At 54.6% G+C, this 57,671-nt stretch carries 34 protein-coding genes, 2 pseudogenes, 1 CRISPR repeat array and 1 riboswitch (2 of these 38 running past the window's edge); of the genes and pseudogenes, 22 read left to right on the top strand and 14 right to left on the bottom strand.

Annotated elements, in window-relative coordinates:
* The 4 genes from SCARR_RS13835 to SCARR_RS13820 form a co-directional block, all read left to right on the top strand.
* On the top strand, nucleotides 1–5,290 hold the 3' portion of the coding sequence (locus SCARR_RS13835) for a hypothetical protein (protein WP_136062276.1). Its footprint begins 3,350 nt before the window's first position; the window shows 5,290 of its 8,640 coding nt (coding positions 3,351–8,640); the start codon falls outside the window, past its left edge; the stop codon is at nucleotides 5,288–5,290.
* A 19-nt stretch (nucleotides 5,291–5,309) separates the two neighbouring features.
* Nucleotides 5,310–7,964 (top strand): Calx-beta domain-containing protein, encoded by a 2,655-nt coding sequence (locus SCARR_RS29085; protein WP_136062275.1) that lies wholly within the window; start codon nucleotides 5,310–5,312, stop codon nucleotides 7,962–7,964.
* An 18-nt stretch (nucleotides 7,965–7,982) separates the two neighbouring features.
* Nucleotides 7,983–8,954, top strand: coding sequence for a peptidylprolyl isomerase (locus tag SCARR_RS13825; RefSeq protein WP_136062274.1), 972 nt, complete (start codon nucleotides 7,983–7,985; stop codon nucleotides 8,952–8,954).
* A 69-nt stretch (nucleotides 8,955–9,023) separates the two neighbouring features.
* Complete coding sequence (locus SCARR_RS13820) at nucleotides 9,024–18,215, top strand: Ig-like domain-containing protein (protein WP_168433304.1); 9,192 nt, start codon at nucleotides 9,024–9,026, stop codon at nucleotides 18,213–18,215.
* Here the strand turns inward: SCARR_RS13820 and SCARR_RS13815 are convergent.
* Nucleotides 18,212–18,877 carry a glycosyltransferase family protein gene (locus SCARR_RS13815; RefSeq protein ID WP_136062272.1) on the bottom strand — a complete coding sequence of 222 codons (666 nt, stop codon included), beginning with the start codon at nucleotides 18,875–18,877 and terminating at the stop codon, nucleotides 18,212–18,214. The two genes, SCARR_RS13820 and SCARR_RS13815, sit on opposite strands and share 4 nt — an antisense overlap.
* A 568-nt stretch (nucleotides 18,878–19,445) precedes the next feature.
* Between SCARR_RS13815 and SCARR_RS29295 the strand changes: the two are divergent.
* Both SCARR_RS29295 and SCARR_RS13805 read left to right on the top strand, forming a co-directional pair.
* Nucleotides 19,446–19,799 (top strand): annotated as a pseudogene (locus SCARR_RS29295) (ABC transporter permease subunit); the annotation flags it as partial.
* On the top strand, nucleotides 19,781–20,623 hold the full coding sequence (locus SCARR_RS13805; RefSeq protein ID WP_136062271.1) for an amino acid ABC transporter ATP-binding protein: 843 nt from the start codon (nucleotides 19,781–19,783) through the stop codon (nucleotides 20,621–20,623). The pseudogene SCARR_RS29295 and the gene SCARR_RS13805, both read left to right, overlap by 19 nt.
* Before the next feature lie 140 nt (nucleotides 20,624–20,763).
* Here SCARR_RS13805 and SCARR_RS13800 read toward each other — a convergent pair whose 3' ends face one another.
* The 5 genes from SCARR_RS13800 to SCARR_RS13780 all read right to left on the bottom strand — a co-directional run bounded on the left by SCARR_RS13800 (nucleotide 20,764) and on the right by SCARR_RS13780 (nucleotide 26,334).
* Nucleotides 20,764–21,297: an ATP-binding protein gene (locus tag SCARR_RS13800; RefSeq protein WP_136062270.1), complete on the bottom strand. Its 534-nt coding sequence runs from the start codon at nucleotides 21,295–21,297 to the stop codon at nucleotides 20,764–20,766.
* A gap of 14 nt (nucleotides 21,298–21,311) precedes the next feature.
* Nucleotides 21,312–21,680, bottom strand: a complete 369-nt coding sequence (locus tag SCARR_RS13795; protein WP_136062269.1) for a hypothetical protein — start codon at nucleotides 21,678–21,680, stop codon at nucleotides 21,312–21,314.
* Nucleotides 21,658–23,169 (bottom strand): PIN domain-containing protein, encoded by a 1,512-nt coding sequence (locus tag SCARR_RS13790; RefSeq protein WP_136062268.1) that lies wholly within the window; start codon nucleotides 23,167–23,169, stop codon nucleotides 21,658–21,660. The genes SCARR_RS13795 and SCARR_RS13790 overlap by 23 nt, the downstream gene beginning before the upstream one ends.
* A 369-nt stretch (nucleotides 23,170–23,538) precedes the next feature.
* On the bottom strand, nucleotides 23,539–25,038 hold the full coding sequence (locus tag SCARR_RS13785) for a glycoside hydrolase family protein (protein WP_136062267.1): 1,500 nt from the start codon (nucleotides 25,036–25,038) through the stop codon (nucleotides 23,539–23,541).
* A gap of 306 nt (nucleotides 25,039–25,344) precedes the next feature.
* On the bottom strand, nucleotides 25,345–26,334 hold the full coding sequence (locus SCARR_RS13780; protein ID WP_136062266.1) for a glycosyltransferase family 2 protein: 990 nt from the start codon (nucleotides 26,332–26,334) through the stop codon (nucleotides 25,345–25,347).
* 505 nt (nucleotides 26,335–26,839) lie between these two features.
* On the opposite strand from SCARR_RS13780, the pseudogene SCARR_RS13775 reads away from it, so the two are divergent.
* The 6 genes and pseudogenes from SCARR_RS13775 to cas2 all read left to right on the top strand — a co-directional run bounded on the left by SCARR_RS13775 (nucleotide 26,840) and on the right by cas2 (nucleotide 38,605).
* Nucleotides 26,840–27,897, top strand: a pseudogene (locus SCARR_RS13775) (virulence RhuM family protein).
* An 85-nt stretch (nucleotides 27,898–27,982) separates the two neighbouring features.
* On the top strand, nucleotides 27,983–29,809 hold the full coding sequence (locus SCARR_RS13770; RefSeq protein WP_136062265.1) for a hypothetical protein: 1,827 nt from the start codon (nucleotides 27,983–27,985) through the stop codon (nucleotides 29,807–29,809).
* Between the two features lie 187 nt (nucleotides 29,810–29,996).
* A complete protein-coding gene (locus tag SCARR_RS13765) occupies nucleotides 29,997–32,255 on the top strand; it encodes an ATP cone domain-containing protein (RefSeq protein ID WP_136062264.1) in 2,259 nt (752 codons plus the stop codon).
* A 554-nt stretch (nucleotides 32,256–32,809) separates the two neighbouring features.
* The gene (gene cas9 / locus SCARR_RS13755) at nucleotides 32,810–37,369 is read left to right on the top strand and encodes a type II CRISPR RNA-guided endonuclease Cas9 (protein ID WP_136062262.1); all 4,560 of its coding nucleotides are present in this window, start codon (nucleotides 32,810–32,812) and stop codon (nucleotides 37,367–37,369) included.
* Nucleotides 37,363–38,286, top strand: coding sequence for a type II CRISPR-associated endonuclease Cas1 (gene cas1, locus SCARR_RS13750; protein ID WP_136062261.1), 924 nt, complete (start codon nucleotides 37,363–37,365; stop codon nucleotides 38,284–38,286). The genes cas9 and cas1 overlap by 7 nt, the downstream gene beginning before the upstream one ends.
* Nucleotides 38,267–38,605: a CRISPR-associated endonuclease Cas2 gene (gene cas2 / locus SCARR_RS13745; protein WP_136062260.1), complete on the top strand. Its 339-nt coding sequence runs from the start codon at nucleotides 38,267–38,269 to the stop codon at nucleotides 38,603–38,605. Before cas1 ends, cas2 begins: the two co-directional genes overlap by 20 nt.
* A gap of 133 nt (nucleotides 38,606–38,738) precedes the next feature.
* Nucleotides 38,739–41,476: direct repeats of the CRISPR family, unit length 36 nt; unit sequence GTTGTGGATTGACAGTTCTTTGAAATAGAAAGCAAC.
* Between the two features lie 46 nt (nucleotides 41,477–41,522).
* Here the strand turns inward: cas2 and yaaA are convergent.
* The 5 genes from yaaA to SCARR_RS13720 form a co-directional block, all read right to left on the bottom strand.
* Entirely contained in the window at nucleotides 41,523–42,281 is a 759-nt protein-coding gene (gene yaaA, locus SCARR_RS13740; RefSeq protein WP_136062259.1) for a peroxide stress protein YaaA, read from the bottom strand.
* A gap of 85 nt (nucleotides 42,282–42,366) precedes the next feature.
* On the bottom strand, nucleotides 42,367–43,512 hold the full coding sequence (metX, locus tag SCARR_RS13735) for a homoserine O-acetyltransferase MetX (RefSeq protein ID WP_136062258.1): 1,146 nt from the start codon (nucleotides 43,510–43,512) through the stop codon (nucleotides 42,367–42,369).
* 151 nt (nucleotides 43,513–43,663) lie between these two features.
* Nucleotides 43,664–44,944 (bottom strand): O-acetylhomoserine aminocarboxypropyltransferase/cysteine synthase family protein, encoded by a 1,281-nt coding sequence (locus tag SCARR_RS13730; RefSeq protein WP_136062257.1) that lies wholly within the window; start codon nucleotides 44,942–44,944, stop codon nucleotides 43,664–43,666.
* A 79-nt stretch (nucleotides 44,945–45,023) separates the two neighbouring features.
* Nucleotides 45,024–45,129, bottom strand: a riboswitch (SAM riboswitch).
* 117 nt (nucleotides 45,130–45,246) lie between these two features.
* Complete coding sequence (locus tag SCARR_RS13725) at nucleotides 45,247–45,993, bottom strand: pseudouridine synthase (RefSeq protein WP_136062256.1); 747 nt, start codon at nucleotides 45,991–45,993, stop codon at nucleotides 45,247–45,249.
* 74 nt (nucleotides 45,994–46,067) lie between these two features.
* Nucleotides 46,068–46,223, bottom strand: a complete 156-nt coding sequence (locus SCARR_RS13720; RefSeq protein WP_136062255.1) for a small basic protein — start codon at nucleotides 46,221–46,223, stop codon at nucleotides 46,068–46,070.
* A 224-nt stretch (nucleotides 46,224–46,447) separates the two neighbouring features.
* On the opposite strand from SCARR_RS13720, the gene SCARR_RS13715 reads away from it, so the two are divergent.
* The 5 genes from SCARR_RS13715 (at nucleotide 46,448) to SCARR_RS13695 (ending at nucleotide 50,331) form a co-directional block, all read left to right on the top strand.
* A complete protein-coding gene (locus SCARR_RS13715) occupies nucleotides 46,448–47,716 on the top strand; it encodes an AsmA family protein (protein WP_136062254.1) in 1,269 nt (422 codons plus the stop codon).
* Nucleotides 47,717–47,730: 14 nt separating this feature from the next.
* Nucleotides 47,731–48,342: a glycerol-3-phosphate 1-O-acyltransferase PlsY gene (gene plsY / locus SCARR_RS13710; RefSeq protein WP_136062253.1), complete on the top strand. Its 612-nt coding sequence runs from the start codon at nucleotides 47,731–47,733 to the stop codon at nucleotides 48,340–48,342.
* Entirely contained in the window at nucleotides 48,339–49,328 is a 990-nt protein-coding gene (locus SCARR_RS13705) for an NAD(P)H-dependent glycerol-3-phosphate dehydrogenase (RefSeq protein ID WP_136062252.1), read from the top strand. The genes plsY and SCARR_RS13705 overlap by 4 nt, the downstream gene beginning before the upstream one ends.
* Nucleotides 49,329–49,360: 32 nt before the next feature.
* Entirely contained in the window at nucleotides 49,361–49,546 is a 186-nt protein-coding gene (locus tag SCARR_RS13700; protein ID WP_136062251.1) for a ferredoxin, read from the top strand.
* 335 nt (nucleotides 49,547–49,881) lie between these two features.
* Nucleotides 49,882–50,331: a transposase gene (locus SCARR_RS13695; protein WP_136062250.1), complete on the top strand. Its 450-nt coding sequence runs from the start codon at nucleotides 49,882–49,884 to the stop codon at nucleotides 50,329–50,331.
* A 94-nt stretch (nucleotides 50,332–50,425) separates the two neighbouring features.
* Here SCARR_RS13695 and SCARR_RS13690 read toward each other — a convergent pair whose 3' ends face one another.
* Nucleotides 50,426–51,766 (bottom strand): response regulator, encoded by a 1,341-nt coding sequence (locus SCARR_RS13690; protein WP_168433303.1) that lies wholly within the window; start codon nucleotides 51,764–51,766, stop codon nucleotides 50,426–50,428.
* Between the two features lie 45 nt (nucleotides 51,767–51,811).
* Here SCARR_RS13690 and SCARR_RS28185 point away from each other — a divergent pair, with 45 nt between their 5' ends.
* From SCARR_RS28185 to SCARR_RS13670, 5 genes are all read left to right on the top strand, one after another.
* Nucleotides 51,812–52,036 (top strand): hypothetical protein, encoded by a 225-nt coding sequence (locus SCARR_RS28185; protein WP_168433302.1) that lies wholly within the window; start codon nucleotides 51,812–51,814, stop codon nucleotides 52,034–52,036.
* Between the two features lie 213 nt (nucleotides 52,037–52,249).
* Nucleotides 52,250–53,731 (top strand): IS66 family transposase, encoded by a 1,482-nt coding sequence (gene tnpC, locus SCARR_RS13685; RefSeq protein WP_136062248.1) that lies wholly within the window; start codon nucleotides 52,250–52,252, stop codon nucleotides 53,729–53,731.
* Nucleotides 53,732–53,869: 138 nt separating this feature from the next.
* On the top strand, nucleotides 53,870–55,090 hold the full coding sequence (locus tag SCARR_RS13680; RefSeq protein WP_136062247.1) for a DUF1015 domain-containing protein: 1,221 nt from the start codon (nucleotides 53,870–53,872) through the stop codon (nucleotides 55,088–55,090).
* A 20-nt stretch (nucleotides 55,091–55,110) separates the two neighbouring features.
* A complete protein-coding gene (locus SCARR_RS13675; protein ID WP_222846312.1) occupies nucleotides 55,111–55,905 on the top strand; it encodes a M48 family metallopeptidase in 795 nt (264 codons plus the stop codon).
* Nucleotides 55,906–56,042: 137 nt separating this feature from the next.
* Nucleotides 56,043–56,330: an EF-hand domain-containing protein gene (locus SCARR_RS13670; RefSeq protein ID WP_136062246.1), complete on the top strand. Its 288-nt coding sequence runs from the start codon at nucleotides 56,043–56,045 to the stop codon at nucleotides 56,328–56,330.
* Nucleotides 56,331–56,397: 67 nt separating this feature from the next.
* On the opposite strand, the gene SCARR_RS13665 is transcribed toward SCARR_RS13670, so the two are convergent.
* Nucleotides 56,398–57,480 carry a tetratricopeptide repeat protein gene (locus SCARR_RS13665; protein WP_168433301.1) on the bottom strand — a complete coding sequence of 361 codons (1,083 nt, stop codon included), beginning with the start codon at nucleotides 57,478–57,480 and terminating at the stop codon, nucleotides 56,398–56,400.
* 187 nt (nucleotides 57,481–57,667) lie between these two features.
* Nucleotides 57,668–57,671, bottom strand: partial view of a transposase family protein gene (locus SCARR_RS13660; protein ID WP_136062244.1) — the 3' portion only. It continues 713 nt past the right edge of the window; only the last 4 of its 717 coding nucleotides appear in the window; its start codon lies off the right edge, out of view; it ends in the stop codon at nucleotides 57,668–57,670.

The following is a 57,671-nucleotide window of genomic DNA, read 5'->3' as shown; positions in this document are numbered from 1 at the left end:
GGAAGACCATAAGGGCACCAGCTGGGCCGTATCCGGCGGTGACAATGCCTGGTTTACCCAGTCGCCCTATTATCCGCTGCTGCCCGACTTTTGGTGGCCGCGGTCGGTGTCGGGAATCATCGTTGCAGAAGACGACGGCTCTAAAAGTGCGGACGAGCCCCAGGTGGGCGACAACCTGTCCTTCCTTCCGGCAAATATCAGTGCGCTTCAGTCCCTGAATCCAGGAACAGCGGTTGTGGCGGCAACCGAGGCGGAAGTCCTTCCGACGGAAATCCTCTACAAGAGCAAGTGGCCGGACGTGTCGCCGATTCTCAAAGCCGGCGAAACGCTGACTTTCTCTGGCGGCGAACACCGCACGGATGAACCGACCACCCTCACGATTGACGAAAATGGAGAAACCGACCTCGCTGAAACGCCGGGGCTTCCGGGCGTGCTGGCCTTTGCCGTGGCGGAGGTGGCCTACGATTCGCTGAACCCGACCGGCGCAAGCGGCTTGCTGAAAACCGAGTGGACGGCGCGTGTGGCTCAGGTGCTTGAAAAACGCACCGCCGATTTGGCCTTTGGCGACTTCCCTTCGGCCATGGCTCCGGCGTCGAGCCGCACCCGGATCAGCCAAGGTAAATATGTCTTTAATGAATTGCCGGCCTCGTTGCAGAAGCGTTTCCGCTTCGATCCCATCGGCGGGCGGATCGAACTGTTCGGTTTGGTAAACGACAAAGACATTGCAGAGGATACATTGACCGCATCGCCGCCGGCGGTTTATGTGCTCGAACCCAATATTATGACCGAGACGGACCGTGACGTTCTGAAGGGACTGGACGAATCGGTCGCTTGGAGAGCCGCTGTAGAGGAGCTCTACCAAACCACCCGTAATCCGGGGGCGCTGGAAGACGGGAACGGCCAACTGCTTGAAGACCAATATTTGGTCGGGTTGGAACGGATGGTCATCCGCGATGCCGTCACGCAAGAGCCGTTGCTTGAGCCGGTCGAACCGGGTTCAGAGGTCATGCAATATCAGCGTGCGGACCATATTCCCGGACAGCTGCGGGCATTCGGTCCGGGCTTGGCGTTGCTGCCCAATGCCGGGTTCCTCGATCCGCTGGCCGATTATCCGGATGAAAGCTATGTGACGGTGGTTGAAAACAACGACCCGAGCTTGGGCGGATCGCCCATCACGCTGCATGTGATCAAGGTGGATCGCTCCAAGCGGTATCGCGGCGCAATCAAAACGGTGCTGTCCGACAACGTGTTCGACGAAAATATTGTGCTCCGCCACACCGGCGATTTTGGCGCCAATGCCGACGACCTGTATATGGAATGGTGGTACCGCCCGGACGACGGCAGTTTGGATGTTCCGCCGCCGGATTTGATGGATCCGAGCACGCCCAATCCGTGGAAGCTTTTCCCCGATACCACGGGCAACCGCGGACGCGGGCAATACGAGATTACGCTGAAGGGCAACCCGAATGCGCCCGAGGCGCTGCTGGCCGATACGTGGTGGTTTGCCCGTTACCGGCATAAAAACGACAAGGTCGATGGAGTCGACTGGGCCGTTGGGCAGCCCGACGGAACGGAAGGGGTTAACTTTACCTGGGCCGGCGCAGGAAACTCGGATCCGTTCAACGATTTCGACTTGGATGGAATCATGGATTTCAAGGCGCAGCTGGCGATGGGCTGGATCAAGCGCGTGCTGGATGCAGTGAATCCCTACGAAGCGCGTATTAGCGATTTTGAGGGTGATAGCCCCTCGACCGTCTCCAGTATGATTCAGGAGTTTGGCGCCCGCTTCGAAGGGCCGGTGGCGCTCAATCCCGCGAAAAACGTGATTGAAAATGTGGGCTTGATTGAACTCTATGAAACCATACTCAAGCGCGGCCGCGATCTGAGCATCGACCTGTCGCGCCCGATTTCAACGCCGGCCATCGCGAATGCGCTGCAGCTGGCCGCCACTCGCATCAGCGATTTCTACATGCTGCTGGCGAACGAGGCCTACACCGACGCGCTGAACCCGACCATTGGCTTTGGCAGCGGCAGCGTGGAATACGGAAGCCTCGCTCCCGCCGTGTTTACCTTCCAAAACCAGATGTCTTCGCTGCTCGAAGAGGAGCTGGCGCTCCTGCGTGGCGTGGACGACAACTTTGCCCGTCCGGTATACAACCGTCTGTTCTGGAACTTTACCAAGGGCGAAGGGGAAGCGGCCTACGCGCTGAACTATAACATTACCGACATCAACGCCGATGGCTTCATTGATGAAGACGACGCCATGATTCTCTTCCCGCAGGGGCAGGGCGATGCCTGGGGGCATTATCTGACGGCGCTGCGGAACCAGTATGACCTGCTGAACCACGACTACTTCAACTGGGTGTCGCGTTCCGAGTTCTACAACCTGATGGACATCGTCATCAAGGTGGACTTCCTGGACGAGCGCAAGTTTGCCCAGACCGCCGCGGCGAAAGCCAAGGCCGGCGCTGAAATTGTGGACCTGACCTACCGCGAAAAGTTTGTGATGGATCCAACCGCGCAATGGCAGGGTTACACCGACAGCAACGAAGACCGGGCATGGGGCGTCCAGGGCTGGGCCCGCCGCGCCGCGCAGGGCTCCTATTTCGACTGGGTTACGGCGAACGCCTTGCTGCCGGCCGACCACCCGAACAAAACGCTCGAAGGCATTCAGAAGGTCGACCGCGCTTCAAACTCGGACATTGCCGTTATTTCGGCCAACCTGAATAAAATCCAGCGCACCTTTGACTATGCCAACAAGGGCTACAACCCGCTGGGGCTCGACAAGGATGTTATGCCTTTCGATATCGATCCGGTTCTGGGGGCGGGCGCGGAGACGCACTTCGAGCAGATCTATGACCGCGCCACGGCTGCGCTGGATAACGCAAAGGCTACGTGGGACAAGGCCAACGAGGCCAACAACATGTTGCGTCAAGTGGGCAACACCGAAGCCGAATACCGCAACAGCATTTTCCAGGAGGACCTTGCCTACCGCAACCGCCTGATCGAAATCTTCGGCCGCCCCTACGAGGGCACCATTGGCTCGGGCCAGCTCTATCCGGCGGGCTATGACGGACCGGATTTGGCGTTGCATATGTATGTGGGCGTCCGGGAGATCAACGACCAGACCGTTCCTGGGCCATCGACCGATTTTGCTTCGTTCGACGCCGACGGAAACTTGAACGGCGGGGCTCTCTATACCGCCTTCACGACCGAAGGAATGGGCCAGCGGGCCATGGATCTGCCGACTGAGTGGCGGAACCTGTATGCGCCGTCGTTCGGCATGGATGGAACGAGTACGCCGCTCAAGGCGCGGGATGGCTTCTATACGGTGACGTATACCGACCTGGAAAATCCCAAGGTGGGGCTTCCTGACAACCTGAAGGAACTGATGCCGGTCACCACGGCGGGATATACCTTCCAGGCTCCCGATGTATGGGGCAACCGTTTGGCCGTCGGCGAGCTGCAGACGGTGCTGCATGAAATGATTCAGCAGGAAGCCAATCTGGCCGGAGCGCTGGCGGCTTGGGATAGCTTGGCCGGGGATTTAATCCTCAATCTGCAACTGATTGATTCGCGCATTTCGTCCGGTAATACCAAAATTGCGGCGGAGGAGACCTGGGCCATTTCCAAGGGGGTCATTGAAAACACCATCAAGGGCATCAAAGGGTTCCGGGCCATCGCTGAAAGCGTCAAGGATACGATTGAATATACCGTAAACGCCGGCCAGGCGGGCGTGCCGAAAAACCTGCCGACCGGCGGACTGGCTGTTTCGCCGGGCGATGCATTGTCGGCCGTAGGCGCGGGGCTGGAGGTTACGGCCAGTTTCGCGAAAGGCACCTGGAAGTCCATCGACACCGGGTTGGAGATTGCCGAGCTGGTGAGCGAAATTGCGATCTCGGCCGGCGACTTGGCCAAAGAGCTGGCGGATGCAATCATTGCGCTGAATGGAGAGAAGAAGGAGTGGCTGGCCGAACTCGAAGGGCTGGTCGGGGACGAACCGCTCAAGCGTATTGCCATCTTCAAGGAGATGGAGGCGCTGCGCCAGTTGTCCGACCGCTACCGCACGCTGCTGGACGAGGGTGGCAGGCTGGTGGACGAACGGGCGGCCTTCAATAAACGGGTGGCGGCGCAAACCCAGCTGAACCGCTATCAGGACATGACGTTCCGCGTTTCGCGCAACCATGCCCTGCAGACCTACCGCAACTCCTTTGATCTGGCGGCGCGCTATGCCTTTTTGGCGGCCAAAGCCTATGATTATGAAACGAACTTTGACCCAGCTGATCCGGGTTCTTCCCAGAATGTGATGGGGCAGATCGTGCAGGCCCGCAGCATTGGCCTCGTGGATGGCGGCCCGCAGTTTGGCGGCGGCGGTCTGGCTGATTCCTTGGCTTGGCTGAAAACCAACTATGAGGTGGTTTCCTCCCAGATCGGAATTAATAACCCGCAACTGGAAACCGGCAAGCTTTCGCTTCGCACCGAACTTTTCCGCATCCTGCCGAAGGGCTCGGCGCAGCCCGTTGGAGAGGACAGCAGCTTCCCGTCGCCGGGCGGCAATTCCGACGCGCTGTGGAAACAGGCGCTGGCGAACTCAACCGTCAGCGACCTCTGGGATGTTCCAGAATTCCGGCAGCATTGCCGCGCTTTTGCCGCGGAAGCAGACGGGAATGGCGATCATGTGGAACAGCCGGGACTGGTCATGCGCTTCAGCACGCAGATTCAGTCTGGAAAGAATGTGTTTGGCCTCCCGTTAAGCGGCGCCGACCATTACTACTCCTCCAGTGTGTTTGCCAATAAGATCCATGCAGCCGGCATTTGGTTCTCGGACTATCAGAGTGATGACGTGCTCAACGACCTGCCGGAAACGCCGCGCGTTTATCTGCTGCCCGTCGGACTCGATGTAATGAGCGTCCCGACCAGCGCCAACCCGGATGTGGTGCGCGCTTGGAATGTGGTCGACCAGCGCATTCCGATTCCGGTTCCGGCGCTGGGCAGCGATCTCGACCGCTCCGACTGGGTGCCGCTGTATGACAGCCTCAGCGGGCAGTATGCCGAAAACCGGCGCTTCTCTGAATTCCGGGCCTACCACGACGGCGGCGTTCTGGTGGATGCCGACGAACTCGTTTCCGATACGCGCCTCTTCGGCCGCTCGGTCTGGAATACGGAGTGGATGCTGATTATTCCCGGCGCCAATCTGAATTCGGATCCTGAGGTTGGACTGCAGCGGTTCATCGATCAGGTGAGCGATATTAAACTGGTGTTTGAAACCTACGGCATTTCAGGAAACTAACCTCTAAGAGGCGTGAACTATGAAACAAACAGATATCTCAGTTAGGTTCTCCAGCGCGCTTTCATGGGTGCTTTTATTCGCAGCGGTGTTTTCCGGGCCGCCCTCGGAGGCGGCAACCATTACGGAACCGCCGACCACCTTTTATGGAAAGGTGACGGGCGTGGGCGGTGCACAGCCGTTTGTGATGCACGAGGGGTTTCTGGAGTGGACCATCCGGCGCGCCGACGGCTCCGAACTGCAGATCGAAACCGGTTTGTTCCCGCTGAACAACGGCATCTTCAGCTACCGGATTGAAGTGCCGCACTCGGCTGAAGTGATCGGCCTCGACCCGGGCGTTGGCATTCCAATGCCGCCGACGGGCAGCACCAACGAGCATGCCCAGGCTTTGGTCGACGGCATCGCCGCTGAGTTTGTCGGGCCAAGCGGTTCCTATTTTGAAGTGGGCCAGCAGAGCCGCGCCGCCACTTACCGGCTGGACTTGGCCGTGGATGTTGCGCCGTTGGATACCGATCTCGACGGCATGCCCGACTGGTGGGAAACTCTGAATGAACTGGATCTGCAAGACCCCAGCGACGCTTCGCTGGATCTTGACGGCGATGGAATCGCCAACCTGCAGGAATATCTTCTCGGGCTAGGCCCCAACCAGGACAACCGGCTGCCGGGCCTGCTGACGCAGGAGCTGCTGGCCTATGCCGGCCACACCACCGGCTTCCGCCTATTGGCCTCTGATTCCGACAGCGCACCATCCGATATCCGCTACACGTTGACCGCGCTGCCGATGTTTGGCCGCTTGGTGCTGCGCAACGCCGTTGAAAACCCGGGAGCGCCGGATCTTGATCTGGCCGTCGGTGGCCAGTTCACGCAGGCCGACGTCAATTCCGGCCGCTTTGTATTTGTGCAGGAAGGCGACGTCTCCAGCGCCAGCAACACGGCGTTTTCCGTGGCGGTGCAGGATGAAGATGCGGCGCATCCCGTGGCGGAAGGTTCGGTGGCGCTGCGCTTCTACGAACTTCCGGCAAGCGATATTATGGTCTCTGAATCCGGCGGACTCCGGAGAGAAACCTTCCTCGCCAGCCGGGCAGGCGATGCGGTCGTCTGGGATGCCGCCGATGAACTGGTGGCGGTGGACGTGCAGGTTCCGAGTTCGGGCCTGACAGCTGCCGGCTATGCCTCGCTGTACCAGCCTAAGTTTGGCGACGAACGGCAACAGTACATTCTTGGCGGACGCGGCGATGACGCGCTGGCCGGCGGAATGGCCGACGACGTGCTCATCGGCGGGCGCGGCAACGACAGCTTGAGCGGCGGCGGCGGGCGTGACCAGTTTCTCTTTAAGGCGAACGACCGGGGTGCCGATCTGATTGCCGACTACAGCATTGCGGACCTCGATGTGCTGGACTTCAGCCAATTGTTGAGCGGGGCGTCGGGCCGGGTCGATGACTACATCCAATTTGAAGCGGCCGGTTCCGATACGCTCGTGCGGATTGGGCTCGATGGCAACGGTCAAACCTTCACGAATCTGACGGTCACGCTGGCCGACCTTTCCCTCTCCGCTTTGGACGCGTACCAGCTCGTGGCCAACGGTCTGGTCAAGGCGGGCGGGCTGCGGCTGCTGCCGCTTGTGTCCGTGGTTGCTTCCGATGCGGCGGCCTCAGAGAATGCCGGGAACTCCGGCGTCTTTACGCTGGAACGCCAGGGCGACTGGGCCCTCCCGCTGACCGTGAATTTCTCGCTGGACGGCGCTGCCTTGAACGGAACCGATTATGCGGCCACCGCACTCACGGTTCAGTTTGCCGCCGGTCAAAAAACGGCTCAAGTGCAGATTCAGCCTTTTGCCGACAATACGATTGAACCCGATGAAATCGTCGAGTTGGTGCTGCTCAGCGATCCGGCTTATCTGATCGGAATGGAGGACCGCGCAGAGGTTGTTATTAAAGACCTGCAGGCGGTCGTCGGCATCGAGGTGCTCGAACGCCTCGCCACGACGAATCCGCTCAGTCCGGGCTGGATCCTGTTGAGCCGCAACGGCCAGCTGGCCAATTCCTTGGTTGTTCAATTGACGATCGGCGGTGAGGCGGAGAGCGGCGTCGACTATCAGTCTGTTTCCTCCTTCGTCAGCTTTGGCGCAGGAGACGCCGAAATCCTGATTGAGATCCTTCCGCTCGGCACCGCCGTGCTCGATGGCGGCGCCGAAGTGGTCGACATTGCCGTGAAGGCTCGCAGCACCTATGCGCTGGCGGATGTCGCCGAAGGGCGTGTGACGATTGTGGCCCTGCGCGATACGCTGGCCCAGTGGCAGGCCCGCGAGTTCCCGGGGTCGACCGCCAGTCTGGAGGACTTTGCGATGGAGGACAGCGGTAGCACCGGCAGCGACCACCTGCTGCGGTATGCCTATGGAATGAATCCACAACAGCCTGACTTGGCGCGTTTGCCGAAGATTGTCTGGCGCGACGGCCATATGACGGTGGATGTGCACCGCAATCCGGCGGCGACCGACATCGCGATCTCCGTGGCGGTCTCCAGCGATCTGGTTTCGTGGAGCGAGTCCGAGTCGATGATCCGCAAGATCACTGCACCGGAACACGCCACGGCGGCGGATGTTGAAACCTATGAAGTGGTTCCTTTGGTTGAAACCGAAGAGCAGGTCTTCATGCGCGTCCGTGTTGATTATGAATAAGGATCAGATCGGCTTCCTATGAGCGTGCATTTTTCCCAGAAGGTCATCGGCGTCTGCAGCGCAGCGGCATTGCTGCTTGGGTCATCCTGCTCAAAGCAGGAGGCGCCGGCCGGCTTGCCGGCAGATGCCGTCGCGATGATCGGCGACCGGATCATCATGCCTGATGATTTGGCCGTCGAGGCGGAGCGCCGGATGGAGAGCGGTCTGCCGGCGCTGGCGCCTGCGGAGCTGCTCAACCGGATGATGCTGCGGGAATCGATGCTGATGAAAAGCCGGGAAACGGGACTGGAAAACGATCCTGAAATCCAGCGGGAAATTGAGCGGTTGCTGGTGGCCCGTTTGCGCGACCGAGAGCTGCCGGCGCTGCTCGATTCCGTGGCCGTCAGCGAGGGCGAGGTGGAACAGGCCTACCGCGAGCGCATCGCGGACTTTACCACGCCGGCCCTCGATCGACTGGCCATGCTGCATCTCGCGATCGAGAAAAACGCCAGCGAGGCCAAGCGCGCTGAAATCCGCGCACGAATGGCAGAGGCCCGCCGCTTGGCCGTTGAACAGCGCGGATCAGCCGCGCTCCCGCTTGCGAAGGGCTTTGATCAACTTTCCATTCAATACAGCGACGATGCGGTGAGCCGCTACCGAGGCGGCGATCTGGGTTGGATCGATGAACGCAAAGGGCTCGCGCGAATCCCGGATGAAGTCGTGCAGGCGGCGCAGCGCCTTCCCGTAGGCGAGCTGAGCGAAATCATAGCGGCAGGGCCGGGGCTTTTTCTGGTGATGCGGACCGATGAACGGCCCTCAACAGTGAAGCCGTTTGAGCAGGCTCGGCCCTTGCTCCAAAAGCGGCTTGTCGCCGCCAAGCGGGATGCGTTGGAAGAACGCTATTACATGGAATGCCTAGAGGCGGCCGGTCCGCGGATCAATCAGGTTGTGCTGGCCACGCTGGCTGCCCCGAAAGAGGACGCGCCGGTAAAATTTGCGAATGGGTTTTAGATGAGACAGCTGAACGATTTTAGAAATGAAAACGCGGCGCGAAGAGGCTCCGATATGAGGATAAGTGCTATGAAACTGCTGAATGATAAACGGATGTCCAAGCGTGTAATGCCTTTCTTGTGTACGGCTGTGTTTTTGTGGGGGAGCGCCATGATAGCCTGGGCGGCGAACCCCGCCATTTCCAATATTACCGTTCCTGCGTTTGATGAAGACACCAACTCGGGGCTGATTAATTTTACCGTCTCCGATGCCGAAACGGCTGCGACCAGCCTATTGGTAACCAATATTTCAGCTCCCACGATTCTCTTCCCTGCTGAAGCGGTTGTGACGGGCGGAAGCGGCTCAAACCGTACGGTGCGGCTCACGCCGGCCGCGGATCGAAGCGGGACTGAAAATGTCACCCTCCGGGTGACGGACGGGGCCGGTGATACGAGCGACGAAACGTTCAGCGTGACCGTGAATGCGGTTGAGGATGAGCCGGTGCTTTCGGGCATCACCGGGTTTGCCGCCACCAGCACCAATGCAGATTTTAATATTTTCCCCAATGCCACCATCACCGATGCGGATGCCTTCGGAACCGAGTTCGAGCGCTATGCGTTCAGCATAACAGTGGGCGGCGACGTGGGCGGCGAGCTGACCGGCGACCTGTCGTCCACCGGAACACTGGCGGAAATCGAGGCCGTGTTGACGAATCTGGTATACGCTCCCTTCGGCGGCGGCTTGCCGATCGGCCAAACCGCATCGGTGGAGTTCGATGTGCAGCTGCACGACTTCTTGAATGTTGGCGACACCAATCAAATCCATTCCACTCAAACCGCTTCCGCGATTGGAACCGTTAAGATGCTTAAGGATCTTCCTGCCGTCTACCTAGGATTGAGCACGAACACGATTGGCGACAATGCGCCCGCAAAAATCTTTTCACCAAGCATTCAGATCTTCGGCAGTTCAAGTGTGGCGGTTGCGCTGACCACTCCGAGCGATGTGGGGCATGTGCTGGGGACGTTTTCGCCGGAGGCCGCCACGTTCACCGGGTCGCCCTATGAAGCCGAGCAGTTCATCAAGAATATCTACTATATTCCAAAACCGAATCTGGCGGAAAGCTCGGTCGTAACGTTCCGGCTGACGGTATATGCTGGAGAGGATGGTACGAATAGCGCAGCCGCCGTGTTGACGATTACCGAAGTCAATGATCCGCCTTTGGTTTCCGGCATTTCTTCGGCCTCCGTTTTTACCGACGATGCCACGCCGGTCTCGCCGTTTCCAAATGCGTTGGTTCAGGACCCTGATCGTCAGGGCTCTCAGCTGGTCAGCTATTGGGTCACCGCCAGCCCGACGAACAAGGGGTCTTTTGCACAGTCGGTTCCTTCTTCGTATATGTCGCAGGCTTTAGCCTCGGAACAACTCCGGTCCGGTTTATTCACTCCAAACGAAAATTCGGTGGCCGTCGGGGAGACGGAGCAGGTAACATTGACGGTTCACGTGAAGGATAAACCGGGCTTGGAAAGCTATAATAATCAGGCCTCGGTTGCAATCAATGGAGTGAATGGCGCCCCGGTGATCGTGCTTCCGCCGGATGTTCCGCATTTGGTCGAGCCGCTCAATCCGCGCCCGTTCATGGATGTCAGGGTCAGCGATGATGACAACACAAACACGATTCTGTATCTTACGATTACAATGGATGACAGCGATAAAGGGACGCTGTCGGTAACGAATATATTTCCCGGATTTTCCACCATATCGCCTGGCGTGTATACCTATACGAATAGTATTGCCGGCACTCCAACCAACTATGTTGATGGTATTTCAGGGTTGTTGAAGCATATTGCTTTTGCTGTAAGCAATGACTATGCGGGCTTCCCTTCAGGGTCGTACGGCGCCACTGAATTTACGATTTCGCTGGAAGACGATTTGGGCAACACCACCACGAAATACCTTCAGACCGTCCTGCGCCAGCGCCCCCGCAACATCATGGTTACGGAGGCGGAAGACCACAATGCCGAAGGATCGCTGCGGTACGCCATTTCGAATGCCGCGCCCAATGATGTGGTCACCTTTGCGTTGCCCGAATATCCGGCGATCATTCGTTTGAGCGACACCAATGGAGTGATTGAGTTGACCAAGCATATAAACTTCAAGGGGCCAGGCGCGGATCTGCTGACGATCAGCGGCGATTCCAACGGCGACGGGATTCCGAACCAGCAGTTATTCCAAATCGAGGCCGATGTGGAAATGGAAGGCATCGCTTTTGAGCAGGGATCCGCCCCCACGGGCGGCGCCATTTCTGTTGGGCCGGCCGGGCGGCTTGTCCTGCGTTCCTGTATCGTGCGCGATTCCGTGGCGACCCAGTGGGGCGGGGCTATCGACGTGGATCATGGCCAGCTTATTCTGGAGCAATGCCTGCTGCAGTCCAACCAAACCGATGCCTCCCTCGGCCTTGGAGGGGGCGCGGTTTCCCTTTGGACCACGCAGCCGTGCTACTTTACCAATACAACGTTCGCCGGAAACCGCCAGGCGGCATCGTCCGGCTATGGCGGCGGGGCGGTCTATGCGGAAAACTCTAATCCGCAGATCTATCTGGATGTTGAGATGGTCCACTGCACCTTTGCTGAAAACCGCGATGAGGCAGGATTGGCCAGCTCGGTTTATGCGAATGGCGCCGGAACGACCATTTGGCCGATGAACACCATCTTTTCGGATGAGCAGGGCCGTAATCTGGAAGTTAATTTAGGGGATATGTATTCGCTGGGAGGCAATACTTCTGACGATTCCACATTTTCAGTTCTCTCCGATGAACCGAATGATGTTTACCTGCTGTCCGATGCAACGGACCAGACCATTGTAGATGTGCTGCTGGGGCCGCTAACTCATAACATCGGGCCTGCTGCGGTTTATCCGCTAACGGCCGGAAGCCCGGCTATCAATGCCTGCACCAATGGCAGCAACCCGGTTGTTGCTGTTGACCAGCGAGGGGTCCTTCGCAACGGCAAGCCGGACAGCGATGATGCGCCGGATTGCGGCGCCTCGGAATTCGGCGCCGTCGAGCGGGTGCTGGTGAATGAAATTCAGATGAGCGCCGGCACCACCAACTTTATCGAGTTTTATGTGCCTCGCAATGCTTTGCCCACGGATCTGAGCGGCTTCCGGTTGTTCACATACGACTCCTTGAACGACTATTACAGCGCCTCCGGCGATGGAGCGCTGCGCCATATCTTTGCGCTGGACACCGTGATAGATCCGGGATTCGGAATTATTGTTTCTGATTCGCTGATGCTGGGGGTTACCAATGTGGCGGTGGTCCAGCCCAACGCATTTGCCAATCTGGAACTGGAAGCCCGTGGCGTGGTGGTGCTGAAAGACAGCCGCGGCCTCGTCGTACTGGCTGCCTCCTACAATTCGGTCTTTAAGAATCTGGCGGATGTCGAAAACGACCTGTCCTTTCCGGACTCGTCGCTCTCGCTCGCGCCGCAGTTTTCCGGTTTCGCCTTCCTCCCTCACAGCTATATAATTGATGAGGTTTTTAGTTCGCCCGGAAAGGAAATCATAGGCTTAGGAACACGTGGCTTTGGCGAGCCAAATGCCGCGCCTGTGGCCGTGAGTGATTATGTGGTGGTGGGCGAGGATGAGCTCAAGCGCATTCAGGTGCTCGACAACGACAAGGATGCCGACGGGACGGATATCATTGTCGTGACCGGCGTGCCTCTTTCGACTTTTACGAATTCAGCGAAGCAGGGCGCAGCATGTCAAGTGGCTGCCAACGCCGCAACAGGATACGGCGATAGCGTGTGGTACGACCCCCGCGGAACGAACACGATTCAGCAGCTCGCCGCCGGCGCAGAACTTAGCGATTCATTCATGTACCGCATCGAGGATGTAGGCACCGCAGCAATTGAACTTTCCTCGGGCAATGGAACCAATGTGGTGATCACCTCGCGCAACCACCGCCTGAAGAACGGCGATGAAGTGCGGATCTTCGACTCGATCATCTCAAACAAAGTCTACACGGTTAGCGCCGCAACCAACGATTCCTTTAGCATCACGAACGCCTATATGGGAAGCGAGACCAATACGGGGTATTGGGTTGCGGAGGCTTCGAGGGGCGGAAGTTCGTCGAACGTTGTGAACATTACCCTCATCGGCGCCAACGATGTCCCCGTTGGAGGGCCCGACAAATTTTCCGGTACCGAAGAGGAAGCGCTGCGGTTGCTGGCGGATCCGGATCTGCTGGGTTCGGCCTATGTGTTTGATTCCGACGCCGGTTTTGAATCGAGCTTTGGAACCGCGCCCCGTCTGGGCCTGACCAATTTATTGGCCAACGACGATGACATCGACACCGATGACAACACCAACACCTTGACCATTGTGGGCGTACTGGATGAAGTGAACGTAATTCAGAATGTTTCCGGCAATCTGGGCGATTCAGTTGTAACCATTGAATCGATCGGACACGGCTTGGTTTCCGGCTCGCAAATAGTGATTTCCGGCTATGGCGGACATCCGTCCTATAACGGGTCGCAAGTGGTCACGGTATTGGATGCCGACCGGTTCTCCATTCCGGTGGTCTATGTCGACAGCTCGGTCGTTGCCGGCGTTTGGGGCCAGTTGGACGATGGCAACCGCTTGACCGCTGTCAGCCAATATGGCGCAGAGGTTGTTTTGGAAATCCGCGCCGACCGCGCGGAATCGAGCATTCTGTATAATCCGTGGACGTCGTCGCACTTGAACGCGCTCGCGTTTGGGGAGCCCGAAGAGGATCTGTTCTATTATGCCGTGTCCGACTCTCACGGGGCGGTGGGCCTTGTACCGGTCGTCGTTAATGTTACCGGCGTGAATGAGCTTCCAATGAACTCGCCGGATCCGGATTCGCTTGCGGTGCTGGCACCGTTTGTGGAAGGCACCAACACCTTGGGAAATGTGATTTCCGGTTTGTCGGTGCTGGATGCGGCCGGTGCGGCTTCAGGAACGGATGGGCGAGCGGATGCCCGTGTGCAGGTGGCCGGGACAACCGAAGCCGATAGTGTGGTGCTGGCGGATGTGTGGCGCACAACAGAGGATGTTCAACTCTTGATCGTGGCCACGAATGTGACGCAAAATGATTCAGATGAAGATACGACGGATGCGTTGCGGGTCTTTTCTGTGATGCCAAGCATGCTCGGGGTAGCCGTGACGCTGGTGCCCGGTGCGGTTACGAACATCGTATATGATGCGCCGTCTTCTGAGCAACTTAACAAGCTGGAGCATAATGAAATGCTGATTGACTCCTTTAAGGCGGTCATTACCGATGATCGCGGCGGTTTCGTGACGAACGACGTAGTGGTGCTGGTGGTCGGTGTGAACGATGCGCCGGTGGCCGTGGCTGACGAAATCACGACGCTGGAAGACCAGCCGTTTACATTCACTACGAACAACCATCCGATCAGCAATGATTTCGATTACGATGTGAACAGCAATGCGCCGGACAACTCGTTATGGCTGATTCCCGGAACGGGCACTTCGCTGTATGGCGGCGCTTACGCCATCTCCAACTCCACAGCCTTCTACGATCCCTCCGGTTCGGCCTTTCTGGACGGGATTCCTTCCAACACGACCTGGGTGGACACCTTTGAATATACGCTGACGGATCAGTCGTTCATTTTTGCCAACGATGATCTGTTCCGCGTGGAAGCCGATAGTGCCGGAGTGGAGCTTTCGGTGATGGTGAACGATGTCAACTACAACGAGCGCGGGGGCGCCGTTTGGATCTCCCGCGTCGGCATTCCAGACAGCGGAGGCACGGTGGGAATCGTGACCAACGTTGTCGTATCCGGCACCGGCACCAACGCGGTGACTCATACCAACATAAACTCACTCGCCTACAGTCCGGAGGTCAATTTCGTCGGCGACGAAATCTTTACCTACGGGATTGAGGATGAGTGGGGCAACTACAGCCAAGGACGGGTTGTGGCGCGCGTGACGGTGGAAGAGCTGAACGGGCATCTTCAAGCCAATGACGACTTCTTTACGGTCGCCCTTGGCGAGTCGGTTCAGCTTCCGGTGCTGGCCAACGACAACACGCTGCCGGGTTCAACGGCGTCATTCGTGATTACCGGTCTTTCTGACACCAACGGGATCGACGAGATCGCGATTAATGGAAGCGGCATTGCCTTTACCCAGACGAACCATCCCGGTTCGGCGCCCTTCACCTTCAGCTATGAAATTTCGGGTGGCGGGTCCGCCCGTGCCGAAGCTTCGGTGCAGGTGCTGGTGGTGGATCGCGGGAACAAGCTTCCCACGCAGGACGACCACTTCCACGTGAATGCGAACAGCTTCGATAATTTCATGGACGTGGTGTTAAACGACAGCATTCTGCCGGGCATTGGCAACCTGGATATTCTCAGCATCAGCCTCGAACCGGCGAATGGCTCGGTGACGGTCGATCAGGATGCCAACCGTCTGCTTTACACGCCGCAGGCGGGCTATTTCGGTGAGGACAAGCTCGGGTATAAGGTGATTGACGGCTTGGGCGGTACCGGCACCGGAACCGTATGGGTGACCGTGGGCAACCCCGTGGCGGCCAACGACAGTTTTGTGGTTCATACCAACGATGCGGGAATGCAGGTGGATCTGGATGTCTTAGCCAACGACCTGGTGCTGCCGGACATGCCGGCTTCGTTGAAGATCACGGATGTATCGCCGTCGAATGCATTGATTGAGGTGGCTTCCGATGGGCAAAGCCTGCTCTTTACCGCTGAATCTGGGCTGATCGGATCAACCAACTTTACCTACACCGTGCGGGACGGCAATGGAACCGGTAGTCGTGAATTGACTGCTGTGCTGACCGTTACTCTCGTTGCCGACGGAGTCTTTGGGAATGCGGATGCTTTCCGCGTTGCGAAAGATGATGCTTCGGTAACGTTGCCGGTGCTGGTCAACGACCGTTCGCTGCTCAATGGAGGAGACTCTGGGCGCAAACTTTCTGTTATCAGTATTGGAACCGGTTCTGATGCTCCCAACCACGGAGGTTCTGTTCTCATTGCCTCGGGAAACCAGGAATTGCTCTACACGCCGGTGCCCGGATTTACCGGTGAAGAAACATTTACCTACTTGATGACCGATGCATACGGAACGGATTCCGCCCGCGTGACGCTAATTGTTGGTGGCGGTATTATCGCCGCGAACGATGATGCCTATGCGGTTTATCACGAAGGAACCAATACCCCGGCGTTCACTTTGCCGGTGCTGCATAATGATGCAATCGTGCCTGACACGGGCGGACTGCTGGAGATTGTCGGCGTCGGCATTACTGATTCGAACGCCACCAATGCCCCGACCCAGCAAGGCAATGTCGAGGTGGCCGGCGATGGGCAGTCGCTGATCTATACGCCGAGCACCAACGCGGCCAGCAGTTCCTATCAGGAAACCTTTACCTATGAATTGAGCGATGGCACCGCCAACCGGGCCTTCGCGAAGGTGACCATTGACGTGCTGCTGCGCGACGCGGATGTGGATCTGTCGGACGAAATCAACGACGACCGCTTTACCGTTCAGCGCAACAGCACGGCGAATCTGTTGCCGCTGCTCCGCAATGACGGCGCAATTCCGTCCAGTGCGAGCGGTTGGTCCATTACCAGTGCTTCTTCTCCTGAACAGGGCGGGCAGGTGGTCGTCTCCGGAGGTTCGGTGGTGTTTATACCGTTGCCTGACTTTGTGGGAACCGACCGGTTTGCCTATTCCATCTCCGACGGATTCGGCGGCACGGCCGAGGCTGAAGTGTTGGTGAAGGTTGGTGACCTCATGCTGAACGAAGACCGGTTTACGGTCATCTCAGGCACTGCGAGCAACATTCTGGATGTGCTCAGTAATGACGGCATCCTGCCGGGGCCGGAATATGAACTGGTGCTCGACGGTGCGGGGGCGTTTTCCGTTTCCACCAACGGCGTTCATTATACGCCGGGGTCGGGATATGCGGGAACCTACCCGTATACGGAAACCTTTGAGTATTCCGTATTGGACGATTCCTCCAACGCCGTCAAACAGCTGGTTCATGTACTGGTGGTGGAAGAGGGCTCGGACCGCAGCAACGCGACGGTTAGCATCACGGTCCAGGGAGTGAACGATCTGCCGGTTCTCAGCGGATTCATCGGTGGGCTGGTGATGGATGACAATACGCAGACCAATATCTTCGCAGGAGCTTCTGTTACCGATGTCGATCTGTGGGGCGACGAAGAGCAACTTGTGGTCATTGTTCTGGATGATGCCGTCAAGGGCACCATCGAACCGCTGGGCAATTTCAGCCTAACCGGCCCGGGCCGCTATGAAATGAGGGACACGCCTTCCGCGGTTTCGGCTGCGCTGGGAGCGCTTGAGTTTGTTCCGACCGAAAACCGGATTCCAGGCATTAGCAGCGAAGTGACAGGGGTGGACGTGTTCGTGAGCGATCCGTTCATCGTGGATGATCCGCTGACGAACCATTTGGATATCCTCGTGTGGTCGGTCAACGATCCGCCCGTCATTAACGGCCTGGTTGATCCGCTGGGTGTTCGCGATGGCGAAGTTTTGATCCCGTTCCAGTTTGTGCAGGTGGAGGATGTTGACGAGATGGGCACGCAGCTGCTGACGGCCAGCGTGAGATTATTGTTCGCGCCGCGCCAGGGTGCGTTCTACCCGGCCTCATTGGGCGGCTTCACAGAGGTCGGCAATGATTATTATGTGATGGCCAACGCTTCGCCCATGAGCATCACCACCGCCCTGCGGGGGCTTCGCTACAACATCAACGGCGGCGTATCAAGCGGAACGAGCGAAACGGAAGTCTTTGAGATCCGCGTCAACGATGCATTTGTCGCAGCGCCGGTCGAGGCCGATGTAACCATGACGATCTATGCGGCGAACGCTTTCATTGGAAGCTGGCGGACGGCTCACTTCGGCAGCAACACGGCCATTGATGGAGACAACCAGGATCCGGACGGCGACGGCCTCATAAATATTGAGGAGTATGTTTTCGGAACCGATCCCATGGTGCCGAACGACGATCTCGCCCACAGCCTGGCCTGGGAGCCTAGTCCGGCGGAAGGAACGCTGACGGCGTCCCATAACAGCCGGGCGGATGATCCGACTCTGATCTATGTGCTCGAAAAATCCACCGATATGGAGACGTGGGAGCATGCCGGCGAATGGATTGTTGACCGCTCCACGACAACGCCGGTGGCAGGCATCCAGCGAGCCCTCCTGAGCATCGATATCGATGACGATGAAAACTGCTGCTACCGCCTGAAGGTCTACTACTAGGATGCAAAGATGCTGTGGAGGCCTTCAACAAATCCGCGCTTGTTCAGAAAAGCGCGGATCTGTTCTCGGGCGCCGCGCTTTCCAACCATGGGCAGCACGAAGCAGGTTTCTGGGTCGGGAAGTTCATCGGGCTGGGTGACCGGCGTGCCGCAGTTGAGCTGGCGAGGCTTGATGTCGATGTATTGCGTAATTCGTAATCCATAATTGGCGAGGATGTCCACTCGCTTGCGCGTGACTCTGCCCGCGCCCCAGACAATGACGTTGGGGTGGTGAGGGTTGTGGTGCTCCAGCCATTGGAAAAGGTATTCAGCCTTGGTTTTGTAGAAGGCGTCGATGCTGTAGCGCTCGTCGGTGCGCGAAAGGCGGCCGGGTGGATCGTTCCACGTCACCAGTTCCTTGTCCACCTTGCCAGCCTTCACGCCGCTGGCCATCCAGCGCAGCCACAGCTCGTAGTCCTCCGGAAACGGGCCGTCGCGGTAGGCGCCGAACTGCTCGAACAGTTCGCGCCGGAACATGACCGAGGGATGGGCGAAGGGCGATTCGATAAAGCGGTTGAGCGCAATGTCGGCCGGCTCGATCAGCGAATTGATCCAATCGACGTAGGCCGCATAGCGGGGAAAGCGTTGTTCTGTTGGAGGGATAGTTATCTCACACGGAGGCACAGAGGCCACAGAGGTTTTTTAGACAGGATAAACAGGATGGACGGGATTTTATTTTGTTTGTCCGCTAATGCGGTGCAACCGCCCTGGAGTGCTGCCACTTCGCGAAGCGAATGATAATTTGCGAATGCCCGCAGCGCAGATAATTTTCTGCAAGAAAATAACGACCAATGGGAGTGGTTCAATAACGAACCAAGTGAGTGTTTCCTCCCGTCTCAGCTTTCTCACAGGAACAGCCTATGTGGAGGAAAAGCGGTAACGGGGTTCCCGCACGCCTTCAAACCCCAAACCCCAAACCACAAACTTCAAACTCTCCAAACCCTCAAACCCCAAACCCCAAACCACAAACTTCAAACTTCAAACTCCCCCAACCCCTTTCCTTTACTTAAGCCTAAATCCCTATAAACTGTGTGTATATTTTTGCTGTGCGTATGGGTCGTGCAGTTGAGTGGGCGGATGGTCGAAAAAGCGTTCTGACCGCTTGGATGAAGCGAATTTTTGGGATGACGGGAGTAGGGGAAATGCAGAAAACATCATTTCATAGGACTGACCCCTTTTCCAAACGGTATTTACTGCTGATCTGGTGAGAGCAGCTATTGATGGTGTGTCGCGTAACTCAATCCTTGGAGCAGAAGCTCTGGGTCTTCAGAGATTTGACATCCTTATATTCATTATATTACCGGATGTTGTTCGTCAGTTGCTTCCTCCTATGATTGCTTTTTATATTGGAAATATAAAACTATCAAGTCTTGCCTCGGTCATAGGCTGTCATGATACGGTTTTTGTTGCAAGGGTGGCGATTTCCCAGACCTATCGCAGTTTGGAGGCGTGGTGCATCGTAGGCTTAGTCTATATAATATTAGTTGTTCCTTTAGGTATGTATGCTCGCAAGTTGGAGAAAAGTGAATGGCTGATTCGGAGATAGATCCTATTTTGACTGTACGCGGACTTGACTTGCGTTTTAACGACACAGAAGTGCTTCGAGATCTTTCTTTGGACCTAAATAATCGCGAACGTCTGGCCGTAATTGGACGGAGTGGTGTGGGTAAGAGTTGTTTGTTACGTTGTTTGGCAACGTTGGAGCAGCCGTCTAGTGGGGATATGCGTTTGCTTGATAGTTATTATTGCAAAGGAGGTCTTTTCACTGAGCCACCACACTTAATTCGACAACAGATTGGACTGGTATTTCAGCACTTTAATTTATTTCCAAATATGACTGTACTCAGAAACATCACACTTCCTTTAGAAAGAGTGATTAAATCGTCAAGGTCAGTCGCCATTAAAAAAGCCGAAAGAGCAGCCGAGGCTTTGGGGATTTCGGATATATTGAACAAATATCCCAATTCGATCTCTGGTGGCCAAGCTCAGCGGGTTGCGTTATGTAGAGCATTAGTTCTCCGCCCAAAGGTTCTTTTGCTGGACGAGGTAACAAGCGCTGTTGATCCAGAGACAAGCCTGGAGATGGTAAAGGCTATTGATGACCTGTGGAAATTTGAGATAGGAGATAAGTCTGAAGGTAATGAACCTTTTGGTTTAATAGTAGTCACTCATGACTACAGTTTTGCCAAGTCCTTTGCAGATAGGATTGCATTTCTCGCAGGTGGGAAAGTTGTGGAAGATCATCAATCGGATGCCTTTGATCGCAATATTCAACATCCTCACGCAATTCGCTATCTGAATGCAATTCAATCAAAGGCCCTTCGCCAGAGGCAATCATCAACGGAAAAAGGGTCGGTTTCTCGGATTTAAGTATCGCTGAAAGGTAAGCGGAAAACGTGTGCGCGGTCGCCACGCGAAGCGAGTCTTTCAAAAGGATGGGTCCGTGAATTTAGGACTTCGTGACACGCGGATATCCAAACCCTTTACCAATAGGTGAAAGTTATATCCGTTCATTGATCCTCCTCGTATGAAATAACATGGAGGGGGATATTTAATTCATGAGATATGTACTGGGCATGTTGTTCCTCAGCCATTTGAAACTGCTCTACAAATGGTTGATCCCAGTTCTTTCCGTCTCGATTCTTAAGCCGTTGTGTGATCTCAGAAGGACAGCCCTTGAGCAAGATAAACGCACAGGGATTAATCATTCGAAAAATATCGATATCAATTGGTTCAAATTTGTTTACGCTATTAATCAAGCAGTAGTGACCATCAAGAAGAAGATGATTATGATGCGTTTTCTCAAAGGCCAGTTGTTCGATGAGTACCGCCTGATTATTAGCAACGTTTTCAACTCGTTTGTTTTCATCTGAACTGTCGCCATACGCCTTAATCAACGAACTGGCAGTTACACAGCGATATCCAGCGGGAATAAATAATCGTCTACATGCGGTTGTCTTTCCAACACCATGAATTCCTCCGAGAAAAACGAAGGATGCATCAGCTTTGTGAAGGCTGGTTAAAAAGTTGGGAGTTCCCTCCATCTCAAGACGGCCCCTTATATATAGCAAAAGGATTGAGGTGGGCTGACATTATAGCTTGAGCGCAAGCATCGAGGCGTTTTAAAGCGACGAGTTTTCTTCACTTTAATCGCAAATCCCACATTACGCTCGGAAAAATAATCGAAGAAGAATTCCTTGCTAATTCCAGAAAACTCTTTCGTTTCCTTCCATAGGCTTTCTGGTGCATCACTGAGAATCGTCTCGATATCGAACTCACCGATGACACGTTGAACGGGTGATGATGCGTAGACAACAATCGTTTTAATATCTGGGTTCCTGAAAATGACTTTGCGGAATTCATATAATTTGGTTCCGTCAAAAATGCGTTCAGCAAACTCCGGTTTAATCGACAATAATACCTTCATTGCTTTGGGACTCCGTAATAATTTTATAAAATTGATCTTTGGTTATTGGCTCAAATCCACGGGGAGCAGCATCTGCTCCTGCGATAACGCCTAGCTCAATGAGCTTTGCAAGGTTTGGCCGTTTCGGGAATGAGTATGTATATAGAAAATTAACAATAAATGGACGGTTCCGGGGCTTGTAATTCCAGTGTTTTTTTAGCTCATCATCTGAAAAAACGCTTCGCTTCCGGCACTTCAAAATAAATTCCTGTTCGCTCTGTATTTCATTCACAATGCTTTCAACAACACCGATGGTTGTGACCACACTTTTGTGGTACCCACCGGTTCGGTAAAAAACGATGACATCTCCAGGAGAAAGGTTTCGGTTGATCGAGCGCGAAATGTAAACTTTGCTGAGTGCGTTTCGGTGCGGTTGACTCTCTTTAAAGTTCAATGCTGATTCCGTGGTCAGAATTGAATCGGGGAATAATTCGGTATGATAGTCTGGATAGATTGGACACAGGAATATTCGATTACTGGTCGACAGATATGGAAATGATTGTTTGGGATAATTCTGAGAGATTAGCGGAGCGAAGTTTCGAATAAGCACCTGTTCGTCTCCGTTCGCCGTTCTTTTGATGCCATGAGGAATAAAGCCCCATTCTTGTAGAAGGCAGATGAGCCTCTCTTGTTCATCGGTCTGGTCAAAAATAGTCACATAGATTTCATCGACATGATATCTCAACGCATTATCAAAGATGATTTTCAGAAAACGTTCTCCTAAACGAACTCCGTTACTCACCACCTTGAACGTTCCAACCTTCAATCGTCGTTTCGGCACGAAGGTCGGAGTAATGTCCGCATAGTTCTCATTTTCGTCCTCCACCTTTACATAGAGAAAAGAGAGAATGTGTCCTCGGTTATGCGTAACATAGGCAACTTCATCGGCTTTTTTATTAAACCATCGATCAAAGCCGTTGTAGTCCTCTCTGAAACTGTCGAAGAAAGAATCTTGCAGATCGATGTCGCCAAAATGCTTTTTGGTAACACTTAAGACATTGTAATTGATTAGATCTGGGTTTTCAGAGACCACTTTTTCAAGAAATCCGTCGATACGAAAAACTCGATCATCAATGCCCAGCTGAGCCGCCTTCGTATGGATCTTTTTATCTTCGCTGATGAAAATATCAACGCGACCCTGAAAAACTTCATTAAGAAGCCGCGAGTCGTTGATATCGTTTTCATTGGTATCGATTTGAGCGGACACGACCTGAACTTCATCCGCAAGCGGAGCGATAGTTTTCAAGATGGAGTAACTTTGAAGCTTAATATTTAGCGTGTTGCGCTTCTTCTCGTTTTGGTGTTTTTGAAGTTCGTCAACAGAGATCGGGTGGACACACTTATCATATTTCGCCTTATCCAACCATTTGAACAGGGTTCCGATGTCCTGATTGATCCCGGCAGGGGCTTCGCGATGAATAACAATATTAGTGTCCAGCAAGGCTCTCATATTAATTTACACCTACATTAAGGGGAGTTGACATTACCCTTTTTTGAAGGGCACCTGCTACCATAAGTCAAGGTGCCACTCCTATGGAATTAGTGCAATATCAAACAGGGAAAAGGGTCGGTTATCGGATTTAAGTATCGCTGAAAGGTGAGCGGAAAACGTGTGCGCGGTCGCCACGCGAAGCGAGCCTTTCAACAGGGTGGGTCCGTAAATTTTCGGAAGGGTCAGTCCCGTAATCTAGTAATCGGGCTTTGACGAAGGGGATATTTGTTCCATCCGCCTTCGCGAAGGCTACGGCGTGACTGGAGGTTTGGAATTTTCCAATGGTGAACCACTCCCCGTTGGCCGTTATTTCACCTTCGGTAAAAATTATCGATCGCTAACGCGTGCGGGGGAAACCTTTCTGTGCTCTTCGGCCTCCTCCACCTTCCATGCAAGAATAATGCCCTGATCGGGATTGGCTGCCAACCGGAAGCGGTAGGCATGGACGCTGGGTGCCGTTTCCAGTTTTTGGGGTGCGCTGCCGTCCCAATACTGGAGCAGCTCCGTCATTTTCCCGTAGCTCCAGTAAGACCGCTTTTTCACCCCCCGCCCAGGATCATCGCTGCCGCGGCCCTCATAGATTAATCCGGTGTAGTCGAAAAAGCAGTCGTCGTGTTTGAATCCTTCCATCATGCCCCATGCCCAGAAGATTTTTTCAACGCCGAGGTAGCGGGCCACGGTGTAGCGTTTGAGCAGCTCGGCGGCTTGCTCAGATTCGGTTTGCAGGGGTTCCCTGCCGTCGCCGCGCCGGTCGGTCGGGCTTCCCGAATAGGTCCCGGTTTCGGTGATCCAGATCGGCAGATCGCGAGGGAAGCCGCAGTCCTCAAGATCCCGGCGCACGCGATCGAGAGCATCGGCCATGTTTTGCCAGCCGCCGACTTTGCCGAAATAGTGTAAATCAAGAATGTCGATAGATTGCCCGTTGAGTTCGCGCAGGATCGGCAATTGGGTTCGTTCCCAGTTTTTGAGGGATCGTTCATCTGCGGGGAGTTCCAGTCCGCCGAGCAGTACCTGTGCAGTTGGATCGGCCTCTTTGATGGCTGAATATGTGATGCGCACAAGGTCGGCGTAGCCCTCGCGCCTGCGCGGCGGTTCGTTGTCGACCTGCCAGTATTTGACCGGGTTTGCCAGCCCGGGCATATCATCGGAGCCGTCGCCGTCATACCGCTCCACGGCGGCTTGAACCCACCGGCTGTAGGCTTCGCTGTCTGCGGGGCGATAGGTGGTGCCGTCCAAATGTCGCGAAATATCGAGCTTCCGACGGTTGTCCTGCGATTGATCTGTTCTGCGATCGGCTACCTTCACCATGCTGTTGTGGGCGACGGTGATATTCTTCATGACCTGCATTCCGGAGGGCACATTATGGAAATAGAGGTCGTAGCCCGCCCAGTCGTAGATGCCATTCAGATCAGGCTCTGACAAAACCCACATGAAGTACTTGCCCGCGCGCTCCCAGTCTATCCCGATTTCATTTGCACTGGCATAGCCCCCGCCAGGCACGGTTGCCGGATGGATGCCGAACGGGGAATTTTCCGGCTCCAGGCCGCGCTGGCCGGGCAGGTTGCCTTCGATGATCCAGACCGGGCTGCTGCCGAGCGGCCATCGGAGGACGCCGTCCGGTACCGCCACGGTTTCGGTCTCGAAAACGGGGGAGGTGCCGGTTTCCGTCTGCGGCAGAGCGGCAACCACCGAGACGATCCCGGATGCGACGGGAAGAGTTTCCGTTTCGAACCCCGGATTCTTCGGCAGATTGGATTCTGCTGCGCCGCAACAGAACGGCACAAGCAGTGTGAATAGATGCGTAAATGTGACATATCTTTTTTTCATATGTACCTCATTCAATGTTCCAATATGACGTTTAAAGCGTCGCAGACATTGTAATCGTAACATCGAAAAACTGAGTCGCATCTTCCAAGCATTGGAAAAATCTGCGTCCAGCTGTCGGAAGGGTCGGCCCGTGAATTTAGTAATCGGGCTTTGACGAAGGGGATATTTGTTCCAATGCGTGGAATATCTCTTTGCTCTCCGTGCCCTCCAGCGCAGCGGGTGGTGAAAAACGGAGAATCCCTTCACGGGTAATCCATTGCTGTGCACCGCTGCGCGGCCGCAGCATCAGTATGAGGGGAGGATTGGCTACGCTGCAAAGATGCAATTGATTCCTTCCGTAAATCCACGCTCGTTCAATATGGGGCGGATTAATTCGCGGACGCCACGCTTGCCAACCATCGGCAGCACGAAGCAGGTTTTGGGATCAGGGATTTCCGAGGGCTGGATGACCGGCGTGCCGCAGTTGAGTTGGCGGGATTTGATGTCGATGTATTGCGTAATGCGTATTCCGTATTGCTCCAGAATGGCGACCCTTTTGCGGGTGACTCTGCCCGCGCCCCAGACGATGACTTCGGGGTGGTGAGGGTTGTGGTGCTCCAGCCATTGGAAAAGGTATTCAGCCTTGGTTTTGTAGAAGGCGTCGATGCTGTAGCGCTCGTCGGTGCGCGAAAGGCGGCCGGGCGGATCGTTCCAGGTGACGAGCTGCTGATCGATCTTGCCAGCCTTCACGCCGTTGGCCATCCAGCGCAGCCACAGCTCGTAGTCCTCCGGGAACGGGCCGTCGCGGTAGGCGCCGAACTGCTCGAACAGCTCGCGCCGGAACATGATCGACGGGTGGGCGAAGGGCGATTCGATAAAGCGGTTGAGCGCGATGTCGTCCGGCTCGATCAGCGAATTGATCCAGTCGACGTAGGCCGCATAGCCCGCCTGTTTTTCGCGGTCGCCGCCAAACCCGACGCGGCACCCGGCCATTCCGATGTCGGGATAAGCGTCGAGAAACGAAGCCTGCTGCTCGATGCGCTCCGGGTGGCAAAGGTCGTCGGCATCCATGCGGGCAATGTATTCGCCGCTGGCGGAGGCCAGCCCGTCGTTCAGCGCCGGGACAATGCCGCGGTGCGAATGGTCGAGCAGCTTGATGTCCGGCAGCGCCCGCAGGATATCCAGCGTCCCGTCGGTCGAGCCGTCGTTGACCACAATAATTTCCATGGATTGGAATGTTTGTGCGCGCAGGCTCTCCAGAGTTTGGAGCACCGTGTCCTCGGCATTGTACACCGGCATGACGACTGAAACTTTCATGTAGGGAGTAAACCCGAATCAGGGAGGATTAGGCAGAATAATTTGGTGGCAGAATGATTTTTACTGCGGTGGCGCGGAGTTTTTAGGTTTCTAGCTGAAAAGCGTATTTATAATCTGTATAAGCTAACGTGGCTTCGCAGCAGAGATTTTAACAAGACTATTGATAACAGGACCATTTTCATGCTGCGGTCAAAAAATAGTCCTGTTATCACTGGTTCTGTCAACTCCCTGATGAATAGGGCGTAGAGGATCATCCGTTAAGGAACGCAAAATGGATAGAAGTGAGAATGGAAGGAACTAATGGGGTCATCGTGTGCGGGGAGAGTAGAATGATTTTGAGGAAAAATAAGGCAAAAGGGTCAGCCTATGAATCTTAGAAAATGGTTCAGTCGAGAATTTTAGAATTTGGGATTAAGCCGAGCGATTCCGGGAAAAGGAACACCCATTAGATGGGTGGCATTAGTGTCTATTCGCGTCCATTCGTGGTCCAAAAAAGGATTGTGTTATGAGTGAAAACAACGAACGCAAGCTGACCACTCGGGATGAGGTGACGGACTTCCTGCTTTATACCGCGCCGGATGGACAGGTGAAGGTTGAATGTGTCCTGCACGACGAGACGGTCTGGATGCCACAAAAGCTAATTGCTGCGCTTTTCGGGGTCGGAGTGCCGGCAATTTCCAAGCATCTCGCAAACATCTTTGAGAGCGGTGAGTTGGAGGAAAAAGTGGTTGTTTCCATTTTGGAAACAACCACTCCGCACGGAGCCATTAAAGGGAAAACGCAGGCACAGAAAACCAAGTTTTATAATCTGGATGCCATTATTTCCGTTGGCTACCGGGTTAACTCCTCCCGCGCCACCCAGTTCCGCATTTGGGCGACGCAACTGCTTAAAGAATACATTACCAAGGGCTTTGCCATGGATGATGAGCGCCTGAAAAACGGGCGCTACTTCGGGCAGGACTATTTCCGGGAGTTGCTTGAGCGCATACGGTCCATCCGTGCCAGCGAGCGCCGAATCTATCAGCAGATTACCGATATCTTTGCCGAGTGCAGCATCGACTATGATCCCAAGTCGGAATTGACCCGCCAATTCTACGCGCACGTGCAGGATAAATTCCACTATGCGATCACCGGACGCACCGCGTCGGAAATCATCTACCTGAGCGCAGACGCGGAAAAACCGTTATGGGCATGATGACCTATAAGAACGCCCCTGATGGACGCATACTTAAATCAGATGCGATCGTGGGAAAGAACTATTTATCCGAAGACGAGATCAAAAAGCTGGAGCGGACGGTATCCGCCTTTTTTGACTATATCGAGGGGATCATCGAGCGTCGGAATACGTTCACCATGGAGCGCTTTGCGGATAGCGTAAACCGGTTTCTGGAGTTCAATGAATACAAGGTTCTGGAGGATTTCGGAACGGTTTCGCGTAAGACAGCCGAGGAAAAGGCCTTCACCGAATATGAAAAATTTAATACGACCCAGCGTATCGAATCTGACTTTGACCGGGTTATGAAACAGGTTGAGTCGTCGCGCGATAAAGATCGCCACGAATGAACAGCAAGGAAGACGAATCTGGTATTTGGCCGCCCGAGCGCCATGGGGTTTAACCCTATCACGGGCGAATGGGTGGAGAGGAAATGTGCTGAGTGCAAGAGGCCGTTTGAATTGTGCTGAAAAGTTTGCTGATGCGGACTATAAGCTAACCGGTTCAATGCTTACGGGGAAAAGCGAAATGATGTTGAGGCATAATACATCCGTGCGGGTGATTTGGTTTCTGTGTTTGGCGGCGGTCGCGGTGCAGGCCGCTCCGTCGGCTGAACAGGTGCGTTCTGCGTCGCTGGAGTATGTGCTGGAGAGCCGGCAGGCGGAGGGCATCGAAAAAATGGCGGCCTATTTGAGCCAGCAGCTGGGCAAAACCTCGCGGATGGGTTCGCGCGATTTGGCGCAACTGGCCGCCACGGCGGAATGCATTCGTTTTTTGCAGCTTTCGCAAAAGGCGGCGGTGCCTCCGGAAACAGCGACGTGGATTCTGGGGTCGGGGAGCCGGCTGCACTCGGTGGTCGATGCGTTTGCACCGCAGGACAAGGCGGAGGCGTGCATGAAGCTGCTGACGCAGCTGCGCAAGCATGATCCGGCGGGGTGTGATGAATATTTTGAGCTGATGCTGGCGATTTCGCTGGTGCTGGACCATCCCGGAAAGACGCGCATGCATGGCCAGCAGGGGAAAAACCTGCTGCCGTACAAGCCCGATCCAGTTGCGCTGTACGACTATTTCAAAGCGCTTTATTCAAGCGGCCAGGCCAAAATCGATTATGAAAATCTGGGTGTTTCAGAGCTGGTGTTTGTGGTGCATGTTCCGGCGCCGGTCAGCGAGCTGGAGTGGGCGCGTGCGAACGCCGACGGCTCGCTTTCGCGCTGGGGCGAAAAATACAGTGAAATTGCCTACGACCATGCGCGCCTGCAGGGGTCGCGCTTTTCGTGGGACAAGGGCGTCTATACGCTGCAGAATATTCAGCGGCAGGGCGGGATTTGCGTCGATCAGGCTTATTACGCGGTGCTGACCGCCCGGGCGCACGGCATTCCGGCCATCTATTTCCGCGGTTCGGGCACAAGCGCCAACCACGCCTGGTTTTCCTTTATGAAGGCGCCCGGCGACTGGGTGCTCGATGTCGGCCGTTATCAAGGGCAGCAATACACCACCGGATATGCGGTCAACCCTCAGACGCGCCGGCAGATGACCGACCACGACGTTGAATATACCTGCGAGCATTCGCTGCATTCGTCCGATGCGGCGCAGGCGAGCGCCTACATCTCGGTGGCCGAGGTGCTCTTGACGCGCGATCCGGCGAATGCCCTGCGTTGCGCCCGCCGGGCCAGAGCGCTGACCAAACGCGCGATGCGTCCGTGGGAGATCGAGCGGCAGCTGCTGATGGCCCAGGGGGATTATGCCGGGCTGGCCGGGTTGTTTTATGAAATGAAGGATGCCTTCCGGAAATATCCGGATATTTTGGTGGCCTCGGGGAAGCAGATAGAGAAGAGCCTGCGCAAGGCGGGCCGGAATGAAGAGGCCGACCAATTGGTGCGCAGCCTCGCCGGGGCGGTGGACGACGACCGCGACGACCTCTCCCGCTCCTTTGAAAACCAGCGGATCAAGCAGATCGTGGCTGCGGGGGATTTTAAGAAGGCGCGCAAGGAGTTGGAGCAGCTGCTCGACGACCAGCAGGATCAGGGCAGCAAGGTTTTCGGAATGATCCGCGACTACATCAAGCTGACGAAACAGTCGGGGCAGACCAAGGAAGCGGTCCGTTTTCTTGAAGGGTATGTCGATGATTTGATTAAAGGCTATAATTTCCCTCCCGCCTATGAGCAAGGGCTCCTGAAACTGCTCTCCACCGCCTACGAGAACAATGGCGACACCAAGGACGCCGAAAAACTTAAGACGCGCATCGAGCGGCTGAATTACTAGGAAAAACGCCGGTTTCGCCACCGGAAACGGGTTTTTTTAATTTTTTCCTACCAATGGGCAAATCAACCATATATTGTGCATTTGTTTTGGGAGAGCACTACATATTGTGGGTAATTGCATCCGCCTTTTCCTGAAAACCACGGCTGACAACGGCCAAACCACACTTTTACAAAAGGGAAATGATGCCATGGTAATCAAAGTAAAAAAGCGCGACGCCGCTAGCGTTGAATACGACGAAACAAAAATCTACAAAGCCATTGAAAAGGCTGTCCAAAGCGCGACCAAATCCGAGGGCGACGTCCAGCCGCACCTGAAAACAATCATTAACAGCATCACCGAGCGCCTTGACAACATCGTCAAGGGCTATGCCCACCGCGGGCAGAACGAAGTGGACGTGGAGGACATTCAGGACCTCGTCGAGCAGCAGCTGATGGGGGCCGGCCTCTACGACGTGGCCCGCGCATTCATCCTCTACCGCGAAGAGCACAAAAAGGCCCGCAACCAGCGCCTGCGTCCCGATGCCTCCGCCATTCAGGACTACATGCTGGTTAGCCGCTATGCCCGCTACCTTCAGGACCTTGGTCGTCGCGAAACCTTCCCCGAAGCCGTTGTCCGGGTGCGCGACATGCACCTGCGTCGCTATCCGAAAGCCTCCGAAGACATCAACTGGGCGTTCGAACAGGTGCTGGAAAGGCGTTGCCTGCCTTCGATGCGCTCCATGCAGTTTGCCGGACCGGCCATCGAAAAGAACCATGCCCGCATGTACAACTGCACGTTCGGCATCTGCGACCGCATTGAATTCTTCCGCGATGGCCTCTTCTTGCTGCTCTGCGGAACGGGCGTCGGCTTCAGCGTTGAGTTCGAACACGTTGAAAAGCTTCCGGCGCTGGCCGCCTCCGTTGATGAAGGCACGGTGCGCCACTTCAACGTTCCGGACACCATTGAGGGCTGGGCGGATGCCATGCAGGAGCTGATGCTCAGCTATGTGGATGGCTATCTCGTCGAGTTTAACTATTCGCAAATCCGCCATCGGGGCAGCTTGCTGGCCACTTCGGGCGGCCGCGCCCCCGGCCATGTGCCGCTGCGCCGCGCTTTGGAGCGTGCCCGCAACATTCTCGACATTGCGATGGGGCGGAAGCTCAAGCCGATCGAAGCCTACGACATCATGATGCATGCGGCCGACGCCGTGATTGCCGGCGGCGTTCGACGCAGCGCGACAATCTGCCTCTTCTCGGCCGACGACGGCGAAATGATGAACGCCAAACGCGGCAACTGGTTTGAGGAAAACCCGCAGCGCGGGCGTTCCAACAACTCGGTGAAGCTGATCCGCGACGAAACCTCTAAAGCGCAGTTCCTGCGCATCTTCACCAAACAGAAGGAGTGGGGCGAGCCGGGCTTCTATTTCGCCAACGACCTCTCGCACGGCTGCAATCCGTGCTGCGAGATCGGCCTTAACCCGCATCTTGAAGTGAAGGACAAGGAAGGCAATGTAACGATCGAGTCCGGTTGGCAGTTCTGCAACCTGACCGAAATCAACGGCGCCCGCCTGCAGTCGGAAGAGGATTTCCGCATTGCAGTGCGCGCCGCCACGATTATCGGAACCTGCCAGGCCGGATACACCGACTTCCCGTATTTGGGAAGCACTACCGAAAAGCTTTGCCGCCGCGAGGCGCTCTTGGGCGTATCGATCACCGGCATGATGGACTCGCCGGCGATCACGCTGGATCCGGTGATGCAGCAAAAGATGGCCAAGTATGCCATTGAGGTGAACCGTGAAATTTCGCTGAAACTCGGCACCGAACCCGCCGCCCGTTTGACCTGTGTCAAGCCGGCTGGATCGACTTCGCTGCTGCTCGGTACGGCTTCGGGCATCCACCCGCGCCACGCGCGCCGCTATTTCCGCCGCGTACAGGCCAACAAAACCGATCCGGTTTATGTGCACTTCAATGAACAGAATCCGCACATGTGCGAAGAGTCGGTCTGGAGCGCGAACAAGACCGACGATGTCATCACCTTCTGCGTTGAAGCGCCGGATGAAGCGATTCTGCGCAGCGAGATGTCGGCGATGGATTTGCTCGGACATGTGCACTCCACGCAGCAAAACTGGGTGGTGCCGGGCACGGCGCGTCCGGAAATGAATCCGGGCCTTTACCATAATGTTTCCAACACCCTGAGCGTGCGCGAAGGCGAGTGGGACGATGTGGCGGAGTATATCTGGGAAAACCGGGCCGACTTTACCGGCATCAGCATGCTGGCGTCTTCCGGCGACAAACTCTATCAGCAGGCACCGCACGAAGAAGTGGTGACGGCGCAGGATGAAACCCTGTGGAATGAGCTGATCGCAAACTTCCGCTCGGTCGATTTCACGCTGATGAACGAGCAGGAAGACAGCACCAACCCGCAGGGCGAAATTGCTTGCGCCGGCGGGGCCTGCGAACTGGTGTAGCACTTCCAGTCAGTTGGAATATGAAAAACGCGCTCCCGGAAACGGGAAGCGCGTTTTTTGTTTGCCCGGCAAAGCCGGCAAACCCAGTCGCCTGAAAGAAGGCGATAACACCCCGTCCGAGGGGAAGTGAATCCGAATTGCTGGTAACGGCGGGGTCTGAAGGAAGCGATAGGAAGTGAGAGGAACAAGGCTGAGCTTAATCACTCAGCCTTGCCTACTCGATTCTTTGTGGGTGGCGTGATTCCCTGTGATTGGACACCGGCAACGCACGAGATCTTGAGAGAGGAGTAGTTTGTTTGCTCTATTGTGAAGATAGAAAAAAAGACGAATCACTCGCCTTTTTTAAATAAATGCGTAAGCATTATACGTGTTTTGATTGAATATTGCTGAAGATTGGTGGTAACTGAAAAAAAGAAACCCCGCCGAAGCGGGGTAATAGGTCAGAGACCTTCGGCATATAGCCTTATTGTGAAATGACAGTTCTTAATGCATTTCTAGAGACTGTTTAGGTGTTTTCAGGAAACGAGTCAATAGGAAATTGGAAGGAGCATAAAATGAGCAAGCGCATTCTTGGGTTGGATTTGGGAACAAACAGCATTGGTTGGGCGGTTATTGACGAGGTGCAGGAAAAGATTGTTGATGCCGGGGTGCGGATCTTTCCCGAAGGCGTGGTGAGCAAGACCATTGGATCTGGCGATAAGGAGGAAACGAAAAATGCGACGCGCCGGAAAAACCGTCAAACACGTCGGCAATTTTATCGGAAACGCATGCGCAAGGCGAAGCTGCTGGAGGTTTTGATTGAACAGGGCATGTGCCCGCTGTCACTTAAGGAGCTTGATTTGTGGCGGCGTTGGGACAAGGAGAAGAAATCGCAAGGCCGAAAATTTCCTGCCAGTGATGAGTTCATGAAGTGGATACGCTTGAGTCCTTATGAATTGCGTGCGCGGGCGGTTGCGGGAACTGTATCTGCACACGAGCTAGGGCGCGTGTTCTACCATATGATCCAGCGCCGGGGTTTTCTAAGCAGTCGGAAAGGCGAAGCAAAGGATTCAGAAACCTTGTTTGAAAAGGGAAAACCCGGTGTTTTGCCGATCAATACGACAGTGTCCGAAATGGCAAAAACAGGAAGTCAGTCATTTGGACAGTATTTGAATGCGGTGGTTCCGAAAACCGGCAAGCCATACGCGAAAAGCTGTGATTCCGAGGGAAATGAGATTCGAGCCCGCGGGCGCTATGCTACCCGGCAGATGTATATAGAGGAGTTTGAGCAAATCTGGAAGGCGCAGGCTGACAAGCTGGGATTGGATGGGCGCACGGTTGTTTACAGGAAGGTTCGGAAGCTTCAGGGAGGAGAGGACTCGGCACGCAATCAAAAGAAGGCGGAAAAGCTGAGGAAGAAATTCGGGGCGGATCGGGTCTGCTTTGAGCGGAAAGGAAAGCATACCTTTTTGGTTTCAACTCAAGACATGCCGTTCAAGGAATTGTTGGCGGGCAAAATCTGGGAGGAAGATGGCCGACTAAAGTTCAAGAGCAACGAAAGCGTATTGTTTTGGCAACGTGACCTGCGCTCGCAAAAAGGAACATTGGGCAATTGTACGTTTGAAGACGGACTGCCCGTGATCCAGTTGGATGGCACGGTTCGGCGCGGCAAAGACGGCAAGCCTGTAACCTACAGCAAGAAACCATGCCCGGTTTCCCATCCGGCGTTCGAGCTGTTTCGTGCACATCAGTTCATCAACAATATCAAGTATGGAAACGGGCAACGGCTGACGAGAGAGCAACGCGCGACTGTGTTGGAACTGATGAACAGCAAGGATCGGGACTTTGATTTCAAGGAAGTGGTGAAAAAGCTGGAGCTGTTTTCGGAGCAGTTTAATTACGAAAAGGATTTTAAGGTTCCCGCGAACAGCACGATTTGCAAGCTAAGCAAGCTTGATAAGGGCAAGGAGTGGCAGAGTGTGCTGGAGGAACACTTGCCGGAAATCTGGCATTGTTTCTACACCTATACAGATTCCGATATGCTCTGTGAGAAGATTGCCCGGACATACGGCGTTCGGCTTGACCTAGGCAAGGTAGATAAGGTTCGGTTTAAGGATGACTATTCCCGGGTCTCATTAAAAGCCATCGGGAACATTCTTCCTTTCCTCAAAAAAGGACTATTTTACAGCACGTCGGTCATTTTGGGTGGCGTGAAAAATGCCTTTGGACGGCGTTGGGATGACTACCTAACGGATGAAACAAAGGAAAAAATTCAGGCTGACGTATTGGAGGTCTTAAAGGAAAAGAATGGAGAAGGGGATGTTATTGAGAAGATCAAGGCATACCTTTCCGATCCGGCAAACCGTTATGCTTTTTCTGAGAATGCCCCCGCTTTTGGAAAGCTCTACCACCATAGTCAGGATGTTGAGAGGCGAAATTCAAATGCGGCCAAACTGTCTCCTGTTAAAGATGTTCGGAATCCTATCGTGCAGCAGGCGTTGCATGAAATGCGGATGGTGGTGAATGCGCTGATGGCCAAGTATCGGGAAGACGATCCAAACTTCAGATTCGAATTCATCCACGTTGAAATGGGGCGCGACCTGAAGAACGGCAAGAAACGGCGGAGGGAACTGAGCAGGGTTATTGACGAAAACAAAAAGAAGAACGATGAAGCTCGCGAATGGTTGGCGGAGTATGGTTTGCGGCCTTCCCGCGAAAACCTTCAAAAAATGCTTTTATTTATGGAGCTTGAAAAGCGGGCAGGACGTGCGCAAAGCCCATACACAGGGAAAACGATCCCGCTATCCAATTTGTTGGGTGCGAATAATACCATACAAATTGAACATATCATGCCCTACAGCAAGTCGTTGAATGATTCATTCGGCAATAAAACGCTCTGCGAGTCAGAAATCAACGGAATGAAAGGTGACGAGACTCCTTATGAGTTCTACCTACGCAACTCCGATCCTGGTTTGTGGGGCGCATCCAGTTGGGATGATGTGGCAAGGCGTGCATTTGCATTGCTTCCATATGAGAAGGCAAGGCGTTTCGCTTCGAAGGAACCTGTCGATGCTGAGAAGTTTGTGGTACGTCAACTGAACGACACCCGTTACATCGCAAAGAAAGCGGTGGAGGTGCTGTCGGAAATTTGCAGAGATGTCCATGTAATGCCCGGGCAGCTCACTTCCGAGTTGCGCCACCTTTGGGGCCTCAACAATGTTCTGGAAAGTTCTATCGGCGCAGATCGGTTGCTTGGTGATCTGGCAGCATCCGATGTGGGGGACTATTACCTTGTGCTTGATCAGGACGGGCAGGCGATCTCGTTGTCGAAGCGGAAGAACAATCAGCCGGATACCGATGCGAATGAAATCTTGGGGGCCGGAGGTGTGGAAAAAAGAAAATTCGATGCCAAGCATCTCGTATTAAAACTCGATGCACCTGAAGAAGCGGATGGTAAGTATTGGGCGCGATTGGTTTTAAAACCCAATCTAAAGCTGACGCCAAAGTATCTAGAACGGCCGGATGAGGGAGAGGACTACATCGTTTTCAAGGGCATGATTCGAAAAGGTAAGTTCAATCATGACAGTATCCCGGTAGTTCTGGATGCGGAACAAGATGACGGCTCCTGCTGGGTCAAACTTTTTCTGAAAAGCAAGCGTCCCGTGGATGCTAAATCAAATCCAAGGACGACGAAGAAGGAGATAAAGCTGTTTGGGCAGGTAAAGGACGGCGTGTTTGAATGCTATATCTACAAATGCAAGACCGATGCACCCGACGGAAAGTATTGGTTGATTCTGGAACCCGATTTCGATGCTCCCCAGTTTGTCAGGGCAGTGAATCCGCCTCCAGAGCATGCCGATAGTGAAATCATAATGCAGGGAACAGTGGATGAATCCGGCATATTTGTTTCGGATATCGACCGTGATTTTGTTGCAAAAACAGACAAGGTGCCAGGTAAGTATTACGCTGTCGCCGAACTCTTCAGCCATACGCCCCGCTTCCATCTTATGGAAAACCCGGTGCCTGACATTGCCAAGGGGCAGAGGGTGGTTGAGGGAACGGTGTGGATCGACAAATATTCAGCAGAAATAAAGTTTGATCCCAAGAAGAACCGCGAAGACCAACGGCACCACGCCGTTGATGCCATAACTATCGCGCTCACAAAGCGTAGCTATTTGAATGCATTGAGCCGCTTTCGCTCAAAGGAGCACCCTGAAGAATACAAACCTGTCTTCAGTGCACCGTGGGAGGGTTTTGAAAACGACGTGAAGTCCGCCGTCGAAAAAATTCTCGTTTCTTATCGCAAGGATGAGCGGGTGGTCAGCAAAGGAAAAAAAGGCACGGCTGTGCGCGGTCAGTTGCATAAGGACAACGTATTTGGTGAATATGTTAATCTTACTGATGGATCGAAATCATATCATCGACGCAAAGCGCTGACTGCTTTGGAAACGCATAAACAGGCAGAAAAGATTGTAGATGAGACGATTAAAAAATTGGTTTTAGACCATTTGCGGGATAACTGCGGGATTGATATCAAATCGAAAAAGGGGGTGAAAATACCTGCTGATGCATTTTTCAAAGATGGCAAGCCACGATTGTTTTTACCTCCGAATCCGAAGAAAAACGGCAGCCCAGTTCCGATTAAGAAAGTCCGTCTGGAAGAAACCATTAACAATGCCCGTCAGTGGAAAAAAGGAAAAAACCAATATGTGAATCCCCGAAATAATCATCATGTGTTGGTTTACAAGGATTCAGAAGGTGAGTTGAAGGAACAAATTGTCTCCTTCTGGGATGCGGTACAGCGCACTATGAAAAAACAGGATGTTTATGAATTGCCCGACGATGCGGATGAGCAGGTGCTTGTCTTGGAGAAGAACGATATGGTTGTTCTGGGAGCTGGTGACATCGAGTTTGGAGAAATAAGTTGCGATCCGGCGTTGTTGAGTCAGAAGCTGTATAGAGTTCAGAAACTCTATTCTGGAGACGATGGGTTTGAGTATGTTTTTCGGTATCACTTGGCTTCGACCCTAAACAATAAAAACGAAGAGGTGATGATTAAAAGCTTCAAAAAATTCAGGGGCGTTAACCCGATCAAGATAGGAATATCTGAGCTGGGGGAGATAGCTCGATGTTAAAGCGAACAGTCTATTTCGAGTCGGCGGCTCACCTTTCGTTCAAGAACGGTCAGTTGGTTTACACGCCGCGTCCTGAGGGCGAAGTGCGGACGGTGCCGGTTGAGGATATTGGATTTGTGGTATTGGATAACCACAGCATTACGCTGTCGCTTCGCTTGATTGAGGAGTTGACCGCTAACAATGCTGCTGTTGTTTTTTGCGACAAACTGCATCATCCAACCGCGATGAGTGTTCCTTTCGATGGCAATACAACCCATGCCGAAACGCTGGCATCGCAGTTGGAAATGTCGGAGCCGTTGAAAAAGCAACTGTGGAAGCAGACGGTCGAGATAAAAATCAAGAATCAGGCGGCCATGCTGCAACGGACAGAGTCCGGCGGGGTGGAGGCCTTGTTGCGACATGCAGGGAGTGTCAAGAGCGGCGACACGGACAATCGCGAGGGTGCGGCTGCCCGGATCTATTGGCAAAACTTGTTTGGCGACGATTTTCGCCGCGAACGTTTTGGCGGTGCGCCGAACCATTTGCTGAACTATGCCTATGCCATCCTGCGCGCGGCGGTTGCCCGGTCGCTGGTGGGTTCGGGGCTTTATCCGGCCATTGGAATTCATCATCACAATAAATACAACGCCTATGCGCTGGCGGACGATATTATGGAACCGTACCGCCCCTATGCGGATGAAGTGGTTTATGAAATTTGGGCAGCAGCCGAAGCGCCCATCGAGGAGCTTTCCAGGGAACACAAACAGCAGTTGCTCAAGCTGCTAGCCGCGGATGTTCATCTAACGAACACCTTGCGGCCATTGATGGTTGGTCTGTCGTATACAACGGCCTCGTTGGCGCGTTGCATTGGCGGCGAACAAAAGAAGGTGGACTATCCTGTAATGAAGGCGGTCTCGGATGTCGGAGGTGCGGCTTAACGCGTATCACATCATGTGGTTGTTTGTATTTTTCGATCTGCCGACAAACACGAAAAAGGAGCGCCACGATGCTTCCGTGTTCCGCAAGCGGTTGTTGAATGACGGATTCACCATGATGCAGTATTCCGTATACACACGGCACTGCGGCAGTACAGAAAGCGCCGATGTGCATACGAAGAGGGTAAACAAGCTGGTTCCCTCAAAAGGGCAGATCAGTATTCTTCGGATTACCGATAAGCAATATGGCAACATAATCAATTTCTGGGGGAAGGCGACAACTCCTCTTCCGCCAAAACCGAGCCAGCTGGAATTTTTCTGACTGGTGGTTACTGTAAAGAAAGGTAGAATGCAAAAAATGAACTGGGAATGTACTTCATGGTTGGTGCCATGCCGATTTTCTTTGAGACATGCAACTGCTAGCTCCTTGGAAAACAGAGGGTTACGGCGGCTATGTTGTGGATTGACAGTTCTTTGAAATAGAAAGCAACGACGACCTCGTGCAGGGTCTGATCGACACCGTTGTGGATTGACAGTTCTTTGAAATAGAAAGCAACGTCCCGCGCCAGGGCCTTCGTGCAGACGGCGTTGTGGATTGACAGTTCTTTGAAATAGAAAGCAACATCGTCCATCAGCTCCGCCGCCCGGAGGCTGTTGTGGATTGACAGTTCTTTGAAATAGAAAGCAACGGTGATAGGCGGTGCGTTTGCTCATAGGGCGTTGTGGATTGACAGTTCTTTGAAATAGAAAGCAACCATGATAAGGGCTTCCTCTTTCGGGATGCCGTTGTGGATTGACAGTTCTTTGAAATAGAAAGCAACGAAGGCTGTGATAGCCTTTGCTCTGGCCATGTTGTGGATTGACAGTTCTTTGAAATAGAAAGCAACACGCGGAAACCGGGCTGCGCATCGAGGGCGTTGTGGATTGACAGTTCTTTGAAATAGAAAGCAACGGCACAACGCCTGCTCCGACTTCATCCGCGTTGTGGATTGACAGTTCTTTGAAATAGAAAGCAACCTCTACTCCGGCATCATCGCGAGCGGCAACGTTGTGGATTGACAGTTCTTTGAAATAGAAAGCAACATTCTCCACCGCCGTTCGTTGGTCGTCGCAGTTGTGGATTGACAGTTCTTTGAAATAGAAAGCAACGATTCCGGAGCGAAGTACGACGAGTGGGAGGTTGTGGATTGACAGTTCTTTGAAATAGAAAGCAACATTCCACAGCTGTTCGATCAGCTCCTGCACGTTGTGGATTGACAGTTCTTTGAAATAGAAAGCAACGTTGACCCGTGGAAGCTGTACCATGTTGAGGTTGTGGATTGACAGTTCTTTGAAATAGAAAGCAACATGGTTTCCGGAGACTCGATTAATCACCACGTTGTGGATTGACAGTTCTTTGAAATAGAAAGCAACACGATGTTGCCGTACCGCTCCAGCCCCTCCGTTGTGGATTGACAGTTCTTTGAAATAGAAAGCAACATCTACAGCAATCGGGAATACGGTCCGGGCGTTGTGGATTGACAGTTCTTTGAAATAGAAAGCAACATCGCGCCGGCAAACTCCGCGCTCTTGGTGTTGTGGATTGACAGTTCTTTGAAATAGAAAGCAACGCGGAGCAGTTCGATATTGAAACGCTGGCGGTTGTGGATTGACAGTTCTTTGAAATAGAAAGCAACCTGATGATGACAATCGATTACAGCCGCACCGTTGTGGATTGACAGTTCTTTGAAATAGAAAGCAACGCCGGTGTTATAGGTGGTCTCCACAATCACGTTGTGGATTGACAGTTCTTTGAAATAGAAAGCAACAAGCTTCATTACTGCGTGTGCTGCAACTATGTTGTGGATTGACAGTTCTTTGAAATAGAAAGCAACGCGGAGCAGTTCGATATTGAAACGCTGGCGGTTGTGGATTGACAGTTCTTTGAAATAGAAAGCAACGACGAAGCGGTCGGCTTCGATTCGCCAGCCGTTGTGGATTGACAGTTCTTTGAAATAGAAAGCAACATTAATAGTGGCGCCCATTCCGCTAACCTTGTTGTGGATTGACAGTTCTTTGAAATAGAAAGCAACCGGTCGAGCCCCCGAACAACAAGCATTGGTGTTGTGGATTGACAGTTCTTTGAAATAGAAAGCAACCAGCGTATTGAATCCCATGGCATCCTTCTTGTTGTGGATTGACAGTTCTTTGAAATAGAAAGCAACTTTACCACACGGCACCGTCACCGGCCGGCGGTTGTGGATTGACAGTTCTTTGAAATAGAAAGCAACTTGCTGATTTTTGCATTTTTTGCACTCCGTGTTGTGGATTGACAGTTCTTTGAAATAGAAAGCAACTACGAGTTGGACCACAGCTTAATGTTGGACGTTGTGGATTGACAGTTCTTTGAAATAGAAAGCAACGATGGTTGTTTCATACACATCGCCAACGTTGTTGTGGATTGACAGTTCTTTGAAATAGAAAGCAACTCGCCTGTACATCCGAATCGCCAACCCCGAGTTGTGGATTGACAGTTCTTTGAAATAGAAAGCAACAAAGCTGGGCGACACCCGGTTCAAGGGCGTGTTGTGGATTGACAGTTCTTTGAAATAGAAAGCAACCGAATGGGAAGGATTTAAGATCCGGGAAGTGTTGTGGATTGACAGTTCTTTGAAATAGAAAGCAACGATTGGGATGATTTGACGCCTATCGGCTCGTTGTGGATTGACAGTTCTTTGAAATAGAAAGCAACTTCCTTCATCAAGACCGCAAGGGTCTTTCAGTTGTGGATTGACAGTTCTTTGAAATAGAAAGCAACCAATTTGAAAAATGCCGCGCCTGTAGCCCTGTTGTGGATTGACAGTTCTTTGAAATAGAAAGCAACTAAAAAGAAAGCGTTGATGCGGTATAATTCGTTGTGGATTGACAGTTCTTTGAAATAGAAAGCAACACAGCAAGTCCTCTTCCCACAAGCAAAGGTGTTGTGGATTGACAGTTCTTTGAAATAGAAAGCAACGGGGTCTGGTTTTTGGGGGGTTGGCTGTCTGTTGTGGATTGACAGTTCTTTGAAATAGAAAGCAACTGTTTCCGAAATGACAAACAACGCCGCCAGTTGTGGATTGACAGTTCTTTGAAATAGAAAGCAACCCTAAAACCGCACTGCACACCGAATTTCTTAGTTGTGGATTGACAGTTCTTTGAAATAGGAAGCTCTCTCCCTCCCTCGCCAAGGCTCCGCCGGACAAGTCGGGAAGCGCGCGCTACACTTCTGAACGCGTGAAGACGGGCGCGTCGGGTTTGGAGAGGGCGGCATCGCAACGATAGCCGTCGGCTGCAAAGTCCAGCAGGCCATCTGAATCCTTGATGCGGTTTTCAATGATGTAGCGCGCCATGCGGCCCCGCGCTTTTTTTGCGTAGAAGCTGATGATTTTGAGCTTCCCGTTTTTTTCGTCTTTGAAGACCGGCGAGACGATCGTTTTGTTGAGCGCGCGCTTGTCGATGGCCTTGAAATATTCCTGCGAAGCCAGATTGACCAGCAGGTTGCCTTTGGCGGCGTTCAGCTCTGCGGTGATCGTGGTTTTCCAGAATTCGTAAAGGTTTTTTGCGCCGCGCGTTTCGAGCGGACGGCCCATTTCGAGGCGGTAGGGCTGAATGAGGTCGAGCGGCTTGAGCAGTCCGTAGAGGCCGGACAGGATCTGCAGATGCTCTTGCGCAAAATTGAGGTCGCGTTTTTTGAGCGTGCTGGCGTCGAGTCCGTCGTAGACGTTGCCGGTGAAGGCCAGCACGGCCGGTTTGGCGTTTTCCGTGGTGAAGGGCGGTTTCCAGTCCTTGAAGCGTTGGCGGTTAAGTTCAGCCAGTTTTTCGCTGATTTCCATAAACTCCATCAGCTCGGCGACGGAAAACTTCCGGGCCTTGGAGACGAGTTTCTTGGATTGCTCGATGAACTGCGGCTGCGTGAAATCGGCCGCTTTCGCCGGTTCCATGTCCATGCTCTTTGAGGGGGAAAGTAAAACAATCATGACAGCTCCAATTATTAACCACGAAGGCTCAAAGGGCACAAAGCTCCACAAAGCAGGCCTCTTGGTGTTCTTTGTGCCTTAGTGTTTAAGTTTTTTCCAGCATGTTGCGGATGGGCTCGGAATAGAGTTCGGGTTCGAGCAGGAACGAGTCGTGGCCCTTTTCGGAGTGGACGGTGATGTATTCCGATGCAATCCCGTTTTCCTGAAGCTTCTGAAAAAGGTATTCCTGTTCATCGGGATAAAAGCAGCAGTCGGAATCGATGCTGAACACGAGATATTCCTGATGTTCACATCCCTTGAATACTTCGGCATAGTCCTTGGTGCCGAAGTCGCGCGCCAGATTATAGTTGGTCCAGCCGGCGATGAGGTAGAGGTAGGTGTTGGCATCGAAGCGGCGCAGAAACTTCCGGCCTTGATGCAGAATGTAGGATTCCAGCGGCGTGCGGATTCTGTACCACGAAAACTCGTCGTGCTCCTGCTCGCACTTGTCGCTCATCCGCGCTTCCATGTCGAGAAGCGACACGAAGGTTTTGTGCGAAATCATGCGGGCCAGCGCGAGGCCGCGCAGCGGGCGCGGGCCGTCGTAGTAGTGGCCGTTGCAAAAGTTCGGGTCGTTTTCAATTGCGAGGATCTGTTCGAGGTTGTGCACCCGCGTCAGCGTGGTGGACTCGAGGCCGCAGGCCACCGGGATGATGCGGTTGACCCGTTCCGGATAGCGCGAGGCAAAGTTCATCACCAGCATGCCGCCCAGCGATGAGCCGACCGCGGCGTGGAACCGCTCAATGCCCAGCGCGTTGAACAGCGGAATCTGGGAGTCGACAATGTCGCCGAAGGTGAAATGCGGGAAGTCGCCTCCGTATTTCTTGCCGGTTTCCGGATTGATGGAGGAGGGGCCGGTGCTGCCGTAGCATCCGCCGAAATAGTTCACGCAAATGATGAAGAAGCGGTCGGTGTCGATGGTTTTTCCCGGCCCGACAAAGCCGTCCCACCAGCCGGTTTGGCACTCGGAATTCCAGCGGTCGCCCGTGTTTGGAACTTCCGGGTTGAAGCCGGCCACATGCTGCGACCCCGAAAGTGCGTGGAAGATCAGGATCGCATTGTCCTTGGCTTCGTTGAGTTTCCCGTAGGCTTCGTATGCGAGTGTGACAGGGCCAAAATCGCGCCCGTCGTGCAACACGAGGCGGGATTTTTCGTCTTCTCCGTAGGTGTAGAATTTGCTTCTTGTTTCCATGATAATTCCTGCCGCCTGGCAGGCGGCGGAAGGGTGGATGAATGGAAGGGTGGATGAATGGGCTTAAAGCTCCGGCAGAGATGCCCGTTCATCCAACAATCCAGTTATTCCAATCTTCCAGTCTTTCAATCTTCCGCCAGCCGAGGGCTGGCTACACTTTCGCCAAAGCTTGGTTAATATCAGACAGGATATCGTCGATATGTTCAAGCCCTACAGAGAGGCGGATCAGATCCGGCGTGATGCGTCCCGCCGCCTGCTGCTCTTCGGAGAGCTGCGAGTGGGTGGTGCTGGCCGGGTGAATGGCCAGGCTGCGCGCATCGCCGACGTTGGCGAGGTGCGAGAACAACCCGAGGCTCTCGATGAACTTCTTGCCTGCTTCCGCGCCGCCCTTGATGCCGAAGATGACCATGCCGCCGGTTCCGTTCGGCAGGTATTTCTTCGCCAGCTCGTTGGACGGATCGCCTTCGAGGCCCGGCTGGCGGACCCACTCGACTTTGTCGTGGCTCTGCAGATGCTTGGCCACGGCCAGTCCGTTTTCGGAATGGCGCTCCATGCGCAGACTGAGGGTTTCGATGCCCTGCAGGACCATCCAGGAGTTGTCGGGGGAAATGCATCCGCCGAGGTTGCGGAGCGGAATCAGGCGCATGCGCAGGATGTAGGCGAGGGGGGCCAGGTCGCCGAGGTCGTTGGCGAAGCTGACGTTCCAGTAGCTCGGTTCCGGGTCGGAGAGTTGCGGGTGCTTGCCGGTGGTCCAGTCAAACTTGCCGGAGTCCACAACAATGCCGCCGATGGCGGTGCCGTGTCCGCCGAGCCATTTGGTCAGCGAGTGCACCACGATGTCGGCGCCGTGTTCAAGCGGACGGCAAAGGGCGGGGGTGGTGAAGGTGCTGTCGATGATCAGCGGCAGGCCGTGGGCATGCGCGATGTCGGCGATGGCTTGGATGTCGATCACGTCGAGCAGCGGATTGCCGACGGACTCGGCATAGACGGCCTTGGTCTTTTCGGTGATGGCCGCTTCAAAGTTTTTCGGATCGGTGGGATCGACGAACTTAACGGTGATGCCCATCGACGGGAGGATGTCGTTGAACTGCGTGTAGGTGCCGCCGTAGAGGTTGTTGGCCGCAACGATTTCGTCGCCCGATTTTGCCAGGTTGATGATGCTGTAGAAGATGGCGGTGGTGCCTGAAGAGACGGCCAGGGCGGCGGCGCCGCCTTCGAGTGCGGCCACACGCTGCTCGAGCACATCGGTGGTCGGGTTCGTCAGGCGGGTGTAGATGTTGCCGAGCTCTTTGAGGGTAAAGAGGTTGGCGGCGTGTTCCGTGCTGTTGAAACGGTAGGCCGCGGTGCGGTACAGCGGTACGGCGTGCGAGTTGGTGGTGGCTTCCACGGTTTCATATCCGGCGTGGAGGCATTGGGTTTCCAGTTTGCTCATGGTATTTCCTTTTCGTTTAATTTTACGAAACGGGCAAGGAATACTCTGAGGAAAGACATCGAACATTTTCTCTTTCGAGAACACATCGTTGCTTTGCGCTGCAAAGCCTGGCCTTGGCACCTTAACTGTTTCCAGGTTGCCGGGCGATCATCGGGCCAGTTCCCTCACGCCGCTCTCAATGTTTTAAATATGAGAAATACGGTAGTGTATTGTGCTATTTAGTCAAGAGGGTTTTTTATTATTTTTAATCTTTTGAGTCAAGCGGTTTACGATGATTAGAGATGCTTAGGCGTATACAAGCATCACTTTTTATCGCTTTTGCTTGCTTCGGAGATAGCCTGTCGCAGTATTTTTAATTCAGACGGCTTGGCGCGACGCCACTCGCCGGGCTTGAGGTTGTCGAGCCGGATGGGGCCAATGGAGATGCGCATCAGGCGGAAGACCTTCTTTTCGAAGTGGTCCATCAAGCGGCGGATGTGGCGGTTTTTGCCTTCGCCCAGCGTGATGGTGTATTCTACGCCCTTGCGGGTGTGCTGGCCTTCGTCGATGTCGAGTACGCGCAGGGTTTCGCCCTGATTGGGAATGCCGCGCTTCATCTTCTGCAGCTGGTGGAAGCCGATCGGCGTGTCGATCCACACTTTGTAGACTTTTTCCACATGGTAGCGCGGATGCATCAGGGCGTGGGCCAGATCGCCGTCATTGGTTACAATAATCAGGCCTTCGCTCATAAAGTCGAGCCGGCCGACCGTGTAGACGCGCTCGGGGAGGTCTTCGAGCAAATCCAGCACCGTAGTGCGCCCTTGCGGATCGTCGGAGGTGCAGATAACCTTGGGGGGCTTGTTCAAAAGCAGGGTGACGGGCGGGTCGATCATCGCGGGCTGGCCGTTGCAGACCACTTTTTGCTGGGATGGATCAATCTTTGTGCCGAGTTCGGTAACGGTTTTTCCGTCAACCTTCACCCGGCCGGCGGTGATCAGTTTTTCGCAAAACCGCCGCGAGCCAAGGCCGCAATCGGCCAGATGTTTTTGTAGTCGAACCTGTTCCTGCATGGTTTGCACCTAATCACTAAAAAAGCACCCCCGGCCAGGCCTGGAGTGCTATGCAAATCAATCCAATCCGCGAATTAAGCTTCGGGCTTGGTCTTGGGCAGGCCAAAAGCGCGATCGCCGTCTTTCCAACGACCATCTTTCTTCAGGCTTTCAACGCGCTCAAAGCGCTTCAGAACATTGCGTTTCGTGCGGATCTTGGCCGCTCCCTTCAAACTGCTGTGCATCGACATGGTATATCCTCCGTCGTTATTCTCAAAAAATGATCGCGAAAGTTACTCACTATCCCTCCGGTTGTCAAAGACTAACCGTGCTCTTTTTGCAACCTTCGCAAACGGCGGGGCGCCCTTTGTTCCATTACCTGGAACGCGGTTGGTTATAGGCCCATGCGGTGGAATTCTCCAGTGGATTAATCCGGCAAGTTCTGTATGCTTCATAATTTATCAGAGGGAACAGAATGAAAACCATGTTCAAAGTGTTGGTGTCGGTCTTTGCGCTTGGCATCGTTATTCTGGTGGGGCTGCACCTTTTCCTGCAGTATGGCCTGACCAAGGCGATGCGAGAAGTGGTGCTGCCGCGTATTGAAGAAGAGACCGGCATTGCCGCCACGGTCGGCGGGCTTTCGCTGAATGCCGCGGCCGGCGAAATGCACCTCAAAGATGTAGCCGTTAAAAATCCAGAGGGCTTTCTGCTCGAAAACCTAGCCTCCATCGAACGGATCAATATTGAGGTCGATGTTCTCTCGCTCCTTAAGCCGGGGCCGATGTTGGTGAAGAACGTCGAGGTTGAAAACGCGATCGTAAACGTTATCCGCAACAAGGACGGCGAAATCAACCTGAACAAACTGCAGGAAGGGCTTCCGCAGCCCGAACCCGTCCCGCCGGTGCAGCGGCCGTCTCCGCGCCCGGGAAAACCCGCGCCTGAAAGAGTCCCCGTGCCGGAGAGGCCGGTGCCGGGAAGGCCCATGCCGCCGCCTCTCGAACCCGAACCGCTGCCGGAGCTGCTGATCAATGCGCTGCAGTGCAGCGCCACGGTGCGTTATGTCGACTTTAAGCTCAACCAGCTCGATATTGCCCTCGATTTAAGCCTGATCGGCAAAAACATTTCGACGCTCCAGGCCGCCAATGCGCCGTGGGGCGAACTGGCCGTGATCGGCTCGCTCGGCGACCGGCGCACCAGCTTCGTCACCGACCTTAGGCTCAAGCTGGCGCCGGTAACCGATATGGAGAAGCCGTCGTTCGACCTCACGGGCAAGATTCTTGAGATTGATCCAGGCATCATGGACGAAATCTACAGCCGGATGGGCATTCGGACCGCGCCGTTCGGGCTTGATCCGCAGTTTTTCTGCCGCGGAGGCCGGTTCGAGGGGTCCGCCGTGGCGCTGAGCCTGACGGACATCCGCTTCGAAGACAAGCTGGCGAAGCGCTTCGGCGGCCTTGGCTCCATCGGTTCGCTCCGTTTTACGGTGCCGGTGGAGGGCACGCTGCAGGAACCGGTGATTGATATCCAGCAGGCCCTCTATTCCGCCATCGGCGGCAATGCGCCGAACCTGCTCGATTCCATACTTAGGGGAGTGGCCGGCAAAGAGCTTGGCTCAGACAAGGCGCCGGAAACGCTGGGCGAGGCCGCCGTGGAGATGCTCGGCGAGCAGGTGGATGAAATCCGGGAGAACGAAGAGTTCAAGGACGATCTCAATACTCTGGGCAAGTGGCTCTTCGGAAAATAGGAAAGGGGTTTTAAATGGAAATCGGGATTATTTTACTAACGTTGGCGGCCTATCTGTTCGGCGCCATTCCGTTCGGGCTGCTCGTCGCCAAGTCGCGCGGGGTCAACATCCGCGAACACGGCAGCGGCAACATTGGCGCCACCAACGTGTTTCGTGTGGTCGGCAAAGGGTGGGGCATCTTCACCTTCACGCTCGATGCGCTCAAGGGATTTATTCCGGCCTTCTTCTTTTCAAAGATTGGCGAGCTGCCTTTTGAATGGGGCGTGCTGTTCGGCATGGCGGCCATTATCGGGCACACGTTTCCGGTCTATCTCAAATTTAAGGGAGGAAAAGGCGTGGCCACCAGCGCGGGGATGCTGATCGGCATTGCGCCGGTGGCCGTGGCCGTCGGTTTCCTGTTTTGGGTGATTTGCCTGGTGCTTTCGCGCATCGTCTCGTTGGCCTCCATCATTGCGGCTATCGCAGTCGGCATTACGGTTTGGGTGGAAGGTGAAAAGCCTGTGGCGGTAAAAATCGCGCTTTCGATTCTTTCGCTGTTGGTTGTCTGGCTGCACCGTGCCAACATTAAACGTCTGATGAACGGAACCGAAAGCCGGTTCGGAAAAAAGAAAGAGGCAAAGGTATGAAAGTTGCAGTAATCGGAGACGGCGGGTGGGGCACGGCTCTGGCCATGGTGCTGGACCGCAATGGGCACGAAACCACGGTGTGGGGGCCTTTTCCGGAATACCTCGAAGAAATCAAGACGACGGGCGAAAACAAAACCTATCTGCCCGGTGTGAAAATGCCGGCCTCCCTCAACTGGACCTCCGACCATGCCGAGGCCGTGAAGGATGCCGGCCTGGTGGTGCTGGTTGTGCCGTCGCGCTTTTACAAACCCGTCGTCGAAGCCTTTAAGCCGTTTATTCCTGCGAGTGCGTTGATCGTCAGTGCCACCAAGGGGCTCGACGAACAAACCCACGAACGCATGAGCGAAACGGCCGAAGAAATTCTCGGTCGCGAAGTCGCCGTGCTCTCCGGCCCGAGCCACGCCGAAGAAGTCGCCCGCGGGGTTCCCTGCGCCGTGGCCATTGCCGCGCGCGACCATTCGATTGCCGAACAGATCCAACAGCTCTTTTTGAACGACGCGTTCCGTGTCTACACCCTCGAGGATGTGGTGGGCGTGGAGCTCGGCGGGGCGCTTAAGAATGTGGTGGCCGTGGCTGCGGGCATCAGCGATGGCCTCGGTTTTGGCGACAATTCCAAGGCGGCGCTCATGACGCGCGGCATTGCCGAAATCACCCGCCTCGGCGCAGCGCTCGGCGCCCAGACCGAAACCTTTATGGGACTCAGCGGCATCGGCGACCTGATGGTCACCTGCATGAGCCGGCACAGCCGTAATCGCGGCGTCGGCGAACGGCTCGGCAAGGGCGAAACGCTCGATGACATTATGGGCAGCATGAAGATGGTCGCTGAAGGGGTCTGGAACTGCCAGGCCGCGGCGGCATTGGCCGGCAAGCTCGGTGTTTCCGTACCGATCACCGAGCAGGTCAACGCTGTTGTCCACGAAGGCAAAGACCCGCGCCAGGCCATGCTGGACCTCATGTCCCGCGCCCCCAAGCCCGAGCAGGAATAAGGTCAACCCGATCCAACCAAGGAGATGAAACCATGAAGTTCAAAGTAGACCAGGAATTATGCATTGGATGCGGCGCTTGCGAAGAGGCCTGCCCCGATGTATTCGAACTGTCCGACGATATCTCGACGGTCAAGTTGGATCCCGTACCCGAAGATCTAGAAGCCTTGGCGCTCGAAGCCGAAACCGGATGCCCGGTCGACGCGATCTCGCATACCTAGCGTTTTCCGTTTCGAACGAATCCCGAATAGAAATAAGGACGCAACCCCGATGGGGTTGGGTGGTTTTTCCGATATACCTAGGTTCCAGGGTAGCGTTCCGCAACCCTGGCTGATGCCGGTTCCCCGTTGGGGAACGATCGAAATGATGGTGTTTCGTAAATCCCCAAAGGGGATATGTCAATAGCCCAATGGGTGCCGAAGGCTACCTTGGGCGGGGTTGCGGAACGCCACCCCGGGAAACGGGACGAAATGGTTTTATCCCCAACGGGGATGTGTCAATAGCCCAAGGTTGCGGAACGCTACCTTGGGGTGTGTAAAAACACGGAGGAATGGGCATGCCGCAATCGTTGTCGAAAATCTACATTCACACCGTGTTCTCCACCAAAAACCGCGAACCCTTCCTTTCCGATGCCGATTTTCGCGATGAGCTCCATGCCTACATGGGCGGGATTGCCAAACAGCTTGACTGCTATCCCCTCCGCATCGGCGGCACGGCGGACCGCGTTCATCTGTTGACGACCTTGGCGCGCACCGTATCGGTCTCTGATCTTGTGAAAGAGGTCAAACGCGTCTCCTCGATCTGGCTCCACGAAAAAGGAATTTCCGGGTTTAAATGGCAGGCGGGCTACGCCAGCTTCTCCGTCTCCCAGTCCAATTTGGATCGGGTCGATACCTATGTGGCTAGGCAAATGGAGCATCACCGAGCCGCCTCGTTTCAGGACGAGGTCAGGCGGTTTTTAGCCAAACATGACGTGTTGTTTGATGAACGCTATATTTGGGATTGATTCATCCCGGTGGATCCCGTTCACCTGTGTTCCGCCAAATAGGCACTCGGCCTGCAGGCTGTGCGGTTCTGGGCTGCAGGTTTTCGAGCCGGATCTATTTAGACTTCGTGCAGCGGTTTATGGTGTCGATGAGATCCTGACGCTCAACCGGTTTCGGAAGATAGGCATTCATTCCGATGTCGAGGCATTTTTGCTTATCACCTTTCATGGCGTTCGCGGTAAGAGCAATGATCGGCGCTTTGCTGGCCGGACCCTCTATGGCGCGGATGCGGGATGTGGCTTCAAAACCATCCATAACCGGCATTAGGCAGTCCATAAGAATCAGGTCGTAGTGGTGGTCGCCCACATTCCGGAGAGCCTCTTTGCCGTTGTCAACGGCGTCAACTTCGCAGCCGGCTTTGCGCAAGATAGAGGCGATTGCTTTTTGGTTCAGCTTGTTGTCTTCCGCCAGCAGCACTCTGGTGTTTGGATGGATCGTTTTAACCCGGTCGATTCCTGCCCATTTAATGGGGGCGGGATGATTGGCCTGCCGGAAAGTCAGGTTAACACAGAGTGCCGCGTCTTTTTCTGTTTCACCGACGAGGTTCAGTTTTCCGTTCATGAGCTCGATGAGCCACCTGCTGACGGCTAGATCCATGCCGGTTTTCTTGCAGAGTTCCCTGAACGATTCGGCATCGGTGTTTGCTGGCTTTTGCTCAAGGGCGAGCAGTTGTTCGTTGTCGATGCCAAGGCCGGAGCCGTTGATTCGGAATGAAAGCTCGGCTCCCAATAGACTTTTCTTGAGGCATTCAATTTTAAGTGTCACCGAGCCTTCTTTGGAGTGCCCTAATACATGTTTTAAAAGATTGCTCAGCATGCGTTCCAGCAAGGGTTCATCGCACATGACGGAGAGGGGGACTCCGGTCTGGCATTCGCATTTAAACTTAATTCCTTTTTGTTCTGCAAGTGGGCGGAGCGCGCGTTGCAGATTGGCGCAGATTGAACGCAGATCACTGGTTGTTTCTGATAGATCCATCTGCCCGGATTCAATTTTTGACTTATCCAGAACATAGTTGATGGTTTTGAGCAGTCCTGTTGTGGATTGCAGAATGGTGTCGATACAGTTCTGCTGCTCAGGGGTTAGTTGTGTGTCGGAGAGTAGTTGAGACATCCCTACAATGCCATTGAGTGCGGTACGGATTTCGTGGCTGGTAGTCTTTAGCATATCGCTCGCAAGGCTCGTTGATTCAATAGCGTTCAGGGTGCTGTAGATCATTCTTGTGGTGACGTCGGCTACCTGATTGTTCTTCTCTTCAACTTCAATGATATCTTCTTCCAATGTTTGGATGCTTGGGGCCGGGGTTGGGGTGGAAAGGTTCAATATTCCCCCGACAATGATCTTATGTTCGAGGTTGGATGAGGGGTCTCCTGTGACCAGGGGGTGCCAGTCGGGCAACGGCTTTCCTTCATAGCATAGGCGGTAGGAACAGGTTTCGGGCATTTGTTCGATAAGTTCCGGCCGATCCATCGAAAGCTCGATGCACTGGGGCATGAGTTCGCGGCGGTTTTTGTAGTAGCTGCAGCGGCAGGATTCCTGATCGAGCAGGTAGCACAAAGAGGCAATACCTTTTATCTCAACTGGTTTCCCGTCTTTTTTCCGTTGACTGCAGCACCTTGCGCAACCGCAGCAAAGGGCTTCCCATTCATCCCGAGTCAGCTCGCCTAGTTCTTTTGTTTCCCAGAATCGATTGTTTTCCATAGGGGCTCCTGATCGTTCAAATAGTCGTATACTTGCATGTATTGTGCCAAAAACGCTTTCTCTTTGTTAAAGATAAAAATAGAGTAACTACTCAGGTAGTTTGAGTCTTCATTTCCAGCCTCCACCAGAAAAATGCATTTTAGGGCAGCCTAGAAGCCCTGAATACTCTATGAATGCGGCATGAAGAAGCCTGCGTACGCAACAGCCAGCCAGCCGGAGCCCCTCGCCATGACGCGCGAAGACGCGCTGGCGGTTTTCCGGCTCGGCCCGGATGCCGTCGCCGACGTGCTTCTCGGGATGGATGAGCGGATCCGCGCGCAGGACGCGCGCATTGCCAAGCTTGAGGGCATGATGGCGAAGAACTCGCGCAACAGTTCGAAGCCGCCTTCTTCCGACGGCCTCGCGAAGCCCGCGCCCAAGAGCCTCCGGAAGAAATCCGGGCGCAAGCCGGGCGGGCAGCAGGGGCACCCGGGCGGCACGCTTGAACGCCGCAAGAACCCGGACGTGGTGGAAGCCCACCGCGTAGACCGCTGCGAAAAGTGCGGTTGCGATCTGCGCAACGAAAAGGCGCAAGGAATGGAACAACGGCAGGTGTTTGATATCCCGCCCGTCGAACTCCTCGTCACCGAGCACCAGGCCGAGGTGAAGCAATGCGCCTGCGGCCACACCACCACGGCCGCTTTTCCTGAGGGGGTTGTCGCACCGGTGCAATACGGCCCGTGCATCAAGGCAACGGCCATCTACCTCAACGGATACCAGCTCCTCCCGTACGCCCGTCTGTGCGAGACCCTGCGCGACCTTTTCAACACCCCCCTCTCCGAGGGAACGCTCGCGAACATGGTTCGCCAGGCCGGGCGGCTCGCGCAGGGCAGCGTCGACGGGATCCGCGATGCCCTCGGTGCGGCGGCGGTGGTTCATTTCGACGAAACCGGCATGCGGCGGAACGGGAAAACCAACTGGATGCACTGCGCAAGCACGCCGACGATGAGCCTCTTCACGCTCCACAACAGACGGGGAATGGAGGCGATGGACGCCGCCGGCGTCCTGCCCGGATTCGCGGGCACCGCCGTTCACGACTACTGGAAATCCTACTACCACTACAAATGTTCCCACGCGCTTTGCAACGCCCACCACCTGCGTGATCTAACCTACATCCACGAGCAAATGGAACAGCCATGGGCGGAAGAAGCCATCGGAACCCTGCTGTCGATCAAGGAAGGCGTCGAGGCGGCCAAGGCGGCGGGATCCGCCGCCCTTGCGCCCGACACGCTCCGAGATTTCGAACAACGTTGGCAGCAAGTCCTCGACCAGGGCTACGCCGCCAACCCCGACCCGCCTCCGCCCAAGAAGAAAAAGCGAGGGCCTCCCGCGAAAGGAAAGGCCCGCAACCTCGTCGAACGCTTCGACCACCGCCGGCGCGAAGTCCTCGCCTTCATGCATGACTTCGATATCCCTTTCGACAACAACCTCGCCGAACGCGACCTGCGCATGAACAAGGTGAAGCAAAAGATCTCCGGTTGCTTCCGCGACACAGGACATTCCGAAGACTTCTGCCGGATCCGCAGCTACATCTGCACGGCGCGCAAGAATACGACCGGTGCTTTCGAGGCGCTTTCCGGCTTATTCCAAGCTCACCCGGCTATGTCGGCAGCACCTGAGTAGTTACAAAATAGAAAAGAAAAGGGGAGGAAACGGCTCCGGAAGCGGACAGGAGCAGAGGAATTCAGATAGAGGTTTTTGACAATGCCGAGGGAGCGCATTAGAGTGCGCCCTTTTAGTTTAAACATCGGGGATATTTTCATGAAAGTAAAAGCATTCAAGGCGTGGCGCCCGGCTGAGGGCAAGGCGGAGTTGGTGGCATCGGTTCCGTATGATGTGGTGGACACCCGGCAGGCGGCCGAGCTGGCGGCGGGAAATCCGGACAGCTTCCTGCACGTGGTTCGTGCTGAAATCGATCTGCCCGAGGGAACCAATCCCTATTGCGACGAGGTTTATGCGCAGGCCAAGGCGAATCTGGAACGCCTGAAAACCGACGGCGTGCTGATCCGCGAAGAGCAGCCTTCCATCTACCTTTACAGCCAGCAGATGGGCGAACACGTCCAGTATGGCATCGTGGCGACCTGCCATGTGGAAGACTATGAAACCGGCAAAATCAAGATCCACGAAAAAACCCGCCGCGTGAAGGAAGAAGACCGGATTCGCTATGTGGATACGCAGAACGCTAACACCGGACCCGTTTTTCTGGCCTACCGCGACAGCGAAAAAATCAACAAAGTGGTCGAAGCGGTCAAATCGACGGAGCCGCTGTACAAGTTTACCGCCGAAGACGGCGTGGCGCACACGGTTTGGAAGTTTGAAGATCCTGCGGTTTTGGAAGAAGCCTTCGGCGAAATCCCCGCCACCTACGTGGCCGACGGCCACCACCGGTCCGCTTCGGCGGCCAAGATTGGCGCGATGCGCCGCGCGGCCAATCCGAATCATACCGGCGACGAGCCCTATAACTATTTCCTCGCGGTAATGTTCCCCGAAAGCGAGCTGAAGATTCTCGCCTACAACCGCGTGATCCTTTCCCTTCCGGGAACGAAGGACGAATTCTGCAGTGCGTTGAAGGATCATTTTACCATTGAAGCCAATGGCATTGCCTCACCGCGCAAGGCCGGCGAAATCTGCATGTATATTGATGGCGTATGGAGCACATTGACTCCGAAGTATCTTCCAAATGAATCTGATCCGGTTGCCGTGCTGGATGTGAGCATCCTGCAGAATGATGTGCTGGCTCCAATCCTGAATATTGAAGATCCGCGCGAAAGCAACGACATCGACTTTGTCGGCGGGATCAAGGGTACGGCCGAGCTGGAAAAATGGGTCAAAGACGGACGCGCCGAACTGGCGTTTTCGATGTATCCGACGTCGATGGAGCAGCTTTTTGCCGTCGCCGACGCGGGCATGCTGATGCCGCCGAAAAGCACGTGGTTCGAGCCGAAGCTGCGCTCCGGCTTGCTGGTCAATACGCTGGACTAGTTTCTGTATAGGAGGGTTTCTTGAAAAAAGCACATGCCGGTATTGTGGGTTGCATTTTGGCGGCCGCGTTGTGGGGCTGTTCAACGGTTCCGATTACGGGGCGGAAGCAGCTTAAGCTGGTGCCCGAGGCGCAGATGATTTCCGAGAGCGCAGCGAGTTATGGCGAAGTGGTGGCCCAGGGGCCTCTCTCTACGAACAAGCAGCAAACCGAGCAGGTGCGCCGGGTTGGGCAGCGGATTTCGGCGGCGGTGGAGCAGTATTTCCGCGACCGCGGCCAATCGGAGCTGCTGGCCGGTTTTTCATGGGAATTCAACCTGATTGACGAGGATGTGCCGAATGCCTGGTGCATGCCCGGCGGAAAGGTGGCGTTTTATACGGGCATTCTGCCCTACACCCAGAATGACGCCGGCATTGCGGTGGTAATGGGCCATGAGATTGCCCATGCCGTGGCCGGTCACGGCACGGAGCGGGTGAGCCATCAACTCCTGCAACAGGGCGGCAGCTATGTGGCGGCCTATCTTTCGCAGGAGTCGGAATACCGCGATGCAATCATGCAGGCCTATGGGCTGACTACGCAGATGGGCGGGATCCTTCCGTACTCGCGCCTGCATGAAAGCGAGGCCGACCAGATGGGGTTGGTCTTTATGGCTATGGCGGGCTACAACCCCGAAGCGGCCATCGGGTTCTGGCAACGCATGTCGGCCGGAAATCCGGACGCGCCGCCTGAGTTCCTGAGCACACATCCTTCGGACGAGAAACGCATCCGCAAGCTGAGGCAGTTCATGCCCGAAGCCATGCAGTATTACCGCCCATAACACATAAAATATTTTTTTGCCTTGATGTCCAACTGAAATAGGCCTATCTCGTCATATAGGTGTCTTTCAAGTTGGCTCATGATTGGGATTGGGCAGCGGTTGAAAGCCAAAGAAGAAGCAGTAGCAGGAGAGCAAACATGAAGAAGTGGTTTGTATTGGCAATGATCGTATGCGCAGCCGTTGCAGTTCAGGCGGGCGAAGGCAAGAAAAAGGGCGCAGACAAAGGCAAAGCTCCAGGTAAAGACGTGACCAAGGAGCAGTTCTGTGCGCAGCAGAAGAAAATGGCTGAGAAAAAAGGCAGTGAATTCGACCAAGCCAAAGTTGAGGCCAAATTCGCCAAGCTGGACAAGAACAAAGACGGTAAACTGAGTGCCGATGAAAAACCCTCAAAGGGCAAAGGCAAAAAGCAAAAGAAAGCTGAGTAGGCCTTTCTTTCTGATGTACAAAAAAAACCGGGTTGAACCCCGGTTTTTTTGTGCCTGCGCATCGGCTTTACTTTTTGTTCTGCTCCAGCGATCTGATCATGATCTGGAATTCGTCCGAATCACGAAGTTGTTCGAACTCGCTGACGTCCATGTAGGCCAGCGCCGCGTTGGGGTCGGAAAGCTGAATGCCGCGCTTCAGGGCTTCAATGGCTTTTTCCGGGTTGTTGTTGTGGGTTTCAACCTGGGCCAGCAGGAAGAAAAGCACCGGCACGTCCTTGATTTCTTCGGTTAGGCTGTGCAGCAGTTCTGCAGCCTGCTCCCAGTGGCCGAGCTTGGTCAGATACAGCGCAAAGTTGTGCTGGGTATCGAGATCGGCGGGGCGCAGGTCAATGTAGCGTTCGAACGCCATAATCGCTTCTTCGTCTTTTTTCTGTTCCTTGTAGAGCACCCCCAGGTTTTTCTGGGCTTCAGCATAGGCGGGCTTCATTTCAATGGCTTGATCCAGATAGCTTTCAGCGCGGTCGTATGCTTTGGCTTCAATGCATGCGGCGCCTAGATTGTTGAGCACCTCCGGCGTCAGGTCGGCTTCCGGCGCATTTTCCAGCAGGGCCAAGGCTTTGTCGAAATGCTCCAGCTTGAAATAGGCCATTCCGAGCGGCACCTTTACGCCTTCAATATCCGGGAGGATCTCAAGCACATCCTCATAATATCCCGCCGCTTCGGTATATTTCCCCAAGCTGTCGGCCTGCTGGGCGTTGATCAGGTTGTAGGCGGCCTTGAGCACCCATTCGGAGCTGAACGGCCGATCGCCTTCGCCCTTCCATTCGGGGTCGCCGTAGCTGCGGGTGAAGTCCAGCACCCATTGGGCTTCGGATTTGAGGGAGTAGCGGGGAATGTAGTCCTGCGTAATCGGTGTTGGCGACGGGGCCATGGAATGGATTTCCATATATTCGCGCACTACCACCCAGACCAGCGAAACGGACAGCACCAGCACGACCATTCCGAGAACAAAGCTGATGAATTGGTGGCGCCGGATTTCGCGCTTGCGCTCTTCCATCATTTCCGACGACACCTGTGGGGTGAAGTCATCACGGACGGTTTGGTCGGTGGAGTAGATGTCCTGTAGGTGTTGGCGTTTTCCTGTATCCATAAAATCGAATTCCTGTGTTTGGGCGTAGAGGGCGAATTCTCCATAAAGGCCTAGGGATTGCAATCCAAATATGCAGGTGGCTGGCGGTTCCCATGACTGATTCATATAGAATCGGCTGACACTTTTGGAAGCCATGATGATTTCTTCGAGGTCACGACCCGGAAGGCCGGTTCCGATCTGTTTTTCTTCAT

Source organism: Pontiella sulfatireligans, assembly GCF_900890705.1.
Classification (GTDB): domain Bacteria; phylum Verrucomicrobiota; class Kiritimatiellia; order Kiritimatiellales; family Pontiellaceae; genus Pontiella; species Pontiella sulfatireligans.
The sequence above is the reverse complement of the archived record's forward strand: the minus strand, read 5'-3'. Positions and strand labels throughout refer to the sequence as shown.

Excerpts from the sequence above, each read along its gene's own strand:
- SCARR_RS29085 (WP_136062275.1), top strand. The coding sequence starts at position 5,310 with ATGAAACAAACAGATATCTCAGTTAGGTTCTCCAGCGCGCTTTCATGG.
- SCARR_RS13825 (WP_136062274.1), top strand. The coding sequence starts at position 7,983 with ATGAGCGTGCATTTTTCCCAGAAGGTCATCGGCGTCTGCAGCGCAGCG.
- SCARR_RS13820 (WP_168433304.1), top strand. The coding sequence starts at position 9,024 with ATGAAACTGCTGAATGATAAACGGATGTCCAAGCGTGTAATGCCTTTC.
- SCARR_RS13805 (WP_136062271.1), top strand. The coding sequence starts at position 19,781 with ATGGCTGATTCGGAGATAGATCCTATTTTGACTGTACGCGGACTTGAC.
- SCARR_RS13800 (WP_136062270.1), bottom strand. The coding sequence starts at position 21,297 with ATGGAGGGAACTCCCAACTTTTTAACCAGCCTTCACAAAGCTGATGCA.
- SCARR_RS13795 (WP_136062269.1), bottom strand. The coding sequence starts at position 21,680 with ATGAAGGTATTATTGTCGATTAAACCGGAGTTTGCTGAACGCATTTTT.
- SCARR_RS13790 (WP_136062268.1), bottom strand. The coding sequence starts at position 23,169 with ATGAGAGCCTTGCTGGACACTAATATTGTTATTCATCGCGAAGCCCCT.
- SCARR_RS13785 (WP_136062267.1), bottom strand. The coding sequence starts at position 25,038 with ATGAAAAAAAGATATGTCACATTTACGCATCTATTCACACTGCTTGTG.
- SCARR_RS13780 (WP_136062266.1), bottom strand. The coding sequence starts at position 26,334 with ATGAAAGTTTCAGTCGTCATGCCGGTGTACAATGCCGAGGACACGGTG.
- SCARR_RS13765 (WP_136062264.1), top strand. The coding sequence starts at position 29,997 with ATGGTAATCAAAGTAAAAAAGCGCGACGCCGCTAGCGTTGAATACGAC.
- cas9 (WP_136062262.1), top strand. The coding sequence starts at position 32,810 with ATGAGCAAGCGCATTCTTGGGTTGGATTTGGGAACAAACAGCATTGGT.
- cas1 (WP_136062261.1), top strand. The coding sequence starts at position 37,363 with ATGTTAAAGCGAACAGTCTATTTCGAGTCGGCGGCTCACCTTTCGTTC.
- cas2 (WP_136062260.1), top strand. The coding sequence starts at position 38,267 with ATGTCGGAGGTGCGGCTTAACGCGTATCACATCATGTGGTTGTTTGTA.
- yaaA (WP_136062259.1), bottom strand. The coding sequence starts at position 42,281 with ATGATTGTTTTACTTTCCCCCTCAAAGAGCATGGACATGGAACCGGCG.
- metX (WP_136062258.1), bottom strand. The coding sequence starts at position 43,512 with ATGGAAACAAGAAGCAAATTCTACACCTACGGAGAAGACGAAAAATCC.
- SCARR_RS13730 (WP_136062257.1), bottom strand. The coding sequence starts at position 44,944 with ATGAGCAAACTGGAAACCCAATGCCTCCACGCCGGATATGAAACCGTG.
- SCARR_RS13725 (WP_136062256.1), bottom strand. The coding sequence starts at position 45,993 with ATGCAGGAACAGGTTCGACTACAAAAACATCTGGCCGATTGCGGCCTT.
- SCARR_RS13720 (WP_136062255.1), bottom strand. The coding sequence starts at position 46,223 with ATGTCGATGCACAGCAGTTTGAAGGGAGCGGCCAAGATCCGCACGAAA.
- SCARR_RS13715 (WP_136062254.1), top strand. The coding sequence starts at position 46,448 with ATGAAAACCATGTTCAAAGTGTTGGTGTCGGTCTTTGCGCTTGGCATC.
- plsY (WP_136062253.1), top strand. The coding sequence starts at position 47,731 with ATGGAAATCGGGATTATTTTACTAACGTTGGCGGCCTATCTGTTCGGC.
- SCARR_RS13705 (WP_136062252.1), top strand. The coding sequence starts at position 48,339 with ATGAAAGTTGCAGTAATCGGAGACGGCGGGTGGGGCACGGCTCTGGCC.
- SCARR_RS13700 (WP_136062251.1), top strand. The coding sequence starts at position 49,361 with ATGAAGTTCAAAGTAGACCAGGAATTATGCATTGGATGCGGCGCTTGC.
- SCARR_RS13695 (WP_136062250.1), top strand. The coding sequence starts at position 49,882 with ATGCCGCAATCGTTGTCGAAAATCTACATTCACACCGTGTTCTCCACC.
- tnpC (WP_136062248.1), top strand. The coding sequence starts at position 52,250 with ATGAAGAAGCCTGCGTACGCAACAGCCAGCCAGCCGGAGCCCCTCGCC.
- SCARR_RS13680 (WP_136062247.1), top strand. The coding sequence starts at position 53,870 with ATGAAAGTAAAAGCATTCAAGGCGTGGCGCCCGGCTGAGGGCAAGGCG.
- SCARR_RS13670 (WP_136062246.1), top strand. The coding sequence starts at position 56,043 with ATGAAGAAGTGGTTTGTATTGGCAATGATCGTATGCGCAGCCGTTGCA.
- SCARR_RS13665 (WP_168433301.1), bottom strand. The coding sequence starts at position 57,480 with ATGGATACAGGAAAACGCCAACACCTACAGGACATCTACTCCACCGAC.